Below are 57,671 nucleotides of genomic sequence, written 5' to 3' on the forward strand. Positions count from 1 at the left end.
TCCAGCACATCTACCTGAACTGCAAGATTTGCATCCGTATAGTAATCCACATTGACCTCGCGTACATATGCCTTCTTTTCTTCCCAATCCAAATACTCTACCTGATATTGGATTCCTTGATGTAAGTAAATGGCTTCATCATGTAGAAGAGTCATAGCTGAGAATCGGTCCGTTTCTCCGATAACCTGCACTTTTGGATTAGTTCGGTCTATAATGACCACATTCTCCTGCGAAGCAGATCTAAGACTGATTTCATGTGCTGGGAAAGCATCATTCATCCAATGCCATGTATCTTTATTTTTGTGCAATACATGCTCCTCTGCCAAATATTCCAGAATTTCTGTAACCTCTGCAGCGCCAAATTCCTCCCCTTCTTTAAACGGGATTTCAAAAGCTGCACATTTTAGATGATCAACAAGGATTACCAGATTATCAGGATTAATTCTCGCTGTTTCCGGACTTTTATTAAAGAAGTAATCAGGATGTTGGATGACAAATTGATCTAATGGACTGGAGCTCGCAACCATGATAATCAACGCCTCGCCGTGACGCCTTCCTGCCCTGCCTGCTTGCTGCCAGGCACTGGCTATCGAGCCTGGGTACCCCGTCATAATGCATGCCTGGAGCTGTCCTATATCCACGCCCAGTTCAAGTGCATTCGTGCTGACAACCCCATAGATTGATCCATCTCGCAATCCCTTTTCAATTTGCCTCCTTTGTGTCGGCAAATATCCCCCGCGATAACCCGTAATCGCCTTCGGTCCCAATTGTTTCGAAATTAATTCCTGTAAGTACGTAACCAATATTTCAACACGGACACGGCTGCGCGCAAAAACAATTGTTTGGATTTTATTCCTTAAAAGAGTGCTAGCTATCTTTCTGACCTCTAATATGGAACTTCTGCGGATATTTAAAGGTTTATTGACGATTGGCGGATTATAAAACACAAAATGCTTTTTGCCTGCTGGTGCACCATTCCGCTCAATTAAGATCATTTTAGATTCCGTTAATTGTTCTGCAAGTTCCTTCGGATTGGCAATCGTTGCAGACGTACAAATAAAAATCGGATCACTTCCGTAAAAACGGCAAATTCGCTTTAACCTTCTGATCACATTAGCCGTATGACTTCCAAATACTCCCTTGTACGTATGAAGCTCGTCAATAACAATATACTTCAGATTTTCAAATAAACTGACCCATTTCGTATGATGGGGTAATATTCCGGAATGTAACATGTCCGGATTTGTCATTACGATATGGCCTGCTTTGCGGATTTTTTGCCTGATACTAGTCGGTGTATCACCATCATACGTATAGCTGTTAATATCTGCATCTGCAGCATCAATCAGTTCCTCTAATTCAGATTTTTGATCATAGCTCAATGCTTTTGTCGGAAATAAATAAAGAGCTCTTGTATCTGCATTCTCAAGAATCGATTGGAGAATCGGTAAGTTATAACACAATGTTTTCCCTGAAGCAGTAGGAGTGACCGCCACAATATTCTTATTATTTCTTATATATTTATAAGCTTCGGCCTGGTGGCTGTATAGAGCTTCAATCCCTCTTTTTTCAAGGGCAGACTTTAACTTTTCATTTAATTCAGTTGGAAAGGGTGAATACGTAGCTTTTTTTTCATCGATGGTATGCCAAAAAGCAATATTATCTTTGTATTGTTCATCCTGTGAAAAATCATCTATAAACTCCACTAAATTTTTCTTCCCAAACATGATGCACACCTCATTTCTGTCATCATTGTACCGAATGAACGTTCCCTTGAAAAGGAAAAAGTCGCACCTTTTTCAAGATACGACCTTCCAATTATTGATTCACTTTTTCTATGAATGAGGTAATAGCCGTGGATACTTGCTCCGGGGTCTCAAATATTCCCATATGCCCGGCTTTATCAATAACTATTTGTGTAATATGCTCTCCGCTCACAGTAAATACTTTCTCAATCGGTACAACCTCATCTCTTGCACCGGCTACGAGAAGAGCTGGGATATCGTTCCTTTGCAGCACATAATTCTTATCTTCACGATTTTTCATAGCCATTAAAGCACCGATGATGCCTGTTGGTCTCGTCTCAACGCCAATATCATACAAAGTTTTCAGCATCTCTTGTTCATTTTCCCTTGTTTCTTTTGACAGCAATTTAGGGATGAGATCCTTAACGAAAAAGGAAACTCCCTGTTCTTCTACTGTAGAGACACCTGCTGACCGTTTTTTCTTTGCTTCAGGGGAATCTGGTAATGCAGTGGAATGAATGAGTCCATATCCGCTGATAAGATCGGGATGGTGATCCACAAAGTCAAGGGTAATATATCCTCCCATTGAATGACCAAATAGATAAGCATCCTTTAAATCATGTTCAATAAAGAAATTATACAAATCCTCTGCCATATCATGAATATCGTATCCAATCTTTGTAGTATCTGTTTCGCCATGACCTCTTACATCAACAGCAATTACTCGGTAGAATTTCCTTAAATAAGGAATCACTTTTTCCCAGTAATCCTTGCTTCCGCAAAAACCATGCAGTAAGATAATAGGCTTTCCAGCGCCTTCTTCCTTAAAAGCTAATTTCACAAGATTATTCTCCATTTACTTCCACACCTTTTCATTTAATGATAATTAAATCTAAAGATCCGTCCCCGCATATTTTCTACGTTCAGGGTGGAGTCTTTTACATGTATGTATGATTCGATATTAAAAAGAGACAAGCTCAACTTCTAAAACTTTCTCTATATTTACCCATTCATTTTACCATTATCCCTCCTGTTATAACATTGCTTAAATATAAAGCAAAACCGCCATTATATAGCCAAATGACTATGATATCTTCGTTTACATCGTACTCCTTTATCACCCTAATTATTTAACAATTAAGAATAGCCTGCATATGCTAAAGATAGAATCATCAGAGGAGGAGAATATATGGCTCAAAACAAGAAGAATGGTGCATTTGAACCGCTCCGTAACTTCATTTCACAAATGGATGATTTGTTAACCGAGAACACAAGGAGCGGACTATTACAGTCTATGGATGATTTTTTCCAGAACCAAAAAATGTTTGCAAGCTTTCCCGTTGAATGGGAAGAAACAGAAACCCATTATATTATTCAAGCTCCTATCGCAGGTGTCGACAAAAATTACATTGAAATTGATATATCGGGTAGTAAATTAACAATATCATATGAAACTGTACGAAAAGTAAATAAAGGCGATCAAATCTATGCTACAGAAAAACAAAAGAAATCGAGAAGCTTTACATTCCATTACCCAATTGACGAAGAACAAATTGAGGCTAGCCACGAAAATGGCTTATTAACAGTCAAAGTCCCCAAATCAAAAAAGAAACGCATATCTATCCGATAAATAAAAAACTGCCGATCTATAACCGGCAGTTTTTTATGTGGTTACTTTAAATATAGAACCTACACCTTTTACTAAATTGGATACCTGATTCATTGAATTTAACATCATTCCCGCAGTATCAATCATTTTATTAAAATCGATACTGCCTTCCTGTGTTTTAAATTGATTAAGAACCGATGAAAAATTACTGCCCTGATTTTTTTGCATAAAGCTTTGTTTAGGATATGGATTAGTAATAGCTGTATTCATCTGCTGTAAAGGATAAAAATCTTCATCCTTAGAGTATAATGGGTTTTGAAATGGATTCACCTGTTCTTTTGGGTATTGATTCGGCATTTCCTGCTGCGGATAGCCGTAAAAATGTTGATCCTCCATCATACCGCCTGACATTGGCATACTTCCTGGATATTGCTCCATATAGTATGGATTAAAGGATGGCTGTTGATACATTTGGTTAGGATAGTAGGGTTGGTAAGCAAGGTTTCCTTCAAAAGGATTCAATTGTTGTTGCTGAATGCTCTCCGGCCCCCAACTACCCTGTGGTTGAACTTGAGGAGCCCCAGTTCCAGCCGGATAGATGTTTCGATATTCATATGGAGGCAAGCGGGATGCAGCCGGCATTCCATAATAAGGATTAAAATCACCATTACGCCTTCTAGCTTTCTTCTCAAGAAGTGGTTTAAGCATAACTCTCCCTCCGCTCTAACTATATACTTATACAGTATGCAGCATCTGGGATTGGGTGCTATACCGTTACTCCCCGTTCACTTCCTCCATCCGAATCTGTTCGAGTACAAACAAAGCTGCATTGATATGTTTAATGAATCTGGACTTGCTTGATTCCGGAAAGTAACAATGGACAGAAACTTGCAGAACATTATTATGGGTATTCTTAATCTGCATGAGAGATAGATATTTAGGTCTTTTATCAGCTACCCATTGCTCAGCCTCAATCAGCCATTCATCTGCCAGCTGCTTAGTATGGTCGGCAAACGGCTTAATCACAGTGTGGAAATCTGCACGCTCTTCCGTTTCGCGTGCTTCTCTATAGATTTTTTCAGCATTTTTAACGATCTCTATCAAATCAATTGTCTTTTCATATAAGGTATCTTTCATATTCATTACATCCTTGTTCTTTTTACCTAATCTAAACAGAATTTCAGTAAAAATGATACTATCTCGTATTTTACGTTAAATGAGCCAATTTCAATATAGACAGTTGTGTATCGTGTTTGTAATCATCAATAAAATTATTCATTTTAATTTGAATATCTGCCATATCCATATCAATCTTCCTGGCTTCAGTTTTGATTGTATACGTGAACTCGGCTATTGTATCATTTACTTCATTATCTGTTTTCCTAATTATTTCTTCCTCGAGGGCTATTATTTCCTGCTCCAATTCCCTTAGCAATGTGATGATATTTTCTTTGGAACTCATGCACCTCACCCTTTCCTCATTCTTATACACTTAAGGTTTCGATTTAACTATTTCAATCCCTTCATAGACGACAAAACTAGAAGAGTATCGGCAAAGAAAACAGAGACGGCGCACGTATATGCTTCCTTCGACAACTTGCATAAACTCTCTAAACATAGACAACCTAATGAATAGGAGGTGTAGTCATGAAGAAAAATACATCAGCTGCTCAAGAGAAAAAAAAGAAAAGCAATAACGCATCCAGTAAGCATACAGGCAATCCAAAACTAGATGGTCCAGATAAACCATCAACTTAAATTATTAGCTACCACTTACTTAATAGCCGGAGGATTTTATATTCTCCGGCTTTTTATTATTCTCTTTCACGTATGTCGCTTAAAAGATGACCTCGATAACATTCTTCTATATAATCATATACTCTAACCTTTTTATCTAAAAAGTACCTTTGACGAATCCAGCCAATTTATTATAAACTTCGAAGTGCCTTAGTTTCGTTTACATTCTATCAATTTAGTATTTATTGAAAGAGAAATACACGTTTATCTTATAATAAAATTACATAAATGAGTATCTGTACTAATTATTTAAACTTTCTATGTAAGTAATAATGAATTTTACAATTTTGATGCTATTTTTGTTATGATAAGGATGGGCTTGGAGGGATACTATGTCTATAAAATATCCTAATGGAAAACACTATAACCCGATTGCGAAAACCGGCAGCAAAGTACTGAAACAGAAAAAAGTGAATTATTCTAATCGGGGAATGACATTGGAGGATGACTTAAACGAAACAAATCTTTATTATATAGAGAATAACATCGCAATTGTTCACAAAAAGCCAACACCCGTTCAGATTGTTAATGTGTCTTATCCTAAGAGGAGCGCTGCAGTCATAAAAGAAGCCTATTTTAAGCAAGCCTCCACAACGGATTATAATGGTGTATATAAAGGCAGATACATTGACTTTGAAGCGAAGGAAACCAGACAAACAACCTCTTTCCCTTTAAAGAATTTTCATGAACACCAAATTGTCCATATGCGCAATATCATTAAACATGGTGGGATAGCCTTTATTATTATGCGCTTCAGTGTAACAGAGGAAATTTACTATTTACCGGCTGAGACACTGATCTATTATTGGGAAGAGATGCTATCTGGCGGTAGAAAATCTATACCAAAAAAGGATATCGAACATACAGGTGAAGTGATTCCGCTTGGGTTTTCACCAAGAATTGACTATATTAAGATAATTGACAAAAAATATGGTACCCAACTATTTTAAATGGTCCTTTATCCTGAAAGGAAGGTATGTAACACAATGTCAGATCAATATAAAACAAGGACAGAAAAAAGAAAATATGCAAATTCCAAAAGAAATAAAAAACAAAAGAAACAATCAAAATCATTATTAAAAAGAACCTTAATTGTTTTAGCTGCACTATTTATTATTGCAGGTATTTCAGTCGGAGGAGTTTTTGCATACTGGGCTGTCACAGCTCCTGAGATTGATGACAGCGCCCTGATTGATCCTATTTCTTCGAAAATCTATGATAAAAACGGAGATATATATACAGAAGTAGGCTCAGAAACAAGAGATTACGTCGATTATAAGGATGTTCCTAAATTGATGGAAAATGCCATCCTGGCAACTGAAGATGTGCGTTTTTATAAACATCATGGAATTGATATTATTCGCGTTGGCGGAGCTTTAATTGGAAACATAACAGGCGGCTTCGGCTCTCAGGGAGGTAGCACCATTACCCAGCAGGTAGTGAAAAACTCTTTCCTTAAATCAGAAAAAACGATTAAACGTAAAGTACAGGAAATGTACCTTGCTTTTCAACTTGAGCAAAAATATTCTAAAGAACAAATTTTTGAAATGTATGTTAACAAAGTATATATGTCATCCGGAGTCCATGGGTTTTCCACAGCATCCAAGCTGTACTTTGGCAAAGAATTGAATGAGCTTACCTTATCTGAAGCTGCCACGCTGGCAGGTATGCCGCAAAGCCCAAATAATTACAACCCGTTTACGTATCCGGAAAAAGCGGAAAAACGAAGAAACATCGTACTTAAACTAATGGAAAAAGCAGGTTTCATCACTGCGGAAGAGCGCGAAAAAGCGCAAGCCGAAAGTGTTGAAGATAGCTTAGTACCAGAAGAAAAACGCGAGAAAACAACAAACACAAAATATAATGCTATTGTTGATCAAGTCATCGATGAAGTGGAAGAAATTGGAGACTACAATATATACACAGATGGCCTTCAGGTATATACGTCCATCGATCCTGATGCACAGGAACTAATGGAGGAAATACTGAATAGCGATAAATATATCGACTACCCGAATGATAAATTCCAGGCTGGTACGGTCTTTATGGATACAAAGACCGGAGAAATCAACGCAATGGGCGGTGGAAGAAACCAAGAAGTAGCCCGTGGCTTTAACTATGCAACAGATTTAAAAACAAGGCAGCCGGGTTCAACCATTAAACCAATTCTTGATTACGGTCCAGCAATTGAATATTTGAAATGGTCGACTGCTCATATTATTAAAGATGAACCATATAAATATAGTTCCGGACAATCAATTGGTAGTGCAACGGGTACCTATAAAGGGAATGTAACGATTCGTGAGGCGCTTTATAAATCACTTAACGTCCCTGCAGTTAAAACACTCCAAGAGGTTGGTGAAGATCAAGCTGGTAAATTTGCAAAAAAATTAGGTGTTGACTTTGGGGAAATTTACGAAGCATCCGCAATCGGCGGTGTAGACAAAGCAGCATCCCCTCTACAAATGGCAGGTGCCTATGCTGCATTTGGTAACGAGGGTATCTATAATAAACCGCATGTCGTAAAAAAAGTAGTTCTAAGAGACAATGATACTGTTATTGAAACGGCACCGGAACCACAAGTTGCCATGAAGGATTATACAGCCTTTATGATTACAAACATTTTGCAGGATGTTGTGACTAAAGGTACAGGAACTGCAGCCAATATTCCAGGTCTTCACATTGCAGCAAAAACAGGAACAACAAACTACTCTGCAGAAGACCGGGCAAAATATAATATCAGTAAGAGCAGTTCACCGGATGCGTGGTTTATTGGATATACAACGAATTACACCATGTCTGTTTGGACGGGCTATGATCAACAATTAAAAAATCCGATGAGTAAGCAGGAAACAAAAATAGCCGCAAAAATCTTTAAAACAATGATGGGCAAAATGTCTGAGAATGTGACAACTGATAATTTCAAACAGCCAAGTTCGGTTGTCAAAGTTGCCCTTGAAAAAGGAACAAACGCTAAAGCAAGTGAATATACACCAAGTGATCAAATTGTATATGAGTACTTTGTAAAGGGACATGAACCTACTAAAACATCAGAAAAATATACAAAACCAAATGCGCCTTCTGGTCTCAACGCTGCTTTTGATGAAGCATCTAATCGAATAAACGTGAGCTGGAAATATGATTCTTCTAATGACGCAGAATTTAATGTTCAGGTTGTCGTGGATGGCGGAGACAGACAAACGTTAACCACTACAAAGGAAACTTCCTTTAGTCTCGATGCTCCAGAAGCCGGGAAAAAGTATACGTTCTATGTAACAGCTACTGTAGACGGCCAGGAGAGTGACTCAGCATCTACATCTGTTTCTATTCCTGAAGCTGCTCCAGAGGAGGAAGAACAGCCTGAAGAGCCGACTGAGGACAATACAGAGGATCCAAACCAACCTAACCCAGACAATGGCACAGGTAATGAAGAAGATCCGAATGAAGGTAACAATCCTGAAGAAGGTACTAATCCTGGTGAAGGCACCAACCCTGGCGAAGGCACCAACCCTGGCGAAGGTACTAACCCTGGTGAAGGAACTAACCCTGGTGAAGGCACCAATCCTGGCGAAGGTACTAACCCTGGTGAAGGCCAGCCAGAACCACAGGATGAGGATGGGCAAGAACAGCCTGCTGCGAGAAGTAATAGTACTTCCCAGCCTGACGAAACTTCCTATCTGATTCCACCTGCTATTCAAGAAATGCCTAGACATATACGTAAAATTGCCTAAACCGTAAACCAGAACATTTTGAAATGAAAAGTTTCAAATTCCTATAAACAATAACTAAAATGCACTTCATGGTTAGACTTATTCTAACAATGAAGTGCATTTTTTTATGCTATATATGCGAATAACTTTCTACTGTAAACTAATCACAATGAATAACTCTGCCTATAGATAAAGTTATCTAACTGCAGAAGTCACCTTTATTTCATCCCCCCTGCTTCACCACAATATACTCCAATCCTCAAAAGATACAATTACTACTACATCAATTTTTTGATCCACTTAATGCAATCCCTTCAATAAACTGCTTTTGGAAAATAAAGAAGGCGATAATTAGTGGAATAATTGCCATGAATGATCCAGCCATCACTAAAGGATAATTAGTAGCATATTGTCCGTTTAGAGTTGCCAAGCCCGCAGATAGCGTCATTTTGTCTGGGGATGTATTTACAATCAACGGCCAAAGCAAAGAATTCCAGCCATATAGCAACGCAAAAATCGATACTGAAATGAGCGCAGGTTTAGACAAAGGCAGGATAATACTGAAAAATATACGTAACCTGGAGCAACCATCAATAACGGCGGCCTCTTCCAATTCTTTTGGGATTGTCATAAAAAACTGTCGCAGCAAAAATGTGCCAAAAGCTGAAAACAGACCAGGAATAAATAAAGCTGGAATTGTATTTAATAGATTCATATCCTGGATGATTAAGTATTGTGGAAGTAAAAATATTTGCCCAGGAACCATTAAAACGGATAACATCAGGATAAATAATGTCTTCTTAAAGGGGAATTCAATTCGTGCAAAGGCATAAGCCGCCATTGCAGAAAGAAACACTTGTCCTAATGTGATGACCGCCGTAGAAACGAAAGTATTTAAATAATATTGACTAAAAGGTAAAAGCGTAAAGATGTCGCTAAAGTTATTCCATTGGGCAACTTCAGGAAAAAACTTTGGAGGAATACTGATTGATTCACTTTTTGTCTTGAGTGCAGTTAGCACCATCCAAATAAAGGGGAACACCATCATAATGGAACCAAATATAAGTAATACGTGAACAACCCATTTTCCTTTGTTTTTTTTCTTCATCATCTTGTCCACCTCTTATTCATAATGCACCCATTTCTTTTGAAATCCAAAATTAATAACGGTAATGATCATAGTTAACAGTAATAAAACAACGGTAATAGCGGCGCCATATCCTTTGTCATTTAATATAAACGCATGCTTATAAAATAAATAGGCCAGGGATTGGACACTTTCAAGAGCCGGATTAGTCTGGGAATACATTAGAAAAATCAAGTCATACACCTGCAGTGCAGAAATCAGCGACGTAATCAAGCTAAAAAAGATTGTCGGCGTTACTATCGGTAACGTAATCTTAAAAAACTTTTGCAAGGAACCAGCCCCATCTATTTCTGCCGCTTCATAGAAAGATCTCGATATTCCTTGTAATCCAGCTAAGAATATAACTATTGAAGTACCAAGGGAACTCCATATACCTACAATAATTAAAGAAATCATGGCTGTGTTTGAGCTTGTCAGCCAAGCTGGTCCCTGAATACCAACCTGAGCAAGGGTTTGATTTATGATTCCGTAGTCTGAGTTATACATCCATTTCCAAATCATAGCGACTGCAGATGTCATCGTAACAGCCGGAAGAAAGTAGATAACCCGGTAAAAAGATACACCCTTTATTTTGTTATTTAAAAGAGTTGCGATTAATAATGAAATGACCATCGAAATAGGTACAGTAAATATAGAATAGATTACGGTGTTTTTCAAAGCTGATAATACTTCTCCATCTCCAATTAGTTTCTTATAATTAGCAAGTCCGGTGAAAGTATTTCCACCGAACATGCCCCATTTAGTAAATGAATAGAAAACGCTTTGAATCATCGGAAAAAGATAGAAAACGAACAATCCAAGAAATAGAGGGCCGATAAAAAATATAGCTGCCATTATATCTCTTCTCTTATATTTCGATCTTTTATAAGGGATTACGTTACCGTCGTTTTTTGCCAAATCAATCATTCCCTACTCGATTATTTTTTCAATAGTTCATCCGCTTGCTTGGCCAATTCCAAACACGCTTCTTCCACTGTTATTTCACCTGTCCAAGCTTTTGTTAGTATATCAGCCTCAATTGCAATGGCAGCTGAGTTATTTTTCTTATTCGGAAGCGGTACTGCATACTCGACAGCATCTATGAATACCTTTAGATTTTTATCTGGATAAGCATTCATCCATCCCTCTTGTGAACCTTCATAGGCTGATAGAACCTTTCCTGAGTTAGCGGTATGCTCATTGGCTTCTTTTGTAGAAAGGTAAGCAACCCATTTTTTAGCAGCTTCTTCATTTTCTGTTTTGGCAGAAATAGCATTCGCTAAGGCATTTGACGTTGTAGCCCGGATTTCACCTTTTGGCATAGGTGCCACATCAATATTCTCTATTCCGTATTCATCAGTAAAATACGTTGGTACCATATAAGAACCATCCAGAGTCATAGCAATACGCCCATTTAAAAACAATTCGGATACTGTCGTACTAGCCATTTCTTCAACTGTTGGACTGGATCCTTCTTTAACAAAGTCATACCAAAACTGTACGCCAGCTATCGTTTTTGGATCAGAAAAACCAGACTTTGTCCCATCCTCAGCAAACGGAGCTCCTCCACTTTGTAATAACGTTTCATAATATCCACCCTGCCACGTTACTGGTGCAGCCATGCCATAAATATTCTTGTCTTTATTAGTAAGCTTCTTGGCTACTTCTCTCCATGTATCCCAAGTCCAAGTGTCATCCGGATAGGCGATGTTTGCTTCATCAAAAATCTTTTTATTATAGTAAAGTGCATGTGAATCGAAATCCTTTGGAATTGCATACAACTTTCCATTTCTTGTATAGGAATCTAAATATTGTTGAGGGAACTTATCTTTATCAAATTCAATGTCATCTAAGGGAAGGACAACCTCATTATCAATATAATCAGGTACACGCGGGAAATTAATCCAAAAAACATCTGGGGCATTATTTCCTGTTATGGCTGTTTCTAGTTTTGTCCAATACTGCGCCCACGGTGTGATTTCAAACTTTACTTTAATACCTGTTTCCTCTTCAAATTCTTTTGCGAGCTCTTCATAAATTGGCGCTTGCTCCTTATCCCATAAAGCATAAGTAATTTCTTTTCCGTCCCCTTTAGCATCGGACTTAGAATCATTCGAACAACCAACCAACATTGCACTGATAATCAAGAAAAAGACTGCTAACCACTTTACTTCCTTTTTCATAAATATCCCCCTTTAATTTGGTCTTACTTGCTTAATATATATTTCATAGCATTGCTGGTGTCATATGCTAGTTGTATCGAGTTTTCTTTGTAAGGACTTAACTCACAAATCACATCCCCGTTGTATCCTATTTCTCTTAGAGCCTCCATAAGAGACGACCATTTCATATCTCCGCTTAAAAGACCCGTAAATCCACGTATATTCCCTATATCCTGGCGAAAATCTTTAATGTGTACCTTCGTGATTCGTTCACCTAAAATGCGCACCCACTGCTCTGGAAAGCCAAATTGCAACACATTTCCTGCGTCAAAATAAGCCTTTACCGAAGGATGATTGATTTCATCAAGGAAACGACGCATCTCAAGTGGGCTAAGTAAAAATTTATTCCAAACATTCTCCACACCTATAACAATTCCGAGTGGTTCTGCATATATAGCTAATTCTTTTAGAGCCGATTGAGCCAAGTCATAGCAGTCATCATAACTATTTGTTTCCGTTACAACACCAGGGACGATTAATACAGTATCTCCACCAAGGACAGCACATACCTCAATCATTTTCTTAGCGATTTCTAATCCCTTTACCCTTACTTTCTCGTCGTATGAGGTCAGAGGGTATGTCCAATGTAAGCTTGTCGCAATACTACTGATTGGTAACTGATAAGTCACTGATAAATTTTTGATTGTCTCAAGCTCTAACTCTGTAGTTTCAAGGGTTAAAGCTGGGTTATCTATTAACCCTAATTCAGAAGTAATGGAATCCTGAGGCATACTTTCAGACATATTCAGTTCAATTGAATCGAATCCAGCTTCCTTTGTTACTTTAAAAGTAGTTTCCAATGATAAATCAGGTGAAAAACACCAGCTATTTATACCTTTTCTCACTTTCTCAGCCTCCTTTTAATTAATTACTCTGTTTCCTTTTTCAATCGATTGATAGGCCATCCTCGCCATCTTTACAGTGAATAGGCCATCTTCTCCTGATACTGGTGAAGGCATATTTTGATCAATGGCGTCTTTGAAAGCTTTTATCATGGCCATATCCATATCTTCTTCGTAATATGTAAAAGCAGGACTTGCTTTTTGATTGTAGAGTAATGCCTTTCTTCCAAATCCATCGGCGTGAATCCACCCTTTATCTGTGACCAATGTAAGTGAGGCATCACCCCATACTGGATACTCTTTAGGTCTGTTCCATGATGTATCCAGACTCATAAATGTCCCATCCGTAAATGTCACATGCAAGAGCCCTGTATCCTCCACATATGACTCACCAAGTAAATTCTCACCTCTAGCAAATACGGAATCTATTTGAGGAGCAAAAAACCAATTTACTAGATCTGCCATATGAATCGTATGATCAATGATAGCTCCTCCGCCAGAGAGTTTATTCTCTACAAACCAACCACCAGGTGATTTACCATGATTTGTGGCATTAATTGCAATTAGCTTTCCGCATGTCCCTTCGTCTATCATTTGTTTTAAGGACTGCATAGGTTGAGAAAAGCGAACTGGATGAGCAACCATCAATTTAACACCAGCGGCGTAGCAATCCGAAATCATCTTTTCAGCATCTTCAACCGTAAGTGCCATCGGTTTTTCGACAATCACATGCTTCTTATAAGCAGCAGCTGAAACAGTATATTCACAATGAAACACATTCTCTGAACAGATCAGAACCGTATCAATATCTGTTTGCAAAAGGTCATCCAATTGTTCATATGGGAAAATCCCATACTTTTCACTAAATTGAAACATTTTCTCCTTATCCCGATCATAAATACCGACAATTTCAATTCCAAGTGTCTTTAAACATAATGTGTAGCTATACACGTGCATATGAGCACAACCAATGATTCCTACTTTCATGAAGATCCTCCTTTCTCTACCAAAGCCACTTGCCCTGTCTGAAGACTTTGGATTGCTTTACCCCACCATTTCTCAACACGATCATCCTTCATATATTCAGGATTAATCTCAAGCACTTGCAGAAAATCTGATTGTAAAGCTTGTTCAACTGACGAATCAAACACATACAACCCAGTTGTTCCGGCTATCTCCATTTGTTTTATGTAGATTGATCGACTTGGTGAAAAATCAAAAAAGAGGTTAGCTACCGTCCTATCCGTAAATTGACAAGTGATTAGCCAAACATTTTTTTCTTGGCTTGCAGACGTATTAATATCTTTCAAATCCTGATTTATATGAATGTTAGATATCCAATATAAAGCTTCCTTTATATGCTGAGTGATGATTTCAAATGGTTTTTCTGGAGCATGGAAGTTATATCGAATAAAGGTAACGTTCCCTACATTCCCTTCTCGGACTTCTCTTAGGGCAGCTTGATCTTCTAACTTCACAGAGAACCCTCCATTACAATATATTTGTCCTCTTCAATTGATTGTTGGGCAGCAATGACTAGCTCAGAAACGGTGAAACTACTTTCCAGATTAGAACGCGGTTGAGCCCCTGTTTGAATACAATGAAGAAAATCCAAAATCATTTCAGCGTCTCCTCCACCATGGCCAACTGTATTCTCTATTTCGTAGACTAACTTTTCTTTTTTCAAACGATCATGAACTATGATTCTATTGTTCTCATCATCAAAGTATAGCTCACCCTTCGTACCAAAAAACTGAAATTCCCTCCGATAATAGGCTGCAAATTGGCATAATGTATACGTAACTTTCGCTCGATTTTGGTATTGAATTAGCAGAGCCTGATGATCATCTACATTTACCTCAGAATCAAACACACAGTGATCTGGCCAACTTTCTTGCCACTCAATTCCTTTATGCTTCTTGATATTAATTAGGCTCTCCTCACATGTCCATTTATGCTGACATGTTCGACAGTGCAGTTCTTCCTTTAAAGGAGATCCAAACTTTTTGATGGACCCAGGTTCACCAAACACTTCTAAACCTCCAAATGCTGCTACCTTTACCGGCTTGGCTCCAATCATCCAAGATAAAATATCCAGACTATGTGTAGCCTTTTGAAGTAATAAACTGTAGGACTTAGATTTCAGCCTATGCCAATCATGAAAGAATGCGTAACCACCATAGTTAATGTGGTCTGTTCCATTTGCAAGGAATATATCGCCAATAATTCCACTGCTTATTAAGCTTTTTGCTTTAAAATATAATGGTGCGTATCGCAGGACATAACCAACCTGAAAAACTTTTTTATAATCTTTTAAGGCGGAACGAATCATAGAGATTTTTTGCAATGAAATATCTAGAGGTTTTTCGCATAAAATATGTTTGCTAAATTTTATCGCTTCTAAAATAATTTCAGCATGGGTATCATCCGGAGTAGCGATAAAAACTGCATCCACATCCGTGCTCTTTAGCAAGTTTCGATAATCAGTGGTTGATCGAATTTGTTTTTCTTCAAATAAGTTAAAATTTGTGCCTTGTTCATCACATACATAGACTACTTCTATTTCTGGATGAGGAATTAGGGACTGAAGAGCGAATTTACTGCCTCGATTGCCTAATCCTATAACTCCGAACCTAATCAACTGCTTTCTCCCCTTCTTCTTTCAGCCTCAATTTATGTTCAAATGCTTGAATCGACCTGGCATATTCACTCGGACTTAATCCAGTTTGTTGTTTAAAGCAATTCGAAAAATAATGAACTGAATCAAACCCTAAATTTTGAGCAATAAGTGTAAAGCTCAAGTTATTTTCTCTGATTAAGACTTTTGCCTCTTCCATTCGAAGCGCCTTAAAGAAGGACATCACGGTATATCCCGTTTCTTCTTTAAATATTTTCTTCAAATATGTCTTACTAAGAAAGAAATGGGTACATATATCATCTAAAAATAATTGCTTATGTAATCGTTCATTCATGAAATCGATAATGTCATTCACAATCGTTTTTTCAAACTTTTTCTTAGTTGCTCCGCTTGCACGTTGCTGATTGATTTCCGATGTCTCATCTCTTATTAATCGTATTAAAAACTCACTCAAGTACAAATACATCATCTGTTCCGCTCCAACCCTAGGGTTTGGCAGGCGTATATCGTCTCGATATATCCTTCCTAGACTTGGCTGGAATACATCTTTTGCTTCTTTTAAAACTTTAGCCAACAATTCTCTTTCTCCAGTTGCGACCCTCATAATTTTATTTTCGAAAAAAGACATGATTGGAGATTGACAAACAAAACTAATGACTAAGACATTAGGAGCACAAATTCCATTCGCCCACAAATTATGAAATTCGTTTGGTTTATGGAAAATAATATCTCCTTCTTTTAATTCGTAGCCTTCTTGATCAGCAGAAACCTCTAACTTCCCCTTATCTACATAGACAAATTCCCAAAAATCATGTTTTTCACCCGTATACCGATAATCCTTAGAAAACTCAAAATAATACAATGTTAAAATCTTCTCAATTTCAATTAGATATTGCGGTGGATGAATATTCCTAAAAAAATCAGCCCTCAGAAGAATCGCCACCTTTATTGGAAATTTCAGAATACTTATTTCCAATTATCACAGTATTTACCTAATATAGGTACTACTTTTTACTAATTCAGCCCTTTTTTACAAGAAACGGGACTTTAATTCTAAATATCAAAAGACTTCTTGATAGGTAAGGTTAAAGAAGATTTATATCTTAAATAAAATACTTTTGAAACCGACTGAGGAGGTTGCCCATGTTAAAAGTAGGAATTGTAGGATTAGGTTTTATGGGAAATGCTCATTTACAGAAGTATTTGAGACTGGAAAAGGAAGGATACCCCATTAAATTAGTATCTATTTGTGATGTGGATGAAAAAAAGCGGCATGGTAAAGTAGTGGAGGGGAATTTGGAAACAGGTAAAGAGCAGGTAGATTTCAGCCGGTTCACCTTCTATGAAAAAATGGAAGACATGATTAAGGATGAAAAACTAGATTATGTAGACTTATGTCTTCCAACGTACCTACATGCTCCACTGGCCGTTCAAGCAATGGAATTAGGTGTCCATGTCTTGTGTGAAAAACCGATGGCAATCTCAACAAAGGACTGCTCCTTGATGATTGAAGCCTCTAAGAAATATGACCGCCAATTAATGATAGGTCAGACTCTTCGTTTTTTCCCAAGTTATCAGTACTTAAAAGAAACAATTGATACGAATAGATATGGTCCTGTAATAAGTGCTTCATTCTTTCGAGGCGGTTCAACACCTATATGGTCTTGGGAAAACTGGCTCCTGCAAAAGGAGAAATCCGGTGGATGCTTACTTGATCAACATATTCATGATGTGGACACTATCAATTGGTTGTTCGGTAAACCTGTAGCTGTATCTACAAGCGGAAAAGTGGTTTTTGAAGGAAATGGATATGACATTGTATCCACTAACTATCACTATCTCGATGGCAAAGTAGTAAATGCCCAGGATGACTGGACAATTAAAGGTGATTTTGGATTTGAAATGCGCTACAGAGTGAACTTTGAAAAAGGAACCATTATTTTAGAAAACAATGTACTAACCGACTATCCAGCCGAAGGTAAAAAATTTGTGCCTGATATATCAAAAGAAGACGGCTATTATCTCGAAATTAAACATTTCGCTGAAGCAATAAGGCTGAATACCAGTGCCCAAGATGCAATTCCGTTAGAAAGCACAAAAGAAACCATATATATAGCAGAAAAAGAGCAAGAATCCGCAAACCAATATGGAAAATTGGTATATTTATAGGAAGACATACGGTCCATATTATTACAAAATAGAAAGAAGCCATACAGAGTTATTAAAATCTGTGTGGCTTCTATTTACTACTATTAATATCACCAATATTGTTGGAATCAATATTCAACTTCATTTTTTATACTTATTTAAAGCTGCCATTTTGGCCGCAATCTTGATTTGCTCTTCCATTAAGCTTTTTAATTGCATAAAGCTTGGATAAAAGTACGGTCTTGCCAATATAAAGGGCAAACGCTCTTCCACATTAACTGGTTTCCCCTTTAATTCCTTTAGACATGCAGGGAAGCCGCATAAATCTACAGGTACTTGATTTGACCAATACATAAACGATATATATAGTACAATTCCTTTTAACAGATATGGTTTAATTTCCTGCTTTTCTCTGTTAGCGAACATAATTTCCAACTGTCGAACGATTTCCGCCCATTCATTCGTCAACTGCTCCCTTATAACAGAGAAATCCTCCCAGGGCCTGTACAGATCATTGCCTTTAAAATAATAATACTCATAAGGAAAACCAAGATTGAAAATATCGTTATTCCATCTCAAAAAATCATTTTTATCAAGTTGATTGTACTCAAAATTAAAAGGTTCAAGATTTAATTCTGGTATATTCATTTTCCTTTTCCTGCTGCTTTCATTCTTTTTTTCCCTTCACGGCACAGTAGAAGCATAGGACACTCCTCGCATTTTGGCGATTGAGCTTTGCAATGGTATCTACCAAAGAAAATCAATCGGTGATGGGTAATCGACCATTCTTCCTCAGGGATCCTTCTCATCAGCGTTTTTTCAACCTCTAAGACGGAGTCCTTCCATCTGCATATACCTAACCTTTTACTTACTCTCTCCACGTGTGTATCCACAGCGATTGCCGGTGTTCCATACGCTACTGAAACAACCACATTCGCTGTCTTTCTCCCTACTCCGGGAAGCTCAACTAATAAATCCCGGTCATTCGGAACTACCCCATTGTATTTTTCCAGTATAATCTGCGATAACTTCTGAATATTTTTCGCTTTATTTCTGTATAAACCAATTGAACGAATATCATTTTCCAATTCACTAAGCGGTACAGAAAGGAAATCCTCTGGTTTTTTATATTTTTGAAAGAGATTTTTCGTTACTTTATTCACCAAAGCATCCGTACATTGTGCCGATAATACTACCGCTACGGTTAATTCGAATGGATTGGAATGATTTAATTCGCAATGGGCCTCAGGAAACATCCTTGCCATTTCGTCGAGACAATATCGAATTTGTGTATTGGTAAGCATCTAAATCCCCCTCCCTTTATTCTTTATTTTTCGCGAATAAAAAGACCGGATAAAAGGATCTATCCTGGTCTATCGATTAAAGTCTATTCTAGCCAATTATATAATGGCAACTCTTTAGCAACGGGAACAGTTTTAGCAGGACTTTTTTTCGTGTAGCTTCTGAAGCGTTCACTATACGCCTTGGCTTGTTCCAACGTTTTGATACTGTGTTTCTTCCAATCGAACAAAATACGATCTATATATCTGAAACTGAGCTTTCCGGAGATAACGGCTTCTTTAAGAGCAGCCTTAACCAAATCAGGTGAATGCTTATCCTCATCCAGCCACATCGTTAATGTTTCACCCTCAAAGGGTGATAATGGACGGCCAAACTCCTTTTCAAATACGGTATATAAGGATTCACTCTTAATTACTTTCTCTTCAAAGTCGGTTTGCTTAGCTTCTTTTAAATAATGATAGGCCAATTTTTCAAATAATGGCTTGATTGAATAGCTCTCATAACCTGGTTTTTCATCCTCTGTAATATCTAAGAAACCATGCTGAACCAGTTTTCTGAGCAGGTTAGTACAGTCCATTTCAGTGAGGTTCATTACAGAAGAGATTTCAGCAGGAGTGGGAAATGAATTCCCGTTCATTGAAAAGTTTTCAACATGCAGTAAAAGCATCATCTCTTGTTCATTTAATCCCATCTCTTTGTAACTGCTTAACAAATAAGAGGGTATGACAACATTCGCCTGCTTAATCCAATTCGACAGATTTTTTATAGTCATAATTCGACACCTCACCTTTTAGTATACCATGTATGCTGATTTTGAAGTACGGAAAAATAAAACCTGACAATAAAATAAATTGCCAGGTTTTATTTGACTATTAAGGATATAGACGATTTAAAAGACGAGGGAATGGAATCGTTTCACGAACATGTTCCACACCGCTTATCCAAGCAACCGTTCTCTCTAGCCCAAGACCGAAACCAGAATGAGGAACGGAACCATATTGACGTAATTCATAATACCATTTATAAGCATCCATACTTAAATTATGTTCATCAAGTCTTGCTTTTAATAGATCCATATCGTGGATACGCTCTGATCCACCAATGATTTCACCATAGCCTTCCGGTGCAATTAAATCTGCACATAAGACAACATCATCACGGTCAGGAGCAGGCTGCATGTAGAACGGCTTAATTCCTGTAGGATAATGGGTGATAAACACAGGCTTATCATAGCTTTCTGCAATTGCTGTTTCGTGAGGAGCACCGAAATCATCGCCCCACTCGATATCATCAAAGCCCTTCTCATGCAAGAATTTAATTGCATCATCATAGGTAATTCTAGGGAATGGTGCTTTGATATTTTCTAATTTGGAAGTATCTCTTCCTAGCGTTTTCAGCTCAATCACACAATTTTCCAGTACAGATTGAACGATATAGGAAACATATTGCTCTTGAACTTCTAAGTTCTCATTGAACTCAACAAATGCCATCTCTGGTTCAATCATCCAGAATTCGATTAAATGACGTCGCGTTTTGGATTTCTCAGCACGGAATGTTGGACCGAAGGAGAATACTTTCCCAAGTGCCATTGCTGCCGCTTCCATATATAATTGTCCACTTTGAGATAGATAAGCATCTTCATCAAAGTATTTCGTTGCGAACAATTCTGAAGTACCCTCTGGAGCACTTCCTGTAAGAATCGGCGGGTCAACTTTTACAAAGCCCTCTTTATTAAAGAATTCATACGTAGCACGAATGATCTCATTACGAATTTTCATGACAGCATGCTGGCGCTTTGAACGAAGCCATAAATGTCTGTGATCCATAAGGAACTCAGTGCCATGCTGTTTCGGTGTAATCGGATAGTCAACTGCTTCTGCAATTACTTCAAGTCCTGTTACAAGTAGTTCGTAACCAAATGGGGAACGCTCATCCTCCTGAACAATACCTTTCACCCATACGGACGTTTCCTGAGTAATCTTCTTAGCGGTATTGAATAATTCTTCATCAACCTCTGCTTTGACAACTACGCCTTGAATAAAGCCTGTACCATCGCGCAGCTGCAAGAAAGCAATTTTTCCTGAAGAACGTTTATTGGCAATCCAAGCACCTATCTTAACTTCTTCATTAACATATTTATATACTTCATTAATTGTACATTTCACATTTTTTCCCTCCAAAGCTTAAACAAAACCAGGTTATGTACCCTATTCATTATACAAGTACCAAAATGGACAAGCAAATACAAAATTTCACCTGTACATGAAATAATCCATTATTTCATCGATCCTTTGCAGAAAACATCCATTCTCGCTTGCTCGTTTTTTAAATTAATCCTTAACCCCCTCATTTACCATCAGTCAGTAAGGTAATGAAGCGGCTTAAATTAATACCATTCACTCAAAAAACCCCTTTAAGATCATCCAGGAATTTTCCTTAAGGGGTCGTTTCGTTTACCGTCTCCCTGTGAATCCTATTTATTCAGCCTTTGTTGCTGATTTATTTATCACATATTCCTTTATACGCTTAACAGCTTCTTGAAGTGCTTCTAACGATATAGCATACGATAAGCGTATATTATCAGGTGCACCAAAGCCAGAACCGGGAACTACGGCTACCAGAGCATTTTCCAATAGATCTTCTACAAAATCATCTACACTGTTAAATCCACACATCTCTGCCGTTTTTGAGACATTTGGGAACAGGTAGAATGCCCCCTGAGGTTTCAGACAAGTCAATCCCGGTATCTCAAGCAATTGATCGTAAATAGCATCCAATCTTTGTTCAAACGCACTTCGCATAATTTCAACTTGATCTTGCGGTCCTGTATAGGCTTCAATTGTTGCATATTGTGCGGTCGTTGTCGGATTGGACGTACTGTGGCTTGCCAAGTTCGTCATTGCTTTAATTAACGCTTGGTCACCTGCCGCATAACCAATTCTCCATCCTGTCATAGAATGGGATTTGGAAACACCGTTTATGACGATTGTTTGCTGCTTAAACTCTTCGGAAAGCTCTGCTATCGATACATGTTCATGGTTGTGGTAGACCAATTTCTCATAAATTTCATCTGAAACTATAATAATATCATGTTTTAAACATACCTCACCAATCGCCTGTAATTCTTCAGCTGTGTATATCATACCGGTAGGATTGCTTGGTGAATTGATAATAAGCGCTCTCGTTTTTTCAGTAATTGCTTTTTCAATCTGTAAAGGCGTTACCTTAAATTGATTTTCTTCTTTACCTTCAATATAAACAGGCACTCCATCTGCCAATTTAACTTGTTCCGGATAGCTTACCCAATATGGAGTAGGAATCAGCACTTCATCCTCTTCATCCAAAATTGCCTGAAAAAGTGTATATAAAGCGTGCTTGGCACCTGAAGCGATAAAAATTTGGCCGTTACTGTATGTTAGTCCTTGATCTTTTTGCAGTTTATCTGCGACAACCTTGCGCAGGGATTGCAATCCAGCAGAAGGTGTATATTTTGTGTGGCCATCCCGCATGGACTTTTGCGCTGCTTCGAGTATGTTAGCTGGAGTATTGAAATCTGGTTCTCCTGCTCCAAGTCCAATAATGTCCAGACCTTGGGCTTTAAGCTCTTTTGCTTTGGCTGTTATTGCTAGTGTTGATGATGGTGTTAATGCTGATACTCTTTTTGCTAATTTCATCCGGTTCCATCTCCATCCTACAGATTATCGTAATTACGTATTAAATTGCCTGTTTTGAAATTCAGGTAATAATACCCATAAAGGTCTTTATTATTTTTATAGGTTACTTCCCATAAGGGTTGATTATTTTCCATTCCCAAATGGGCAGACACAATCTTCTTCACATTCTTTTTTTCTTTCACGATTGCAATGGCTTTATTTTTACTAATACCTTCTGAGAGGGCAATAATCTGGCTTTTCTTTTTCTTATCATCCGGCACCCAAACACCGATTTTTTTGCCATCTGCTGTTTTGCCAGTTATTACACTCCATGTCTCATTTCCATTATATAAATAGAAATCATCCACTTCTGTCATTCCAGCTGTTTCTCTGGCAATATCTTCTGCACTCTTTTCAGCGTCTTTCCTGGTGCTGTCACCAGCATAGATAGCCTGAATAAAAAAGCCACTGCCAATCAGGATAATAATCACTATGCTCCAAATTACTTTTTTCATATCTATTTCCTTTCAAGTTATGTACGGTATATTGAAAAAACGGCTGTTTGTTGATCTTGTTTATCTAATGCTAAGCCAAACATTAAATTCTCTTTTTTCAACGTTTTATTTAAAGAATCAACGATTTTATATAAATCATTCGTGTATGTCAATTTAACACTTGATAATAGCTCTACCTTACTCTCCATTGTAAGTCCTCCCAAAACGTAGCGCTCTCGTACACATTATACCAAAATAAAATTGCAAATAGCTTTACTTTACTAAAAAAGCGAGCCAAACATTAAATTCCTTACATATTCCTGTATATTGGCTTTACGTAATTTAGACCATGTTCAAACATACTTCTATCACTCCGAATCAAATCATTCTCTATCAAGACCCATTTGCTGTCTTTTTTATAATTCGGAGAAGTATTAAGCAAGCTTCTTAAATTAATGATTAACTCAGATATTAAATCCTCATCTGGAATCGTGCTGTTCATTTCGACTGGAGGCTCAACCATTAAAATCATTGATCGGCCATTATAAGTATGCCAAACCTGATCCCAGCCAGTGTAATTCATTAAGAGAATTGATTGGTCAACAGCAAGATGATTTCGCAGCATTTTCATGGCAGAACCGGAGGATAGTCCCTGAGCCTGCAACTGTATGTGCGTAAATTCTGCTAATCCCTTCATATCATTATATATTGTTTTTAATGATTCTTGTGATTGAAAAAGAAGGATTAAGGGCTTTTGTTGCTTTTTCACAAAATCAATCAGCGTATATCCCGACTTTTCCTTCAATGGAGTCAATATCGTTAAATATTGCTCTTTTACCGGGGGGATCACCAGGCTACTCAACTTGTTTTCCTGAACACCTAATTGTTGTGAAATAAAATGGAAGGATCCACCTACCGTCAAGACATCTGAAATAAATAAAATATGGCTATCCGGCTTTAATAAGTTTCGATTAACCCATTTTGAGACCGATAAGGGCTGGGCATATATTTGGACTGAATTTCTATTTCCCTTTACATTCCAACTCGCCCAAACCTCATCATTTGTATCCAGACTCTTAAAAAACCTATTTAAAGTAACTCGGATTAAATTTATTTCCCCCGATAATTTTGTTAATTCATCAATAATGTTAAATTGACTTCGCTTTAATTTTTCAATTGGTACTTGGTTCAACTCACCAAGGATCTGTTGAAATTGTACTACTAATAAACCGAGAGAGTCATACAGATCATTGGCTTCTTTTAATAATTGATCCATGTATTTTTTATTCTCCAGCTCAGAAAAATCAAGCTTACATTGCACTCTAGGTCCGTCCATATCCTTTTTGCTTTTCATTCCATATGTGAACAATGCCTCATAAAAGCTCTCCACACTGCATGCGATTTCTTCCAATAAAACAGCCAGTTGATTTTCATTATATGAACCGGTCGTTTTTTCCTTTAAAAGCAATATGACAGATCTCAATAGTTGCCGATTATCCAAAGTTCCAATTTTATTCAAGATATTCCTCACTTCTACATAGCTCAGCTCTTTCGTTAATCCGCTTTGAACAGAGGATGGAAAATAATTAGCTTCCTCAAGTACTATATTAGGGCACTCGCTTAAGAAATCCCCTGTTTGAATATCCGAAATTAGACTGTCATGAGTACTAAGAATAATCTTTGCCTGCTTAGCAGCCAGCATCTGTCTCGAATAGAAGTCCCGTTCCGTCCACGGCTTAAGCAAGCGTGGATGCAAATGGGCATGGTGGGCTACTTCCTTCCAATATTCTCTTCCCCCCGAGGATAAATTAAGCTCTTCCAAACAGCCTGTATTTGTCATGGTTAACCAGACTAATATTTGCATTTTTGCGATTGTACTTTCGTAATTTTGTTGTTTTTCCCGCATCGATTGCTCGAACTTCGGCAAACTTAAATACTGCTCCTTAGAATGCAATATGCTAACTTGATTTTGAATCATTTTAGAAGAATAATCCCTCTGAAAAATACCCATTAACTGTTCAGCTGTATGTTTAGTATGGGCAGCTATGGTTACCTGTACATGATTTTCATTGGCATATTCATAAAAAGCTTTTATATGTCCGGTAAAATCCCGTGTCCCATCTTCTACTAAACTAACGTTATGACTCTTAAAGCTCTTCTTTAATATGTTATGTAACGCTGATTCATCAAGAGAAATATGTTTTTTTTCATTCTCCTGTTGTGTTAGGCTTTCAATTGATTTCTGCCTAACAATTGCGATACCACGATAAATATCTAGATCTGGTCTCCATGGCTCACTCATCGTTGAATATTCATTTAATATCTCAGCCAATAATTCTTTAAGCTCGCTTTTTAATAAAAATGATAATCTGTATAATGATTTAATGGTAGGTTTCGGCAATTTCTTTAATTGTTTGTAAAACTCGATAAACAAAAGAGCCGTTACATAAGCATCACTGTCTGCTTGATGTGGCCGCTCATGAAGAAAGCCATAGGCTTTTCCTAACTCCTCTAGTTTAAAACTCGACATTCCAGGATTGACGATTTTTGCTAGTTCCACCGTATCTACGGTATATCCAAGAAAACGCTCATACCCTACACGTTCCAATTCAGCCTGTAAAAATGTCAAATCGAATAATACGTTATGAGCAACAAAAACAGCCTCATCCAATACACCAATAATGTAGGGTGCCAACTCTTTAAATGTCGGTGCATTCTCCACGTCTGCATCCGTAATACCGGTTAATTCCTGTATGAATTGAGGGATGGACCTCCCTGGATTTATGTAAGATGAATATTGGTATGTGATTTCACCATTTTCAATGACGTTAGCCGCAATTTGAATGATGCGATCACCATTTTTAGGGTTATTACCTGTAGTCTCCAAGTCGATTACTACATACTTACTTTTCATATTTAACACCTGCTCACTTCTTCTCTAACTTGCTTCTGTTTAGCTGATGGAAAAATTCACAATGGCACCTTATTTTCCATTTTATTTTTTGGGTCCCCTATCATACACTCTTCATATCATTTATCGTTACCCATTATCTACTGTTATATCAAAACCAGCCTTATTAATCAAAGAAGAATGAAGACTATTGGTTAATAAAAAACAAACGCTGGTTCCCTTAAAGATTTAAGGGGATCAGCGTTTGTTCATTAACAAAGTCATTAAATGATCGTTGCCTCTGGTTCGGCTCCAAGCATTTCAACAATTGTATTATACTCATCAAGAACAGCCACTTTAGGCCGATGGCTTCTTACATAAGCTTCTTCTATTAATCCATAGGATATAATGATTATTTTATCACCTTCCTGAACTAGACGGGCAGCAGCTCCATTTAGGCAGATTACACCACTGCCTCTCTTACCGGGAATGATATATGTTTCAAAACGTGCACCATTATTATTATTTACAATCTGAACTTTCTCATTTGGAAGCATATCTACCGCATCTAATAAATCTTCATCAATTGTAATACTGCCTACATAGTTTAAGTTTGCCTCAGTAACTGTTGCTCTGTGAAGCTTTGCTTTCATCATATTGCGAAACATAATCTTACCCCCTTGTATGACTATAAATTTATGATAATGTTGTCGATTAAACGAACAGACGTATATTGAACCGCCACTGCAAAGATGATTCTTTGATCATGCTCTGTAATCTCACTCAAGTCCGGATAGGATAATCCTTCAAAATAATCGATTTGACCATTGATATGGGATTGCAAATACTCTTTCCCCTTTTCAAGCGCTTCCGCGGGACTGGCACCTTTTTGCAGCTGAGCTTTCACTTTGCAAAGACTTTTATAGATAAATGGAGCTTCTTCTCTTTCCTGCTCTGTTAAATTAATGTTTCTGGAGCTTAATGCAAGACCATCCTCTTCACGCTTAATCTCAACACCAACCAGTTCAATCGGGAAATTAAAGTCATGGATAATCCCTTCTACTACAGCAACCTGTTGAGCATCCTTCAGTCCAAAATAAGTTCGGGTCGGATGGACAATAGTGAACAATTTTGTCAGAACAGTCGCCACTCCATCAAAATGACCCGGTCTGGATTTTCCGCAAAGTACATCGGTGCGCTCATGCACTTTTACCGTCAGGGTTTGCTTATCCCCATACATTTCCTGAACTGTTGGATAAAATAAATAATCCACCCCTGCATTTCGTGCCAGCTCTTCATCCCGTTCCATATCGCGTGGATATTTATCAAAATCCTCATTAGGACCAAATTGAAGCGGATTTACAAATATACTGATAACTACCACATGATTTTTCTCTCTTGCTTCTTGAATAAGTGATAGATGTCCTTCATGCAAATATCCCATAGTTGGGACAAATCCGATGGAATGTTTCTTTTCCCTCTCTAAATCAAGTACTTCACGCAGTTCGTTTATCTGGCTGATAATCTTCATTTTTCTCCTCCATACAATGAGGCTAGTTCTTCTTCCTTCATCGTGAATGAGTGATCACGATCCGGAAAAATTCCCGATTTCACTTCTTTTATATGCTCAGACAAAGCATAGCCAATCACATCATTTAGATTAGCATAGGATTTTACAAACTTGGCCACTCTGCCTACACCATATAATAAAACATCATGATAAACGAGAACCTGACCATCCGTACCGTTACCAGCACCAATCCCGATTGTTGGGATTATTAGTTCATTCGATATATGTTCAGCGACCTGATAAGGTACACATTCAAGCACAACGGCCATTGCCCCGGCTTCTTCACACTTTTTCGCATCCTCCAAAAGTTTAATTGCCGCCTCACTTGTTTTACCCTGGACTTTATAACCTCCAAGTACACCAACTGATTGCGGTGTTAAGCCTAAATGCGCCACTACCGGTATACCTGCATCTGTCATCGCTTTTATTTTGCTAATAACATCTCCGGCACCCTCCATTTTGACCGCATCAGCCCCTGCCTCCTGCATAAGTCTTGCAGCATTTTTTAACGCTTCCTCATTTGTTGTGTGATACGTCAAAAACGGCAGATCCGTCACGATAAATGTGTTAGGTGCGCCTCTTTTAACAGCCTTCGTATGATGAATCATATCCTCGATAGTGACAGGAACAGTAGAATCATATCCTAAAATAACCATTCCAAGAGAGTCACCTACAAGAATCATATCGACCCCCGCTTGTTCTGCCAGTTTAGCAGATGGATAATCATACGCAGTCAGCATTGAAATTTTTTCTCTGTTTTCTTTTAGTTTCAAAAAATCCACAGCAAATTTCATTTTTTCTTTCCTCCTTTTCATTCCGAGGAGAGAAAAACCTATTTACCAAATAAAAAATCCTTCTAATTACAGAAGGATGGATTGGCATAATAGCTTTTATCCCTCTGTCCCGGTCCTTTCTTGGATACAGGCAGAATTATAAATCTATTTAAAATGACTACTATACAAGGTGCAGGTCGTTTCCGCTCCCGCCCTTCTATGAATTATAACATTCAGTCATTTTTATATGCCATATATTAACTCATTTTCAATTAATTTCTTTTTTAAAAACAACCGCTTAATATTGTCCATTATTGATGCACAGTTATATCTCCGGAATAAACCAAATGGCTTTTTTGCTCATCATCCATGATAATCAATACACCATCATCATTAATTCCGGTTGCCAAGCCAGTTAAAGATCCTCGCAGGCTTTGGACGGTGACCTTCTTCCCAATGGTAATGGTAAGCTTTTCCCAAAGCTGTTTTATTGGTTCAAAACCTTTTTCTAAATAAAGTAGATATATATCTTCAAAATTCTTAAAAAAGCTTTGTAAAAATTCAGATCGATCTACTCTTTGTTTCTTCTCGATTAAGACAGAAGTAGCGATCTCTTTTAACTCATCAGGAAACGATTCAAGGGGCTGGTTTATATTCATGCCAATGCCGATAATCACATGATGAATTTGATCGGACTCCGCATGAAGCTCTGTTAGTATTCCCGCAATCTTCCTTCCTTCTACCAACACATCATTTGGCCATTTGATTCCTGCATTCACACCAAATTTGTTTAATGTCTGAACAACAGCTACAGCTGTTAACAACGTGAGCTGAGGGGCATGGTAGGGAGGAATATCAGGTCTCATAATCATACTTAACCAGATCCCTCCATTTGAAGGAGAATGCCACTTTCTTTTTAATCGCCCTGTACCTTCCGTTTGTTCATCACTAATCACAGCTGTACCATCTTTAGCTCCGCTTCCCGCAAGTTCTCTGGCAACAACTTGAGTGGATGAGACTGTATCATAAGAATATATAGATTGTCCTACAAATTCAGTCTGTAACCCCATTAGAATATCAGTGGCCCTTAGAGAATCTAATTTTTTCAAGAGCCGATACCCCTTTTTCTTTACAGCCTCAATTTCGTAGCCTTCCTGACGCAGCTGGTCAATATGCTTCCATATCGCCACTCTTGAACAGCCAACTAAATCAGCTAATGCCTGTCCTGATATATAATCCTCTCCAGCTTTCGCAAATGCTTTGGCAATCTCATGCTTTAAAGTTTGTTCTCTTGAATGAGCCATTGTTTAATTAACTCCTTTTTATTCGGGACCTTATGATCCAGAATTCCGTTAATCACTTCATGCATAAGCTCCTTAATCCACGGTCCACCTGGTTTATCAGCCCATTTCATCAGGTCGTTTCCGGAAACCTCTATAACAGTTTCCTTATGAATTGGCATACGAGCATGCAGATCAGTGATTGCGTCGTAGTCTGGGTCCGCATGATGATATACTGACCAAACCCTTTCCACGCTCAGGGTGTTTTCAAGGCCAAGCTGATAAATGGTATAGGGAGTAAATGAGGAACTCTCTCTTTTCTTCGTTTCACGGATCAACAGACCTATTTTTTTCATTTGACTTGAAGAAAGCTTCCAGTGACTGTATAGGGATTGATCCTGACCATTAAAGAGGGCAATCAAAGCCATCCATTCTTCAAATGATTCACAACGGTTTAAGGGTAGTGCAAGAAACTGCTCTATATGAGCCGCAAATTGACCAAAACCCGGAAAATAGGCTAGCAAACCTTCGTCTGCAGCAATTTTTAACCCTTTTTCTGGATATTGCCCAAGAACCATTTTTTGAAACTCAGCTGTTTTCCGTTCCTGTGCTATATGTAAGAGTAAATCGGCATTTTTCCGTAATGCCGATCGTGTATTTTCATGCAATGTAAACCCTAGCTGGCTTACAAATCGAACAGCACGAAGAATCCTTAGCGCATCCTCACTAAATCGTTCATCCGCCGGACCAACCGTCTCGATTACCTTTGTATGTATAGCTTTTTCTCCATCAAATGGATCATACAATTTTCCATCCTGGTCCATGGCAATTGCATTCATCGTAAAATCTCTTCTCTTTAAATCCTCATGCAAAGAGGTTACAAAGATGACTGAATCTGGCCGTCGATAATCTTTATATGCAGATTCTGTTCTAAATGTCGTGATCTCAAACGAGTCTCCTTTATAAAGCACTAATACAGTTCCATGATCAATACCAACGTCTACTGTATGGGTGAAAATTTCCTTTACTTGCTCGGGAGTGGCGGAGGTAGCAATATCCACATCATCAATTTCCTTCCCCATTAAAGTATCCCTAACGGCTCCACCAACAAAATAGGTTTCATACCCCTTCGCCGTTAACTGATCCAAAACAGGACGCGCTCTGATAAATTCCTGGTTCATTCATCCTTCTCCCCATTTTTCAATAATGAATAATACAAGTCCTCATATTGATTCACGATATGTTCGGTTTGAAAATGATCTTTAATTTTATGAATAGCGTTATTACCCATATTTATTCTCAGCGAATCATTTTCAAGCAATTCCAACAATCGCATAGAGGCATCTTCGATATCTCCTAGCTCGATGGTGTATCCGTTAATCCCATCTTCAATAACCTCAGGAATTCCCCCAATTTTGGTTCCAAGACATGGAACGCCATAGATCATCGCCTCAAGAAGTACTAACCCAAAACTTTCTTTTTCTGACATAAGGACACATACATCACTAATGGAATAGAGCTCCTGTAGATTTTCCTGTTTTCCTAACAGAATTATTTTCTCCTGTAAGCCCATTGCTTTAATTTTTTTACTTACAAAAGACATTTCCGGTCCGTCGCCTACCAATAAAAGTTTACTCGGTATTTTGTCTGCCACGGCTCCAAAAGTGTCAATGATATCAGGTACACGCTTCACCTTCCGAAAATTCGAGACGTGAATGACAATTTTTTCATCTTCTTTAATTCCGAGCTCTGCTTTTAAATTAGCCACATTACCAGCATCCGGTTCAGGCGCCGGATAATCGATAAAATTATAAATTGTTTGGATTTCTTGATCCGGTTGAATTAATTCATATGTCTCTTTAACAAGTTCATGAGACACGGCCGTAACCGCATCGGATTTTTCAATAGCGAACTTAATCATGTCCTGCAGAGAAGAATCATACCCTAGTATCGTAATATCCGTACCATGGAGAGTCGTTACTACCTTTAGGCCAGAGGAGGTCATTTGCTTGGCCAAAATTCCGCAAACGGCATGCGGCATCGCATAATGGGCATGAATGATATCAAGCTCTTCCATTTTGACCACCTCGGCTATCTTGCTGGCCAATGACAAGGTATATGGAGGATATTGAAAAACGGCATATTGATTAACTTCAACCTGGTGAAAATATATATTTGAGTATCGCTTTTTTAAGCGGAACGGTACACTGGATGTTATAAAATGAATCTCATGTCCCTTCTCCGCCAGCTTAATTCCTAATTCGGTCGCAACAATCCCTGATCCGCCGACAGTAGGATAACAAACAATTCCAATTTTTAACTTTTTCATTTCTTTCCACCTAACAAATCTTGATCAAGTAAAAGAGGTTTTTTCGTTCTAAATCCTTCTGCAAATAACACGCCTGCCTCTCTTCCATATGCCCGCTCTCTGCCTTCGATTGCTTCGAGATATCCTTCTGTAAGAGGGGTCACAACCCCATCATCCGTTTTAATAAATTGAGAGGAATAGCTTTTTAAACTGGATAATTTACAATGAAAATAGCTGCTGATATCCACACAAAAATCGGGCGGATGAAAGCTATTGATCATGTAATAAAAAACATGCTTCGGCTTATGGGCCTCCAGCTTACTTTCATCCTCATATTTCCTAATACCAGCTGAAAAGACAGCCTCTTCGACCAAAGCTGCACAATGTCCATGATCCGGATGACGGTCAGGAACAGCGGGTACAAAGATGATTTCAGGCTTGTATGTTCTTATAACAGAAACAATCTTTGAGATGTTTTCAGGTGTGGGATATAATTGCCGATCTCCCATATTTAAATTCAAGCGTTCCTTTACACCTAAGATAGCAGCTGCCTGTTTGGCTTCCTTCAATCTGTTTGTGGGAGTACCATTCGATGAAAGCTCCGCCTCGGTTAAGTCACAGATGACAACGGAATGGCCTAATTCTGTATATTTTGCTATTGTACCCCCCATTCCGATTTCCACATCATCGGAATGGGCGCCAAAACATAGTATGTCTGTCTTCATTGTGGGCATATTACTCCTTTTCCCTAACAATATTTCTCCATTTAAGGTCTCCACGTTCTAAACCATGTATTAACATTTCAGCCGTTCCCATATTAGTTGCCAATGGAATGGAATAAACATCAGCCAAACGCATTAAAGCGGACACATCCGGTTCATGCGGCTGCGCAGTCAATGGATCTCTGAAGAAAATAATAATATCAATATCATTTACTGCAACCATCGCCCCAATTTGTTGATCTCCCCCGAGTGGTCCGGACTGATAACGATGAACTGACAGGCCTGCTTCATCCTGTATTCGCTTTCCCGTTGTACCGGTAGCAAAAAGCTGATGCTCTTTTAGGATATGTTTATACGCAAGCGTAAATCGAATCATGTCGTCTTTCTTTTTGTCATGTGCAATCAATGCGATTTTCATGGAACAGTGCTCCTTAATCAATAATATTTTCTAATCCATATACTAATTCTTCTATATTCATGACGGTTTCCACCGACAATTTAACTCCGCTCATAAAAGAGTTTCGATCATATGAATCATGTCTTAGAGTAAATGTCTGACCTTCTCCGCCGAACATGACCTGTTGATGCGCAACAAGTCCAGGTAAGCGTACACTATGTATTCTCATTCCTTCATAGTCTGCACCACGTGCACCTTTTATTGTTTCTTTTTCATTTAAATGTCCCTGTTTTTTTATTTGTCTTTCTTCAGAAATTAATTGTGCTGTTTTTATAGCTGTTCCTGAAGGAGCATCAAGTTTTTGATCGTGATGCAATTCAATAATTTCGACATCCGGAAAATATTTAGCTGCCTGCTTGGCAAATTTCATCATTAACACAGCACCAACAGCAAAATTCGGTGCAATAATACACCCAATTCCGTTTTCTTTTGAAATTCTTTTGATTTCATTTAAATCTTCATCTGAAAAGCCGGTCGTTCCAACAACCGGACGGATATGGTGTGATAATGCTGATAATGTATGGATTCTTCCAGACTCCGGAGTGGTCAAATCAATCAGTACATCCGCTTTAACTTCAGAGAAACATTTTTCATGATCTGTATAAATTGGAACATCTATACCGGTAAATCCATCTATTTCACTTAATTTCAACCCATCATTCTTATGATCCAATACAGCTACTAAATGAAAATGTTCTGTATTCATCACTAAATTTACTGCTGCTTTCCCCATTTTACCTCGCGGCCCTGCAATTATGACATTAATCATCAATCATTCTTCCTTTCTTGTCCAACGGTCTTTGTCCCTGGAATTGAATTTCTCCATCACCCTGTCATGTGCATCCTGTAAATCAATATTCAGCGAATTGGCCATACAAATTAGCACAAATAAAACATCTCCTAATTCTTCTTCAATTGCTTTTTCTGTTTCAGATTCTTTTTTGGGTTTTTCACCATAATAATGGTTAATCTCTCTCGCCAATTCTCCAAGCTCTTCAGTAAGTCTCGCTGTCATGGCAAGCGGACTGAAGTATCCCTCTTTAAATTGCCCTATGTATTGATCTACTTCCTGCTGTAAGTCAGCGATTGTTTTCTTATGTTCCATACAGTTACACCCTTTTCTCTTAATGTTAGCGTATTTCTTAGTTATCGAACAATAAATATGATAGAATGCAAAAGGATATCATTCATTATTTTTCCTCAATTGTACACTATAATAATAATTGAGTTAGCAAGAAAGGGGTTAGAATGTGTTTTTCAACTTAAAGCTTAAAAACGTCATACTGATATTATTAGGGGCTGCAATAATGTCTTTTGGCCTTGTTCATTTTAATATGCAAAACGCATTAGGTGAAGGGGGATTTACAGGGATTACCCTTTTAATTTATAACTTAACTGGTATTAGCCCTTCGATTACCAATATTTTATTAAATATACCTCTTTTCTTTGTAGGATATAAACTGTTGGGCAAAAAAACCTTTTTGTATACACTTATCGGTACCATCGCTGTATCTGTATTTATTGCGATTTTCGAAAAATATCAAATACATATTCCTTTAAAGGATGACCTAATGCTCGCGGCTTTATTTGCAGGTGTGTGCATTGGTGTCGGTTTAGGAATTATTTTCCGTTACGGCGGAACGACTGGCGGAGTCGACATCATCGCACGGCTCATGTTCAAATATAAAGGCTGGAGCATGGGAAAAACCATGTTTATGTTTGACTTCTGCGTTATCGTTTTATCACTCGTAACGTATTTGGAATATAAACAAGCCATGTATACACTTGTCCTCGTTTATATTGGCAGCCGTGTAATTGACTTTATCCAAGAGGGTGCATATGCAGCCCGTGGTGTGATGATCATAAGCAACTCCAATTCCGTGATAGCTGAAAAGATTAATCAACAAATGGAACGCGGTGTTACATTACTCAAAGGGGTTGGCTCATATACCAAACAGGAGCGCGATGTGATTTATTGCGTTGTAGGCAGCAATGAAATTGTACGCCTTAAGAGCATTATTACATCCATTGATCCACATGCATTTGTTTCCGTATCTGTCGTACATGATGTACTTGGTGAAGGATTTACGTTGGATGAAAATAAAAATCCGCTTGAAAAATAAGCAATATAGGAAAACCCCCTTCATATACGAAGGGGGTTTCTCTTATTAATCTTCACCATTCATGCCGGTTAGCATAAATACAAATCGTAACAATTCAAGTACAGCAACTGCTGCAGCTGCAACATATGTTAAGGCTGCGGCATCTAAGACTTTTTTCGTTTCTTTTTCTTCATCAGCCCTGATTACACCTAAAGCAACAACCTGTTTCATAGCACGGTTAGAAGCATTGAATTCAACCGGCAGTGTAACGAATTGGAATAACACGGCTGCCCCCATAAACAATACTCCCAGCCATGCTAGATTTAAGCTGCCAAGCAACAGCCCAGCTAAAATTAAAATCCAGGAAAAGTTAGAACCGATATTAGCAACTGGTACTAGCTTATGACGGATTCTCATAAAGGAATAATCTTCTTTATCCTGAATGGCATGGCCAACCTCATGAGCTGCGACAGCGGTGCCGGCGAGTGAATGACCATGATAGTTACTTGATGATAATCTTACCACTTTATTTGTAGGATCATAGTGGTCACTTAATACTCCATGTGTTTCTTCTACTCGTATATTGTACAAACCATTTTCGTCCAACAACTTACGGGCAACTTCCGCACCCGTGTAACCATTCGATGCAGGAACCTGTGAATATTTCTTGTAAGCCCTTTGAACTTTCATTTGTGCATAAATTGGGATAATTAAAAGCAGTATAAAATAAATTAAAAAGCTCATTTATATCCTCCATTTCATTTCTGTTATTTATAGTTGTGTTATGGTAATTGTAATAATGTCGTATTACATCTGTCAATGGATAGATATTATTCAAAATTTTATCAAAAATTCTGTTTTTTCTTTTTTGTATGAAGCTGATCATCTGAAGCTTTATATTTCCTCCATCCAACATAGGATAAGGTCATAATTATAATACTTCCAGTTGAAATGATTACCCACCAAAGGGATGGATCTGCATCATCTTTTTCTGCTTCCTCAAATATATCACGCAGCTGCTCCTCTAAGGAAATCATATCAGTTTGTGATTGATCAGAAAAGACTTGCGGACGATATTGATCAATGAATTGAATATGGGCATCCACTTGCTGAAAACGTTCAGGTGTTACATCTATTTTCAACGATGGATATATAATATTGTAAATCGTTAATAAATGATTTAATTTTTCCTGAAAAGCAATGGAATCCTGTTTCTGGATCGATACCTTTGTTTCCCCTGCAGCAGAGATCATGCTATCCTTTAAACTCGCCCATAATGGTGCGCCATCACTATGAACAGCATCAAGTACTAATCGGAATTTCGTTATTTCATTGATTACCTCATCATCTGTTTTTTCTTTATTTTTCACAGTTTGAATGGCTTCCTCATAGGCAATCGTTATAATATTAATTTCATCCATTGTATAGTTTGAGCTCTCAATTGCCTGATCATAAAATTTATCTGAAAATGCTTCCAATAAACGCTCTGCTTCATCACGTCTATCTACTTTTGCAAATTGAAGGGATTGATCAGCAAGGGTCTCTAACGAATTTTGTTTATCAGGTCCGTTAGCATAGGTCGTAATGAATCCTGATGATATTATAATGGCTATTGAGATAAATAAAGATTTAAACTTCATAAAAATATCCCTCCTCATACTACTTAATCGTATGTGTGAAGGGACAAGACTAGAACCATTTATTGCCTGAGATGAATGGAGTATATTTCCCGATTTTTACGAAGAGTAAACCAATACCCTACTCCAATCGAAAGTACACTCAGCCAAAAAGTGAAATAAGCAATTTGAGAGATATACTGATTCAAAACACTATACGTCGGCATCATCCCATAAACATAATCAATGATTTCATTATGTAACACGACAATCCCAGCCACGGTTAAATGCCATGGTTTAACCCGATAAAATGGAGCATAAAGAATTCCTTCAATTGCCATTGCAGCATGCGATAGAATCAGCATGACAGCGATCAAAGATACATAACCCTCTACAGAGAAAGTTAATATATTCATGACAACTGCCCAAATACCATATTTAAAAAGAGAAACGATTGCTAAGGCTTCAAATAAACCAAAATTGCGCCCTAAAAGCCAGCCAATAACAGCAATACAAAAAAATAAACTGGCAGTTGGACTGTCTGGTACAAAAGCAAGAAAGGCTACTGGTGTTATTTCAAGCTGCCCTTTATACCAATAATATCCGTATATTGTTCCCAAAAGATTAACAGTGAATAAGATCCATAAAAATGTCTGATTTCTTAATACAGCATAAAGCCAGCTATTCATAATATCCTCCATCACAATCTGAATTATTCCAAATAGAGTTGCTCGATTACTTGATTTTCAGCCAAATCATCCCTACTCTAAATTTCTCTCTAAATATGAGCTTTTCAATTCAGGTGGAAGCTCACTGGCCGCCCCATATTATTAATAATACAAATAACTATACCTCATTTGTCAACATGATTACGACGACTATGGCGATCATCTTAGCAGACAAAAGGGGTACTCATCTGAGCACCCCTCAAAAAAACATTATTCCCCTTTTGAATCTCCGCCTGCATTTGCTCCCTTAATAAATTCTGCCAGAGTTTTTAATTCTTCATCAGAACCTTTAAAAACTGGTGGCATTTTTTTATTTTCGGTACCATTTACAGCGATATGACCGATTTCATCAACCTCTAATTTTGTACCAAGTAATTTAGGACCATTTCCACCCTGTAAGGAGTCCCCATGACAGCTTACACAGCCTTGTCCTTGATATAATTTATATCCCTCTGACTCTTTATCGATTGCTACATCCTCAACAATTTGTCCTTGCAGCTTTGCTGCTGCCCAGTCATGTTGAGAAACAGTTTCCCATGTTAGGTAAAATATAGCTGCAAATGCAAGCAACATAAAACCTACTGGGAAAATCCGTTTAGTTGGTTTGCGTTCCGGTCCGCGATCCAGAAACGGTGCAAGCATTAATGCACCAAAAGCTAGTCCCGGAATAACCAAAGCCCCGATTAAATTATATGGCCCGGAAGCATATGAATATTTAAGCAATTGATACAAAAACATAAAGTACCAGTCAGGTAAAGGCGCATATCCCGTATCTGTTGGGTCAGCAATCCTTTCGAGCGGTGATGGATGGGCAACTGTAAGACATAAAAAACCTACTAAAAATACAGCACCTACCATCCATTCTTTCAGCAAGAAATTGGGCCAAAAGGCTTCTGTTTTTCCTGGATACTCTGAATAATCTTTTGGAATATTCGGTTTTCTATCTGCGCTTATCCTTGAATCCCCTACAAATCTCATTCCTTTACCACGATGCATAAGGATATCCCCTCCTTCGTAACATTTCCATTTTCAACTAATATCTTATAGCGGTCCTGATATTCCCTGTTTGCGTATCATTAAGAAGTGAGCTGCAATTAGTCCAATAAGCGCCGCTGGAAGGAAGAATACATGAATCGCAAAGAAACGCGTTAAGGTTTGCGCCCCGACAATCGTAGGGTCACCAGCAAGCAACGTTTTTAAGTATGGCCCGATGAATGGCACCGAATCGATAATGGTCAACGTTACTTTTGTAGCGAATAACGCTTTCATATCCCAAGGAAGCAGATACCCTGTCAATCCTAGAGCTAGCATTATAAAGAAAATTAAAACTCCAACAATCCAGTTTAGTTCACGGGGCTTTTTATAGGCACCCTGGAAGAACACACGAAGAGTATGTAAAAACATCATGACAATGACGACACTTGCTCCCCAGTGATGCATGCCCCGAACAATTTGACCAAAAGCAACTTCATTTTGTAAATAATAAACAGATTCCCATGCATTTTTAATATCCGGCACATAATACATGGTTAAAAACATTCCGGATAAAATTTGAATGACTACGATGAAAAACGTCAATCCCCCAAAACAATAAACAAATGCCGAAAAGTGATGGGCAGGGTTTACATGCTCAGGGACTTCATGATCAGCAATGTCGCGCCATAATGGCGTGATATCCAATCGCTCATCAATCCAATCGTACATTTTATTAAGCATTGATTATGCCTCCCTACACTTCGTTTTCTTTTGCATTGCCCAAGTATAATACTCCATCTTTTTCCTGCTTGTCGTAAACATCGAGCGGCCCGATTGGAGGTGTTTTCGGAATGTTTTTACCATTCTTTTCGTAACGCCCCCCGTGACATGGACAGTAAAATTCATTCTTATGATCTTCTGATCCTTCCCAGTTCACCGTACACCCCAAGTGTTTACATTCCGGAGAAAGGGCAACTATCTTGCCGTTCTCATCCTTGTAAACCCATGCTGTTCTTGTCTCTTCAGCTTCGTACCAACCATCTTTAACCTCAGTTTTATAATCGACACGAGTTGGTGTTTCAGTAATCTCAGATATTTTTAATCCGGTATTAATGAACTCCCCAGATGCATTCGCTTTCAAAGCTGGATCGACTGCAAAACGCAGCATAGGCATAAGTGTTGCCGCTCCCATGAACCCCCCAACGCCCATAAGCGTATAATTCAGAAATTGGCGTCTTGATACTTTTTGGCTGCTCATAAAATTTCTCCCCCCCTTATATCGAAAAAGTCATACAAAATAGAAAATTGCACAAACTCCATAAAACTAGGACATTACAATAATATCCTAATATTTTTAATAGGTCAATAAACTCCCAGTTAAGGAAATACATGTTTTATTTTTCCTGTTTTATACCAATATACTATTTACTTACAAAAACATCATTTATTCCAGGATTCTGTTAGTATATCAACAAGCTGTTTCATTTGATCACTTATAACTGTTTTAATCGCATCAAGAGGCATTTTTTCGATGGGGATTGCCGGTATCCATAAAACATGTCCGCTCTCATCTATACTTGTCCATTTACTGTCAGTAGTGAGAAATTGGATATATTTAAATCCCTGACCTCTATAATAATCTACCCAAACAGACAAGAGATTTAATTTCTCCTCTGTCTTACTATTTTTAATATATGGCAGAGGTAGGGCTAAAAATAGACGGCCCTTTAATTCTTTTTCGAGCTCATGCGTCAGCAATGTCATAAATTCATAGGATGATACCGTCTGGCTAAATGTATCATCAAAATCAACCGGATTTAACGGGATAACTATAGTATCAATATATTCTTTGGATTTACTAAATAATTCTGTATCAACTGACTGATATTTCATAATTTTCCCCCTCGACTTCTTTTTCCATTGTAAAACATAATAAGTAAAATATATACAAATAAGCTTACAATTCAGGGAGAAATCTTTGTTCCTCATCCTGCTGGGATAAGCAACTGCCAAATCAAGCGTGGAAGCATAAAAAAGACCACACATAATCTCTTTCTCTCAAAGAAATATGTGTGGCTGCTATTAGTTAAAAGATTCCTGAGATCGGATTCTTTTCAACTGACTGCTTAATTTATTAAATAATTCTATATCACGGTTATCAATTGCCTCATCAATCATCTGTGCTAACCGTTCCTCTTCGAATCTTGATAGACTGATTTTTAAAATATTTTCTGCAATATATTGATCCTGTTCATTACCGGGGAGGTTTTTTGGCTGATAAGGATTTTCCTCAAGTACGGCTGCATACTGATAGGATGAGTAGGCTGTCCTGAAATTCAATTGTATGTAGATATCCTCGTCCTTATTAAGCCGTATATCATGGAATGACTTCTCTGCGTCAGTTGTCATGATATTACTCTTATAGAATCTAAATGGCACATCTTCCACACAATGAGTGGACATAACCATTCCTTTTGGACAATACTTAGCTCCTTCCACGAAATGAACATTCATCATGAGCTGATCATGACTCATTAAGTAATTTAATATCCATACACATTCTCTGCGCTTTAATTGGTAATGGTTCAGAAACCAGCGTATAAATTCCTTCTTCTCATCGACAGAAACAGGGGTTTTCAAGGTGGAGCCCTCCTCTGTACAAATTAGTTAAATTCGTTCTAAAATATCAATATACTCATCATTGCTTGGGTCTTCGTGGAGTAATGTCTTAAATATCGACCTGGCCTCTTCAAATTTACTGTCTTCCAGCAAGAAATAACCGTATTCATGTAAAAAGTCTCTATTATCTCCAAAAAATTCATGTGCCTCTTTGTAACATGATAATGCTTCACTATACTCCTCAAGCTCTGAATATGCCGTTGCCAGGAGCCAATTAAATTGCGGGTCATCCTCCCCCATCGCTCTAACAGAGGATACCAAATCAATGACATGGTCAAACATTTCTTCGTGTAAATAAAGCTTGCCTAAAGTTAGAATTGCCTCGAGGTAACCCGGATCAATCGCAATAGCCTCCGATAGCCATTTAATAGCTTTCTCTGTATTTCCAAGCTTAGTTGCTAGCTCAGCACCATACAGGAATATTTCCTTATTGAAAGGATCTTCCTTAATCCCTTCTTCTGCAACATCCAGTGCTTTTTCCAAATCAAGGGACTCTTCATAGGCCATGGCTAAATACAAATAAAGTGAATGATAGGCAGGGTCTATTTCCTTAAGCTCTGTAAACTTAGCTATTGCCGTTGGAAATTCTCCTGCATGATACGCAGCAAATCCATATTCAAACAATAAATTTACGTCATCATCCTCCCTGCCAGCTTTCTTGAAATAAGGGAGCGACTCTTCAAATTCGCCCAATGATACAAGTGATAAGGCTAATCTCTTATAAATTGAAACGCCATTTATTACAGTCTCATTCTTTAAGATACTGCTATATAATTCTACAGCCGAACGGAAATGTCCTTGTTGATAATAAAGTTCTGCAAGAGCAAATTTTACAATAGGTTCATCCGGTAAAATTCGATTGGCCTCTTTCAGCTTTTGAACACTGACCTCCTCCATACCCATTCCCTGATATAAATCCCCTAATAATAGGAGTGCTCCTGGGTACATCGGATCTTCCTGATCAATTTTCTCTAAATACAACAATGCTTCCTCTTCCTGCCCCAATTCAGTTGATACTTCAGCCAATGAAAATAAAATCTCTCCTTCATCGGGATAACGCTTCAGCAATTCTTCAAAAAGCTCCTTTGCCTCTTCCGTAAACCCAAGTGAAGCGATTTCTTCCGCCAAGGTATAAACATCGTCATCATTGTTGGATTGCTTAATCTGATTTATATGTTTTTTAGCTTCTTCAAATTCACCTTGCATCAGTTTTTTTATAATTGATTCAATTTTCATCATTGGTATTCCTTTCTGTTTCCCTAAATCTATAACAAATCTGCTGGTCATTCGGCAAAATAATGTTCGTCCAATCCGGAGCCTCTAAAATTTTGTTATTACCCCTATTATACTCACTTTTTTTAACCTGTATAAAGAGCTAATGGAAACTCCAGAAAAAAATATTTATCTGATAAGGAAATTAAATGATTTTTTTGTGGTATAGAGCTTGGAGTCTTAATTTTAAGGTTATATAAGTATACTTTATCATTTAACAAAAAGCGACCGAATCGTACTCTTCCATTTCATTCTATCTATCCATTTAATTGATTACATTTTCACCGCCCTATCAACCATTTTTACATGTGTAAAGGCAAGGGTTTCATTGACTTTCTTTTAGACATGCTATGAAACTATCAGAAATTTTAGTACCAAAAAAGAGAGGTTCCCCTCTCTTTTATTCCTGAATGGATACAAGCTTAATTAAATCATCAAAGAAACCTGGATAGGATACTGAAATGGCATCAGCATTGTTTAATACTACAGAGTCTTTGGAAAGCAGTGAAGCAATCGCCAATGTCATTCCGATACGGTGGTCCCCCAGGCTGTCCACCGTACCTCCATGCAAGGTTTGTTCTCCCTCAATGATTAAACCATCGTCTGTTGGAGTTATATCAACACCAAGCGCACCCAATTGAGTAGCGATGGCATCAATTCGATTTGTTTCTTTAACCTTTAACTCAGCAGCATCTTTAATGACGGTTTTTCCCTTAGCCTGTGAAGCTAACAGGGCAATAACAGGCAGCTCATCAATTAACCTTGGAATGATATCTCCGGCAATTGTTATCCCCTTTAAAGAGGAAGTTTTTACTGTAACCGTACCGGATTCTTCCGCAAGTTCTCCTTGTTGATCTAACTGAATTTCAATATTTGCTCCCATTTCTTTCAAAACATCAATAATCCCCGTTCTTGTTTGATTCAGCCCAACGTTCTTTAATATAATCTCACTGTTTGGTACAATGGTACCGGCAACCATCCAAAACGCTGCAGAGGAGATATCTCCGGGAACATGAACATCCTTTCCGCTCAGCACCTGATTTCCTGTAACTCTGATCATATTGCCGTCGATATGGATGCTCCCCCCAAACGATTCAATCATCCGTTCAGTATGATCCCTCGTGGCTGCTTTTTCAATGACCGTTGTGGTTCCTTTCGCATGTAATCCAGCCAAAAGAATAGCTGATTTCACCTGGGCACTTGCTACCGGAAGCTCATATTCAATACCTGACAGCTCACCTTGGTTCATTTCAAGCGGTATAAAGTTACCATCCTCTTTTCCGGATATTCTTGCTCCCATTTTCCTCAGCGGATCTACCACTCTTCTCATTGGCCTTTTTGCAATGGATTCATCACCAGTGAAAGTGATAGAAAAGGGCTGGTTGGCGAGTAACCCCATAAGAAGTCGGATGGTTGTCCCCGAATTGCCGACATCCAGCAAGCCAATCGGCTCCTTTAAACCGCCATATCCATTACCCTGGATGGTGACCTTATCGCCTTCTCTTTGTATATCCACACCCATTTTTTGAAAACACTCAATAGTACTTAAGCAATCCTGACCCTCTAAGAAATGATATACGGTCGTTTTCCCTTCCGCTATTGCCCCAAACATGACCGCTCTGTGCGAAATAGATTTATCTCCCGGCACTTCAATCGTGCCTTTCAACTGGGGGTTTTTGAATAATAGGATTTTTCCCATGCCTTTCCTCCTTTTTTATCTCAGTCATAATAAGTATCGTAATTAGTTGCATCACGTAAACATTCCACCGCTAGTTTGCGATCTTCACCTGATTGGAAGGAAATCACCAATACACCGTACACTTCTTCACGCGTCTCAATGATTCTTATATTAGTAATACTTATATTAGATTTTGCTAAATAACCGGTAATCTCCGAAATGACCCCTGGATAATCCGGGACATCCACATATAAATCATAAAAGGACGGAATTGCACCCTTTTTACGGGCCGGCATCTCATCACGAAACATTTTTGCACTTTGGAAAAAGGAATATAATCTTGCCTCATCCTTCGTACGAATCCATTCTCTCACCTCTGACATTTCATCTATCCAGGAGTCCAAAAGATCGATTAATACTTGATCATTTTGAATCAGAATATCCTTCCACATTTGGGGACTGGATGAAGCTATTCGGGTAATATCCCTGAATCCTCCGGCAGCAAGTCTTGCAACTAAATCATGTTTCGCTTCAGCCTGTTCAGCCTGATTAACAATCGAGGCTGCCATAATATGCGGCAAATGACTGATGACACCTGTCATTAAATCGTGCTCATGAGCATCCACTTCAATGAATTTGGCTTTCGTCCCCTTCAGCCACATCTTCAGCTCAGCAACCTCTTTAACCCCTGCATGAGCAGCCGGTGTCAATATATAAAAAGCATTTTCAAAAAGATGCACTTTTGCCGCAGCTACTCCGCTTTTATGAGATCCAGCCATTGGGTGACCGCCTATAAACGTATAATTCATGCTAAACAAACGCTCTGCTTCTTTCATGATCTTTGCCTTTGTACTTCCTACATCCGTAATTATAACGTTTTTTTTCAGCGTACATGCTGACAGGCTTTCCATAACGGTTGATGTAGCTTGCACCGGGACTCCGATAATGATAACATCTGCTCTTCCGGCAGCCTCTTTATAATCCGTAATTTCTTCATCTATTACTTTTAATGCTTTTGCCAGCTGCACCTGTTTTCGATCCACATCATACCCTAGTATCAATGCCTTCGGATGTTCCTTTTTAATAGATAAAGCAATGGATCCTCCAATTAAACCAAGACCTATCATTAATACATTCCCACGCATGGAGGCACCTCACCTACTATCTATTTGATTTCTTTATTTTCTTTCATCAAGAGGAAATTTTTCAGCTCTTTCAAAACAGCTTCATTCTGCTGGTCAGAACCAACTGTAATCCGAATGGATGTCGGGAAACCCAAAGCCTGGCCGGAACGAACGATAAAGCCTTTTCTCATTAAATACTGAAAGACTTCATTCCCATCATGACCTGTATCGATTAAGATAAAATTTGCTTGTGATGGATAGTAACTTAAGTTATGAATCTTACAAAATTCATAATATTGCTGAAGACCATCTCTATTTTTTTGTTTGCATTCCTCAATAAATTGTTGATCACTTATAGCAGCAATCGCAGCCTTTTGAGCTAATGCATTGACGTTAAACGGCTCTCTTGCAGGCTCAAGCATACGGATAATATCGGAATTAGCCACTCCATAACCAATACGCAAAGCCGCCATCCCGTAAATCTTGGAAAAAGTATGCAATAGGATTAAATTATCAAACTGATTAATTAACGGCAAGATTTCAGGATAATCTATAGCTGTGACGTACTCATAATAAGCTGCATCAAATACAACTAATACATCGTTAGGCACCTGACTCAAAAATGGGAGAAGCTCCTCACCTCTTATGTATTCGCCTGTCGGATTATTAGGAGAACAAATCCACACAATCCCCGTGTCAGCATCAATCTGACGAAGCATGCCATCAAGATCATGTCTGCCATTTATATGCGGCACCTCCCTGATCTCTGACTGCTCCAGAATGGCATTATGGCTATACTGACTAAAGGTACCCGTAGACATAACCGTATTTACACCAGGAGCAAGAATCGCCTTTGCTATCATTTGGATAATATTATCTGAACCATTTCCAAAGATAAGCTGATTTTTTTCAACTCCTAAATAGTTAGATAAGACTTCACGCAAATTAACGGCCCCGCCATCCGGATACAAGGGAAGTGACCATTCTGTTTCCTTCAGCGTTTTTGCGACCTCGGATGAATATCCATATGGGTTTTCATTTGATGCCAGTTTGATGATCTCCTCCAACCCAAACTCCCTTTTTACGTCCTCAATTGGTTTGCCTGGCTTATAAGGCTCTAATGTATATAAATGATTCTTCCATTTCAAAGCTCCAGTTCCCCCTTTTTTATTGCTTATTTCTCTGTTAAATCAGGTCTAAGGACCGTAGCCCCCTCCAGATAAATATGCTTGATATCCTTTTGGGCTGTATCCATATTGGCATGAATCATAATCCGTATGGCCAATGATAAGGAACCCGGTACTGGAATTTCACGCATGCACATAACGGGAACATATGTAAATCCATCTATTTTTCTAACAATAGCAGCTGGAAATCCTGCATCTATATCGTCTGTAACAGATATGAATATAGATGCAATAGATTCTGCCTGAAGATGATTCTGTTGAATCATTTCTCGAAGTAAGATCTCTGTTTTATTTTCAATGAGTTCTTTTTTATTTGCTTCTATGGTAATGGCTCCTCGGATGCCTCTCATCATAATGAATAACCCTTCTCCCTTCCGACTATATTGTTTAAGAAATAGGTTAATTCGTCTTGTATTTCCGTATCAGAATAGGAATGTAAGGCTGGTCTGCCATAATCATTTAAAAGGACCGTCGCTATTGTCCCTTGTTTATTTTTCTTATCAAGTTTCATAAATGGCAGCAATAATTCTGCTGATAAAATTTCTTTTGGTATTTGAAGGTAGCCTAAATTGGTTAACCAATCCTTAAATGCAGTTAGATTAAAAGAAAAATCAGCATACTTTTGGCTCAAATATAGGTCAAATAACATACCAAAGGCTACAGCTTCCCCGTGGGTTACCACTCCATATCCAGCTGCCCCTTCAATCGCATGAGCTAATGTATGACCAAAATTAAGAAAAGCACGCGAGCCTTTCTCCTTTTCATCCTCCGATACAATAGTAGCTTTAACAGAAATCCCTTTTTTTATATACGAAGCCAATGATTTGGATTGCAGGTCAGAAATACTGCAATACTGATTTCTTAAATCATCATAAAAGGATTTACTGCATAGCAGCGCATGCTTAATTAACTCCGCAAATCCTGAGCGCCATTCCTTCTCTGGTAAAGTGGATAAAAAGGAACTATCATAGAAGACTGCCTCCGGTTGATAGAAACAGCCTACTAGATTTTTACCCAGCTGATGATTAATAGCCACTTTTCCTCCAACTGCACTGTCATGAGCCAGCAAGGTTGTTGGCAGTTGAATGTAGGGAATGCCTCTCATATAGGTCGCAGCTACAAATCCAGCTAAATCTCCAACCACTCCCCCGCCCAGAGCTAACACGAGGCTGTCACGATCAAGTTTATTTTCAAATCCTACCGTTAAACATTCTTCGTATACAGAGAATGATTTTGCTCTTTCTCCTGTTGGTACGGCATGGATGATTACTTCATAGCCACGTTTGGCCAACAACGTTTCAATCAGCTCTGAATAAAGAGAAGATACCAGTTCATCCGATATCATATATACTTTTGGTTTTCCTTTGAAATTTTTCTCCAAAAATATGGGGAGCTCTTCAATCACTCCATCACCTATAAAAATCGGATACTCCTTTGAAGAAGTTTTAATTTGAATAGTTTCCATTAGAATTCCCTCGCATACATTCTTTGCTGATTAACGGATTCAACCAATGTCTCCATCCGATCAGAATAAAACTGTTCAATGATTGCATTGGCAAGCTCCCATGCTACCACATGCTCAGCAACGACTGCCGCTGCCGGAACAGCACATGCATCAGAGCGTTCTATCGAGGCTGTAAACGACTCTTTCGTGTCAATATCCACACTTTTGAGCGGCTTATACAAGGTAGGGATTGGTTTCATAACTCCACGCACTACTACAGGCATTCCAGTTGTCATTCCGCCTTCAAAACCGCCTAGGCGATTCGTTTTACGGCTATATCCCTGTCCTTCCTCCCAAATGATTTCATCATGCACCTGACTGCCTGGAATTCTGGCCGCTTCAAAGCCAATCCCGAATTCGACACCCTTAAATGCATTAATACTAAGGATTGCACCTGCAATTTTTGCATCTAGTTTACGATCATAATGAACATAGCTCCCGACACCAGCAGGCATTCCAGTCGCCACTACTTCAACGACACCACCTAATGTATCGCCATTCTTTTTAGCCAAATCAATGGCTTCCATCATCTTCTCAGCAGCTTTTTCATCAAGACAGCGAACCGGAGAATCCTCTGCCAGCTGTTGGATCTCTTTAATATCCTTAACCTCTGTTTCAGCTGCTTTAATGCCACCGATTTCAACAACATGCGAAACAATTTCTATACCAAGCAGACTAAGCAGTTTCACCGCAACAGCTCCCGCTGCCACTCGGACAGTTGTTTCTCTTGCAGACGAGCGCTCTAAAACATTGCGCAAATCCCTATGTCCATATTTCATACCGCCATTCAGGTCAGCATGCCCTGGGCGCGGTCTTGTGATTTTACGTTTAATTTCGTCTTCTGCCTTTTCATCTATTGGCTCAATTCCCATGACATGGGTCCAATGAGTCCAGTCCCGGTTTTTAACTTGCAGAGCAACAGGTGATCCTAATGTCCTGCCATGACGAATTCCTGCTGTAATCTCTACTGTATCTTTTTCAATTTGCATTCTTCTACCGCGTCCATATCCCTTTTGTCTCCTGGCAAGATGCTTGTTGATATCTTCCTCAGACAACGGCATTCCTGCAGGTAATCCTTCTATTAAAGTTGTTAATTGGGGGCCGTGGGATTCCCCAGCAGTTATATATCTCATAAGGCTCCTCCTTCATCACTTTAAAGCATTTATGTAATAATATATCATATACTGTTATTCTTATGGTAATTTTCTTACTTATATTGTACATCAGATTAACAAGGTACTACCATTCACTCTCTGCCGACGTCTCCTGATTATCTTTCATTTCAGTATGTCTATTAGCTATGTACCCTATGATGATTTCTCTTTTTATAAAAAAACGTATTTGTACTGATAAAATCATATACAGTTGGGTTGAAGATCTGTTCAGTACTGCCCACAAACAAAACTCCGCCAGGACGAAGTGATTGGGAAAATTTCTTATATAATAAACCCTTTGCTTCATCCGTAAAATAAATCAAAACATTACGGCATATGATTAAATCGTATGATTGGCCATACGAATCAGCCAGTAAATTATGTTTCTTGAACGTGACCGCATTTTTTATTTGTTGATTAATATGATAAAATCCATCCACGAATTCGAAATGCTTATTCTTTAACTCTACTGGTACTTCCCCCAAAGATTTTTCTGAATAAATGCCTCTCCTGCAAATTTCTAAGGCATTCTGATCTATATCGGTTGCCAGGATAGAGACACGATTCAGGGCATTTAAGCGGGTTAGCACCATGGCAAGTGAATAGGGTTCATCACCAGTTGAACAAGCGGCGCTCCAAATTTTCAAAGTCTTTTTTTCAGACAATAATTCTGGCAGAATCTCCTTCTCCAAAACCTCCCACCTTCTATAATTCCGAAAGAAGTTCGAAACATTAATCGTCATACGGTCCAGAAGCTCATTTAATAAATACTGGTCTTTACGAAGATGATTGTAATAATCCTGAAACCCATTAAAACCTTGTTTTTCATATAAGGAGGTAATTCTTCTTTTCATTTGCGCTTCCTTATATAAAGATAAATTGATTCCTGTTAAATAGTTAATCCCTTTAACAAACCCCTGATAGTCATCATTAATTTTTATCATATACCCCTACGACTCCAATAAATTCTTTTACTATAAGTATACAAAATTAGCAGATTCAATGATATAACCACACTTATTACGTATGCCCATAACGATCACATGATCTTTTCTATAAACCCCCATAAACCGGTAAGATATGCAATTAAAAAAGCCGCCAACCTTGTTGACAGCCCTTAATCTTTATCTATCTACTTAATAAATCCACTCATTCGCTAATTTTGTATATTCAGCAAGCTCTTCTTCTTTAAAGAAGATTCCAAGTTCTCTCTCGGCACTTGCAGGTGAATCAGAGCCATGGATAATGTTTTTGCCTACCGTTACACCATAATCTCCGCGAATTGTACCAGGAGCAGCATCTTTTGGATTGGTAGATCCCATCATTTGACGAGCAGTCGCAATCACATTTTCCCCTTGCCATGCCATTGCAAAAACTGGTCCTGATGTAATAAAGTCAACCAATTCACCAAAGAAAGGACGCTCTTTATGTTCCTCGTAATGCTTTTCAGCCGTCTCTGTTGGAATCATCATCAATTTCGCTCCAACAAGCTGAAAGCCCTTTCTTTCTAAACGTGATACAATTTCCCCGATTAAATTTCTTTGTACACCATCTGGTTTAACCATTAAAAATGTTTTTTCCATAATTACACCTCTGTTCGTATGTATGGGCTTTCAGAAAGAATAATACCATTATTTACATGTATAAAGCAAACGAAAAAGGAAATAGCATTTTAGTATTTCCTTTTTCCGATAAATCTTGCTATTTCATATAAATAATCCGTATTCTTCGACTCTGGCAATAATTCTAGAATATCAAATGCTTTATCCAGGTAAGCATTGCTTAAGTCGATGGATTTCTCGATTGCTCCTGATTGCTTGATAGATTCGAGTATAGGCTGCAACTCTTCTAACCTCATATCTTCGTGAACAGTTCGGATAAGCTTGGCCAATTGCGGTTGCTGTAAGGCATACAAAACAGGTAAGGTAATATTCCCCTGCCACAAATCACTACCCGCAGGTTTCCCTAGATCTTTTTCAGAGGCCGTGAAATCAAGTATGTCATCCATTATTTGAAAGGACATGCCCACATAGTATCCATACAAGAATAATTTTTTGTGTATATCCTCCGATACCCCTGCACTGATCGCACCTAATTGGCAGCTGGCCGCAATTAAGACAGCCGTTTTTCGTTTAATACGCTTTAAATAGTTACGTAGATTTTGATCAAAATTGTATTTATCACGTATTTGTTCTATTTCGCCAATGCTGACTTCCATGATGGTTTTAGCTACTACCTGATGTGCCAATGGATCTTTAATATGAGTCATAAGCTCCTGAGCCCTGGCAAATATGTAATCTCCTGTATAAGTAGCCATTTTATTATCCCATTTGGAACAAACCGTCAGTGATCCCCTACGCAGTTTGGCTTCGTCAATGATATCATCATGTACTAATGATGCTGAGTGAATAAGTTCCAGAGCAACTGCAGCATGCTTAATTTGATTAATATCATACTCTCCAAATTTTGCGGTGAGCAGTACAAAAACAGGGCGTATCCGTTTGCCTCCAGCTTTCAGAGTGTGCATAGATGCTTCCTGAAGTGGTCTGCATTCAGTTTGTATCGATGAACGCAGCTCTTTTTCGATTAATTGGATATCCTGTCTGAAAATTGAATACAATTTTGGTAATTTCATAGTTCCACTTCCCGTTAAACTAATATGCGCCCTTTATTTTGATTGTTTGAATCCAAAATGAGACGCAGCTGCACCACCGGAATAAGGTTTATATTTAACCTTCACAAAACCGGCTTCTTCAAAGAGTCTTTTCAATGCCGGTGCACTTGGAAAATCAGATGCAGATTCCTGCAGCCAGGAATACTCCTTGTAACTCTTAGCCAATAATTTACCCAAGAGAGGCATAATATGCTTAAAATAAAAATAATATAGCTGTCTGTAAACCGGTAACGTCGGTTGAGAAGTATCTAAACAAACAGCCATGCCACCCGGTTTCAGAACACGGTTCATTTCTTTCAATACCGTTAAGTAGTCAGGGACATTCCGAAGACCAAATCCAATTGTGACAAAGTCAAATGTATTATCTTCAAAGGGAATCTCCATTGCATTCCCATGAAGCAGTTCCACATTATTTAACTGCTCCTTTTTAACCTTTTGTTCGCCAATCTTGAGCATATTTTTACTGAAGTCCAAACCCGTTACCTTACCAGAGTCGCCAACCTGTCTCGCCAGCGCTATCGTCCAGTCAGCTGTACCGCAGCATACATCCAGTGCCTGATCTCCCTGTTTAACATCCATTTTTTTCATCGTATCGGCACGCCAACGCTTATGTAACTGGAAACTGATTACTGAATTCATGGAATCATAATTATCAGAAATCTTTTCAAAGACACCGTGTACACGTTCCTCTTTTGTTTGTTGTTTCATTATGAATTCCCTTTCCCCACATCGTCTTTTTATATGTTTTCAAGATTACCTTATACTTGTCTCAATCCGTAAAACCATTTCATCCTTAAAATTGTATTGCAACATAGCTGATCTTAATCTATCACTTACCTTTGTAATTTCCCTTTTAAGTAAATCTGATATTTTATCAGCAGTTTCATCATTTACACTATGTATTGATTGTAAGGCTTGAATAAATTTAGAGTTACACTTATTTTGATAACCGTCCAATTCTGCCATTAATCTATTCCATAATAAAAAGTCTATAAACAAATCCTTTTGTTCAATTACGTTAAAATACTCAGCTGTTTTTTCGACCAGTATGGTTTCAATCTGTTTAAGATACTTTACTAATGTATCTATATCAGCATCCTTATCCATATATAAGTGTACCTTAGCCTCATTCACTTCCTGAACTCCCCTGGACATTAGGTTAATAAACTCGATATCTTTTGTTTTCGCCAATATATGATAATACATACTGCTATAATAATCTCCAGCCAAAATCGATAACTGCCGTTTCCTTAATTTTGCCGGACTTTCGGATTCCTCTGTGTTTGAAACTCCCTCATGGGTATCCAGGGCAATTTGCATAAGCATGACAGATACTATGTAATATGGCATAAACTTTTGATCCACATTGGCATCACGCAGAATTTTAACCATAACCGCTATCATATCATCATTTATGACTGGCCGATCAATATGATCTAATATTAAAGAATGATAGATAAGTTTCTTTATCTCACTATTAAATTGTATGACTTCATTATTGATGCTATCCAATGGTAATCACCCATGCTTCCACTTCTGATTCCGTACCATAATCGGCACATTACGTATTCATCATACTTATCTTACTATCCTTTTAAATTGCTGTCGAATGGTTTAAAAGGAGAGAATAGATAATCGGTTATTCCTTTTCACTTTCTATTTCACCGTATGGCGTGTACATAACCGCTTTTCCTCTGATTTTCATAGCTGATGTGTGTTCTGTAAATTGAACAAATAACACTTCACCTTTATCAAGCTTTTCTGAATGATGGAATTTAGTATCCTCACCTCTGGTTAATCCAATAACACTCACTCCATCTTCCAATGCTTTTATAACTACAAAATCATTTGATTGAAGGTTCTCCATTCTCTTACTCCTTTTCAACTTTTATCTCATGATTATTTATTAATTAAGCTTAATACTTCCTGACGGGAGATTGAGTCTGTCGCCAATGTTCCTCTTACTGCGGAAGTAATTGTCTTCGATCCTGGTTTTTTAACACCTCTCATAGTCATGCACATATGCTCAGCTTCAACTACGACCATCACTCCATGAGGAGCCAGTGTGTCCATAATAGAATCTGCAACAGTTGATGTAATCCGTTCCTGTAATTGCGGCCTTCTGCTCACTGCTTCGACCGCTCTGGCTAATTTACTCAAACCTGTAACACGTCCGCCTTTTGGTATGTAGGCCACATGTGCCACTCCAAAGAATGGCACGAGATGGTGCTCACACATAGAATAAAAAGGGATATCCTTAACAAGGACTAATTCTTCATGATCTTCACCGAATACCGTTTCAAAATATTCTTTAGGATCCTGTCTCAATCCGGAAAATACCTCTTCATACATTTTTGCTACACGTTTAGGTGTGTCCAGGAGCCCTTCCCTTGTTGGATCTTCCCCAAGAGCCTCCAAAATCATTGTCACTGCTTCTTCTATTTTACCGCGATTGATTTCACTCATTTTATGTCTTCCTCCCATTGCTATACCTAATTTCAACTATTTCCATAGTAGCACATTTTATTCTTAGAGCCATAGATTATGGACTTCATAATAGAAAAAGAGTCATTACCAAAGAAATTGGTAATGACTCTAATCGCGTATAGCGCTTATTCAAGTAAAATCGTATGTAAAAATTACTTAACAGCGTCTTTAAGTGCTTTCCCTGGTTTGAATGCAGGTACTTTGCTGGCACTGATTTCGATTTCCTCACCAGTTTGCGGGTTACGTCCTTTACGAGCAGCACGCTCACGAACTTCAAAGTTACCGAAACCAATCAATTGTACTTTATCTCCATTTTTAAGAGCTTCTAAAATGGATTCGAACACTGCGTCTACTGCTTTAGTTGCGTCTTTTTTAGAAAGCTCGCTAGCTTCAGCAACAGCGTTGATTAATTCTGTTTTGTTCATGCCATTCACCTCCTCCCAAAGTATGCTTCCATTCTACTTCAATACTTTTTAAGTTGTAATGAAATATTTTCATCAGTCAAAACAAAAACTTGAAATAATTTGTCATTAATCATTTTTAACATAAAAAACCATTGATAAACATTGATATATAAGGGTTTTTGCTTTGAACTTGATTTCTGATAAAAGATTATCATAATCCATAGACCATATCAAGTAAATTGGCGAATTTACAGGCATTTATTCGAATAATGTAGGTTATTTTTCTATTTTTATTGCCATATCTTCTTATTTGAGGTATTTTGAAAGTTAAAGCATTTATAAAAACACTTGATTTTTGCAAAAAAATACAGAGGATTACGGATCCGTTACGGTCCGTAAAACCCTCTGTATCTGTTAAAGAATAATGGCAATTAATCCGCCAGATCCTTCATTAATGATTCTTTCAAGCGTTTCCTTTAATTTATATCGTGCATTCTCCGGCATCAAACTTAATTTAGCTTGGATTCCCTCACGAACTACAGTAGACAAACTGCGGCCAAATATATCTGAATTCCAGATGCTAAGAGGATTATCTTCAAAATCCGCCATTAAATAACGAACCAATTCTTCACTTTGTTTCTCTGTTCCGATTATAGGGGCAAATTCTGATTCAACATCTACTTTTATCATATGAATGGATGGCGCCACAGCTTTCAGCCTAACTCCAAACCTGGATCCCTGTCTAATGATTTCCGGTTCATCCAGACTCATATCCGCCAGAGAAGGAGAAGCAACACCATAACCCGTTTGTTTAACCATTTTAAGGGCATCCGCGACCTGGTCATACTCCGCTTTCGCGTAAGCAAAATCCTGCATTAATTCAAGCAAATGATCCTTCCCTCGTATCTCAACACCCACAATCTCTTTTAGAACCAGGTCATACAATTCATCAGGTGCTGATAAATCTATTTCGGCTACTCCCTGGCCCATTTCAATCCCAGCCAATGAAGCATGACCAACAAACTCATACTCTTCAAAAAGATGGACGAGTCTATCAACATCTCTAAGCCTTTTAATATCCTGAACCGTTTCTCTTATAGCATCCTGATAGCTGACCCTCAGCCAATGATTTTCATTAAGCACCATAACCCATCTAGGTAGATTCACATTCACTTCCAGAACAGGGAACTCAAACAATGCTTCCCGCAGGACATTTAACACATCCCCTTCCCGCATGCTCTCAACACTTATGGCAAGCACCGGGATATCATATTTTTCCTGAAGCTTAGCACGCAGAATCTCTGTATCCGGGTGATAAGGGCTGACTGTATTAATAATCATGATAAAAGGCTTTCCAACCTCTTTTAGCTCTTCTACGACCCTTTCCTCAGCATCTACATAGTCTAACCTTGGTATCTCTCCTATTGACCCATCTGTCGTCACTACAACGCCAATTGTAGAATGATCCTGTATGACCTTACGAGTGCCAATTTCAGCTGCTTCATGAAACGGAATTGGCTCTTCATACCAAGGCGTATGAATCATCCTTGGCCCATTCTCATCCTCATATCCTTTCGCACCAGGAACGGTATATCCTACACAGTCAACCATACGAATATTGACCTCTAACCCTTCGTCTACCTGAACCTGCGCTGCCTGGTTCGGCACAAATTTAGGTTCCGTAGTCATGATCGTTCTTCCTGCTGCACTTTGTGGTAATTCATCAATCGTACGTGCTTTTTCAGCTTCACTTTTCATACCAGGAAGAACAACCAACTCCATAAATTTCTTAATAAATGTAGATTTACCCGTCCGAACGGCTCCAACTACTCCTAAATATATATCGCCGCCGGTTCTCTCGGCTATATCCTTAAATATATCGACCCTTTCCAAGAGATCCCCTCCCGATTCCTCCATATATGAGTACATATACGTAATTATTGATAGTCTTATAAACTTGGACACTATATATTTATGCTATAGCCCATTAAACTTATGACTAGTTTTTTCTCTCCTCTCCTTTTATGTAAACAACCGACTGCTATTTTGATTAAAAATGAACCAATTATTCGGAGTATCATGATAAAGCACCGAATTATTCAGGAGATGTCAAAATTTAAAATACAATCTGGAATAAAAAAAACCTTTCTTTTACAATATATTTTGTAAAAGAAAGGTTATTCCTCAATTGCCATAAAGACAGGTTTATTTGCTATTTGATCCCATGTATAAGGTAATGAATAGGCAGGAACAAAGAGGCTGTCTTTCACTAACTCTGCTCTTATATCTTCACCCTTTTTAAATCCCGCCGAACGATCAATAAGTAAATCATATAAATCCGGTGTATAGTCAATATACAATTCGCCATCTTCACCTAAAACAAGGTGTAACGATTTACCTGTGAAGGGACTTTTCACGGTAGGTTCCTTGTCAAATCCCATATTTTTATAGTTGAGCGCATAGACATTGGTACCAATTTTTTCTTCAAACGCAGGATAGCCCTGTGATTGAATTTGCAGCTTGGTATCCCGTATTGTCTCGGCTAAACGTAAATCAATCAGCCTAACAGTTGGATTTGTTTCTTCATTAACGAGTGTGTATTGAAAAATCCCGCCATTTTCATAGGCATTTCCCGGAATTTCAGACATATATTTTGGAACCAATTTCTGAAAATCAATTATGTATTTCATATAATACGGTGTATCTTGATCCTTTGTCACAATCGGCAACAGGTTGCCGCCATTATCTTTTCTATATTCCAAAACAGCTTTCTGAACGGATTCGACCTGATCTTCATAGGG

At 38.2% G+C, this 57,671-nt stretch carries 61 protein-coding genes (2 of these 61 cut by a window edge); 5 read left to right on the forward strand and 56 right to left on the reverse strand.

Going from position 1 to position 57,671, the window contains the following annotated elements; translation table 11 throughout:
- Both FHY47_RS06140 and FHY47_RS06145 read right to left on the reverse strand, forming a co-directional pair.
- Positions 1 to 1,727 carry the 5' portion of a DEAD/DEAH box helicase gene (locus tag FHY47_RS06140; RefSeq protein ID WP_148629863.1) on the reverse strand. It extends 568 nt beyond the left edge of the window, so only the first 1,727 of its 2,295 coding nucleotides appear in the window; its start codon is at positions 1,725 to 1,727; its stop codon lies off the left edge, out of view.
- A 91-nt stretch (positions 1,728 to 1,818) separates the two neighbouring features.
- A complete protein-coding gene (locus tag FHY47_RS06145; RefSeq protein ID WP_148629865.1) occupies positions 1,819 to 2,601 on the reverse strand; it encodes an alpha/beta fold hydrolase in 783 nt (260 codons plus the stop codon).
- 333 nt (positions 2,602 to 2,934) lie between these two features.
- On the opposite strand from FHY47_RS06145, the gene FHY47_RS06150 reads away from it, so the two are divergent.
- The gene (locus FHY47_RS06150) at positions 2,935 to 3,375 is read left to right on the forward strand and encodes an Hsp20/alpha crystallin family protein (RefSeq protein WP_066107346.1); all 441 of its coding nucleotides are present in this window, start codon (positions 2,935 to 2,937) and stop codon (positions 3,373 to 3,375) included.
- 33 nt (positions 3,376 to 3,408) lie between these two features.
- Here FHY47_RS06150 and FHY47_RS19195 read toward each other — a convergent pair whose 3' ends face one another.
- The 3 genes from FHY47_RS19195 to FHY47_RS06165 form a co-directional block, all read right to left on the reverse strand.
- Positions 3,409 to 4,062: a YppG family protein gene (locus tag FHY47_RS19195; protein WP_225983585.1), complete on the reverse strand. Its 654-nt coding sequence runs from the start codon at positions 4,060 to 4,062 to the stop codon at positions 3,409 to 3,411.
- A gap of 66 nt (positions 4,063 to 4,128) precedes the next feature.
- On the reverse strand, positions 4,129 to 4,491 hold the full coding sequence (locus FHY47_RS06160) for a YppE family protein (RefSeq protein WP_187393443.1): 363 nt from the start codon (positions 4,489 to 4,491) through the stop codon (positions 4,129 to 4,131).
- Between the two features lie 70 nt (positions 4,492 to 4,561).
- Complete coding sequence (locus FHY47_RS06165; RefSeq protein WP_066107354.1) at positions 4,562 to 4,816, reverse strand: hypothetical protein; 255 nt, start codon at positions 4,814 to 4,816, stop codon at positions 4,562 to 4,564.
- Positions 4,817 to 5,483: 667 nt separating this feature from the next.
- On the opposite strand from FHY47_RS06165, the gene recU reads away from it, so the two are divergent.
- Together recU and FHY47_RS06175 are read left to right on the forward strand one after the other, a co-directional pair.
- A complete protein-coding gene (gene recU / locus FHY47_RS06170) occupies positions 5,484 to 6,101 on the forward strand; it encodes a Holliday junction resolvase RecU (protein WP_148629869.1) in 618 nt (205 codons plus the stop codon).
- Between the two features lie 36 nt (positions 6,102 to 6,137).
- Positions 6,138 to 8,882, forward strand: coding sequence for a PBP1A family penicillin-binding protein (locus FHY47_RS06175; RefSeq protein WP_222861898.1), 2,745 nt, complete (start codon positions 6,138 to 6,140; stop codon positions 8,880 to 8,882).
- 262 nt (positions 8,883 to 9,144) lie between these two features.
- Here the strand turns inward: FHY47_RS06175 and FHY47_RS06180 are convergent, their stop codons facing one another.
- The 8 genes from FHY47_RS06180 to FHY47_RS06215 are packed head-to-tail and all read right to left on the reverse strand — an operon-like array spanning position 9,145 to position 16,665.
- Complete coding sequence (locus FHY47_RS06180; RefSeq protein WP_139891755.1) at positions 9,145 to 9,972, reverse strand: carbohydrate ABC transporter permease; 828 nt, start codon at positions 9,970 to 9,972, stop codon at positions 9,145 to 9,147.
- Between the two features lie 12 nt (positions 9,973 to 9,984).
- Positions 9,985 to 10,914 carry a carbohydrate ABC transporter permease gene (locus FHY47_RS06185; RefSeq protein ID WP_148629871.1) on the reverse strand — a complete coding sequence of 310 codons (930 nt, stop codon included), beginning with the start codon at positions 10,912 to 10,914 and terminating at the stop codon, positions 9,985 to 9,987.
- An 11-nt stretch (positions 10,915 to 10,925) separates the two neighbouring features.
- Positions 10,926 to 12,170: an ABC transporter substrate-binding protein gene (locus FHY47_RS06190; protein ID WP_148629873.1), complete on the reverse strand. Its 1,245-nt coding sequence runs from the start codon at positions 12,168 to 12,170 to the stop codon at positions 10,926 to 10,928.
- 23 nt (positions 12,171 to 12,193) lie between these two features.
- Complete coding sequence (locus FHY47_RS06195; RefSeq protein WP_139891752.1) at positions 12,194 to 13,054, reverse strand: sugar phosphate isomerase/epimerase family protein; 861 nt, start codon at positions 13,052 to 13,054, stop codon at positions 12,194 to 12,196.
- A gap of 15 nt (positions 13,055 to 13,069) precedes the next feature.
- Positions 13,070 to 14,038: a Gfo/Idh/MocA family protein gene (locus tag FHY47_RS06200; RefSeq protein ID WP_148629875.1), complete on the reverse strand. Its 969-nt coding sequence runs from the start codon at positions 14,036 to 14,038 to the stop codon at positions 13,070 to 13,072.
- Positions 14,035 to 14,529 carry a hypothetical protein gene (locus FHY47_RS06205; RefSeq protein ID WP_139891750.1) on the reverse strand — a complete coding sequence of 165 codons (495 nt, stop codon included), beginning with the start codon at positions 14,527 to 14,529 and terminating at the stop codon, positions 14,035 to 14,037. Before FHY47_RS06205 ends, FHY47_RS06200 begins: the two co-directional genes overlap by 4 nt.
- Entirely contained in the window at positions 14,526 to 15,692 is a 1,167-nt protein-coding gene (locus FHY47_RS06210; protein WP_148629877.1) for a Gfo/Idh/MocA family protein, read from the reverse strand. The genes FHY47_RS06205 and FHY47_RS06210 overlap by 4 nt, the downstream gene beginning before the upstream one ends.
- Positions 15,685 to 16,665: an AraC family transcriptional regulator gene (locus FHY47_RS06215; RefSeq protein WP_262365974.1), complete on the reverse strand. Its 981-nt coding sequence runs from the start codon at positions 16,663 to 16,665 to the stop codon at positions 15,685 to 15,687. The genes FHY47_RS06210 and FHY47_RS06215 overlap by 8 nt, the downstream gene beginning before the upstream one ends.
- A gap of 167 nt (positions 16,666 to 16,832) precedes the next feature.
- Here FHY47_RS06215 and FHY47_RS06220 point away from each other — a divergent pair, with 167 nt between their 5' ends.
- Entirely contained in the window at positions 16,833 to 17,858 is a 1,026-nt protein-coding gene (locus FHY47_RS06220; protein WP_139891748.1) for a Gfo/Idh/MocA family protein, read from the forward strand.
- A 120-nt stretch (positions 17,859 to 17,978) separates the two neighbouring features.
- On the opposite strand, the gene FHY47_RS06225 is transcribed toward FHY47_RS06220, so the two are convergent.
- The 18 genes from FHY47_RS06225 to FHY47_RS06310 form a co-directional block, all read right to left on the reverse strand.
- Positions 17,979 to 18,485, reverse strand: coding sequence for a YpoC family protein (locus FHY47_RS06225; RefSeq protein ID WP_139891747.1), 507 nt, complete (start codon positions 18,483 to 18,485; stop codon positions 17,979 to 17,981).
- A complete protein-coding gene (gene nth / locus FHY47_RS06230; RefSeq protein ID WP_066107366.1) occupies positions 18,482 to 19,141 on the reverse strand; it encodes an endonuclease III in 660 nt (219 codons plus the stop codon). The genes FHY47_RS06225 and nth overlap by 4 nt, the downstream gene beginning before the upstream one ends.
- An 83-nt stretch (positions 19,142 to 19,224) precedes the next feature.
- Positions 19,225 to 19,911, reverse strand: a complete 687-nt coding sequence (locus FHY47_RS06235) for a DnaD domain-containing protein (RefSeq protein WP_139891746.1) — start codon at positions 19,909 to 19,911, stop codon at positions 19,225 to 19,227.
- Between the two features lie 100 nt (positions 19,912 to 20,011).
- On the reverse strand, positions 20,012 to 21,304 hold the full coding sequence (asnS, locus tag FHY47_RS06240) for an asparagine--tRNA ligase (protein WP_066107371.1): 1,293 nt from the start codon (positions 21,302 to 21,304) through the stop codon (positions 20,012 to 20,014).
- 312 nt (positions 21,305 to 21,616) lie between these two features.
- A complete protein-coding gene (locus FHY47_RS06245) occupies positions 21,617 to 22,813 on the reverse strand; it encodes a pyridoxal phosphate-dependent aminotransferase (RefSeq protein WP_139891745.1) in 1,197 nt (398 codons plus the stop codon).
- Between the two features lie 17 nt (positions 22,814 to 22,830).
- A complete protein-coding gene (locus FHY47_RS06250; RefSeq protein ID WP_066107378.1) occupies positions 22,831 to 23,307 on the reverse strand; it encodes a cell wall elongation regulator TseB-like domain-containing protein in 477 nt (158 codons plus the stop codon).
- A gap of 17 nt (positions 23,308 to 23,324) precedes the next feature.
- Positions 23,325 to 23,495 (reverse strand): YpmA family protein, encoded by a 171-nt coding sequence (locus FHY47_RS06255; protein ID WP_066107380.1) that lies wholly within the window; start codon positions 23,493 to 23,495, stop codon positions 23,325 to 23,327.
- A gap of 101 nt (positions 23,496 to 23,596) precedes the next feature.
- Positions 23,597 to 26,200, reverse strand: coding sequence for an exonuclease domain-containing protein (locus tag FHY47_RS06260; protein ID WP_148629879.1), 2,604 nt, complete (start codon positions 26,198 to 26,200; stop codon positions 23,597 to 23,599).
- A gap of 260 nt (positions 26,201 to 26,460) precedes the next feature.
- On the reverse strand, positions 26,461 to 26,844 hold the full coding sequence (panD, locus tag FHY47_RS06265; RefSeq protein WP_066107385.1) for an aspartate 1-decarboxylase: 384 nt from the start codon (positions 26,842 to 26,844) through the stop codon (positions 26,461 to 26,463).
- Positions 26,845 to 26,864: 20 nt separating this feature from the next.
- Entirely contained in the window at positions 26,865 to 27,707 is an 843-nt protein-coding gene (panC, locus tag FHY47_RS06270; RefSeq protein WP_139891743.1) for a pantoate--beta-alanine ligase, read from the reverse strand.
- Entirely contained in the window at positions 27,704 to 28,540 is an 837-nt protein-coding gene (gene panB, locus FHY47_RS06275; RefSeq protein WP_066107390.1) for a 3-methyl-2-oxobutanoate hydroxymethyltransferase, read from the reverse strand. Before panB ends, panC begins: the two co-directional genes overlap by 4 nt.
- Before the next feature lie 290 nt (positions 28,541 to 28,830).
- Complete coding sequence (locus FHY47_RS06280) at positions 28,831 to 29,823, reverse strand: biotin--[acetyl-CoA-carboxylase] ligase (protein WP_066107394.1); 993 nt, start codon at positions 29,821 to 29,823, stop codon at positions 28,831 to 28,833.
- Positions 29,796 to 30,980, reverse strand: coding sequence for a CCA tRNA nucleotidyltransferase (locus FHY47_RS06285; RefSeq protein WP_148629882.1), 1,185 nt, complete (start codon positions 30,978 to 30,980; stop codon positions 29,796 to 29,798). Before FHY47_RS06285 ends, FHY47_RS06280 begins: the two co-directional genes overlap by 28 nt.
- Positions 30,977 to 32,128 (reverse strand): N-acetyl-alpha-D-glucosaminyl L-malate synthase BshA, encoded by a 1,152-nt coding sequence (bshA, locus tag FHY47_RS06290; protein ID WP_066107399.1) that lies wholly within the window; start codon positions 32,126 to 32,128, stop codon positions 30,977 to 30,979. Before bshA ends, FHY47_RS06285 begins: the two co-directional genes overlap by 4 nt.
- Complete coding sequence (gene bshB1 / locus FHY47_RS06295) at positions 32,125 to 32,832, reverse strand: bacillithiol biosynthesis deacetylase BshB1 (RefSeq protein WP_066107402.1); 708 nt, start codon at positions 32,830 to 32,832, stop codon at positions 32,125 to 32,127. The genes bshA and bshB1 overlap by 4 nt, the downstream gene beginning before the upstream one ends.
- Before the next feature lie 10 nt (positions 32,833 to 32,842).
- A complete protein-coding gene (mgsA, locus tag FHY47_RS06300; protein ID WP_066107405.1) occupies positions 32,843 to 33,247 on the reverse strand; it encodes a methylglyoxal synthase in 405 nt (134 codons plus the stop codon).
- 13 nt (positions 33,248 to 33,260) lie between these two features.
- The gene (dapB, locus tag FHY47_RS06305) at positions 33,261 to 34,055 is read right to left on the reverse strand and encodes a 4-hydroxy-tetrahydrodipicolinate reductase (RefSeq protein ID WP_066107408.1); all 795 of its coding nucleotides are present in this window, start codon (positions 34,053 to 34,055) and stop codon (positions 33,261 to 33,263) included.
- A 3-nt stretch (positions 34,056 to 34,058) separates the two neighbouring features.
- Positions 34,059 to 34,391: a nucleotide pyrophosphohydrolase gene (locus FHY47_RS06310; RefSeq protein WP_066107409.1), complete on the reverse strand. Its 333-nt coding sequence runs from the start codon at positions 34,389 to 34,391 to the stop codon at positions 34,059 to 34,061.
- Between the two features lie 145 nt (positions 34,392 to 34,536).
- Between FHY47_RS06310 and FHY47_RS06315 the strand changes: the two genes are divergently transcribed.
- Positions 34,537 to 35,409, forward strand: coding sequence for a YitT family protein (locus FHY47_RS06315; RefSeq protein ID WP_066107413.1), 873 nt, complete (start codon positions 34,537 to 34,539; stop codon positions 35,407 to 35,409).
- Between the two features lie 45 nt (positions 35,410 to 35,454).
- On the opposite strand, the gene FHY47_RS06320 is transcribed toward FHY47_RS06315, so the two are convergent.
- The 25 genes from FHY47_RS06320 to FHY47_RS06440 all read right to left on the reverse strand — a co-directional run.
- Positions 35,455 to 36,132: a zinc metallopeptidase gene (locus FHY47_RS06320; RefSeq protein WP_066107416.1), complete on the reverse strand. Its 678-nt coding sequence runs from the start codon at positions 36,130 to 36,132 to the stop codon at positions 35,455 to 35,457.
- Between the two features lie 101 nt (positions 36,133 to 36,233).
- Complete coding sequence (locus FHY47_RS06325; RefSeq protein WP_066107420.1) at positions 36,234 to 37,028, reverse strand: sporulation protein YpjB; 795 nt, start codon at positions 37,026 to 37,028, stop codon at positions 36,234 to 36,236.
- A 59-nt stretch (positions 37,029 to 37,087) separates the two neighbouring features.
- A complete protein-coding gene (gene lhaT, locus FHY47_RS06330; RefSeq protein WP_148629884.1) occupies positions 37,088 to 37,693 on the reverse strand; it encodes a lipoprotein heptaprenylglyceryl N-acetyltransferase LhaT in 606 nt (201 codons plus the stop codon).
- A 249-nt stretch (positions 37,694 to 37,942) separates the two neighbouring features.
- On the reverse strand, positions 37,943 to 38,728 hold the full coding sequence (locus FHY47_RS06335; protein WP_066107424.1) for a menaquinol-cytochrome c reductase cytochrome b/c subunit: 786 nt from the start codon (positions 38,726 to 38,728) through the stop codon (positions 37,943 to 37,945).
- A 45-nt stretch (positions 38,729 to 38,773) separates the two neighbouring features.
- Positions 38,774 to 39,448 carry a menaquinol-cytochrome c reductase cytochrome b subunit gene (gene qcrB / locus FHY47_RS06340; RefSeq protein ID WP_066107427.1) on the reverse strand — a complete coding sequence of 225 codons (675 nt, stop codon included), beginning with the start codon at positions 39,446 to 39,448 and terminating at the stop codon, positions 38,774 to 38,776.
- A 13-nt stretch (positions 39,449 to 39,461) separates the two neighbouring features.
- The gene (locus FHY47_RS06345; RefSeq protein ID WP_066107430.1) at positions 39,462 to 39,965 is read right to left on the reverse strand and encodes a QcrA and Rieske domain-containing protein; all 504 of its coding nucleotides are present in this window, start codon (positions 39,963 to 39,965) and stop codon (positions 39,462 to 39,464) included.
- Between the two features lie 182 nt (positions 39,966 to 40,147).
- On the reverse strand, positions 40,148 to 40,600 hold the full coding sequence (locus tag FHY47_RS06350; protein ID WP_066107433.1) for a DUF2487 family protein: 453 nt from the start codon (positions 40,598 to 40,600) through the stop codon (positions 40,148 to 40,150).
- Between the two features lie 189 nt (positions 40,601 to 40,789).
- Positions 40,790 to 41,347 carry a ReoY family proteolytic degradation factor gene (locus FHY47_RS06355; protein ID WP_066107436.1) on the reverse strand — a complete coding sequence of 186 codons (558 nt, stop codon included), beginning with the start codon at positions 41,345 to 41,347 and terminating at the stop codon, positions 40,790 to 40,792.
- A 27-nt stretch (positions 41,348 to 41,374) separates the two neighbouring features.
- Positions 41,375 to 42,622 carry a tetratricopeptide repeat protein gene (locus FHY47_RS06360; RefSeq protein ID WP_262365975.1) on the reverse strand — a complete coding sequence of 416 codons (1,248 nt, stop codon included), beginning with the start codon at positions 42,620 to 42,622 and terminating at the stop codon, positions 41,375 to 41,377.
- A 436-nt stretch (positions 42,623 to 43,058) separates the two neighbouring features.
- Positions 43,059 to 44,357: a 3-phosphoshikimate 1-carboxyvinyltransferase gene (aroA, locus tag FHY47_RS06365; protein ID WP_148629885.1), complete on the reverse strand. Its 1,299-nt coding sequence runs from the start codon at positions 44,355 to 44,357 to the stop codon at positions 43,059 to 43,061.
- 20 nt (positions 44,358 to 44,377) lie between these two features.
- A complete protein-coding gene (locus FHY47_RS06370; RefSeq protein WP_066107442.1) occupies positions 44,378 to 45,481 on the reverse strand; it encodes a prephenate dehydrogenase in 1,104 nt (367 codons plus the stop codon).
- A gap of 20 nt (positions 45,482 to 45,501) precedes the next feature.
- The gene (gene hisC / locus FHY47_RS06375; protein ID WP_066107445.1) at positions 45,502 to 46,608 is read right to left on the reverse strand and encodes a histidinol-phosphate transaminase; all 1,107 of its coding nucleotides are present in this window, start codon (positions 46,606 to 46,608) and stop codon (positions 45,502 to 45,504) included.
- Positions 46,609 to 46,634: 26 nt separating this feature from the next.
- On the reverse strand, positions 46,635 to 47,000 hold the full coding sequence (gene aroH, locus FHY47_RS06380) for a chorismate mutase (protein ID WP_066107448.1): 366 nt from the start codon (positions 46,998 to 47,000) through the stop codon (positions 46,635 to 46,637).
- Complete coding sequence (gene aroB, locus FHY47_RS06385) at positions 46,997 to 48,112, reverse strand: 3-dehydroquinate synthase (protein WP_140461595.1); 1,116 nt, start codon at positions 48,110 to 48,112, stop codon at positions 46,997 to 46,999. Before aroB ends, aroH begins: the two co-directional genes overlap by 4 nt.
- A complete protein-coding gene (aroC, locus tag FHY47_RS06390; RefSeq protein ID WP_140461596.1) occupies positions 48,112 to 49,284 on the reverse strand; it encodes a chorismate synthase in 1,173 nt (390 codons plus the stop codon). Before aroC ends, aroB begins: the two co-directional genes overlap by 1 nt.
- Before the next feature lie 161 nt (positions 49,285 to 49,445).
- On the reverse strand, positions 49,446 to 50,249 hold the full coding sequence (locus FHY47_RS06395) for a CheR family methyltransferase (protein WP_066107456.1): 804 nt from the start codon (positions 50,247 to 50,249) through the stop codon (positions 49,446 to 49,448).
- Positions 50,250 to 50,441: 192 nt separating this feature from the next.
- On the reverse strand, positions 50,442 to 50,888 hold the full coding sequence (gene ndk, locus FHY47_RS06400; RefSeq protein ID WP_066107459.1) for a nucleoside-diphosphate kinase: 447 nt from the start codon (positions 50,886 to 50,888) through the stop codon (positions 50,442 to 50,444).
- An 89-nt stretch (positions 50,889 to 50,977) separates the two neighbouring features.
- Positions 50,978 to 51,940, reverse strand: a complete 963-nt coding sequence (gene hepT / locus FHY47_RS06405) for a heptaprenyl diphosphate synthase component II (protein WP_066107464.1) — start codon at positions 51,938 to 51,940, stop codon at positions 50,978 to 50,980.
- A 33-nt stretch (positions 51,941 to 51,973) separates the two neighbouring features.
- The gene (locus FHY47_RS06410; RefSeq protein ID WP_066107467.1) at positions 51,974 to 52,687 is read right to left on the reverse strand and encodes a demethylmenaquinone methyltransferase; all 714 of its coding nucleotides are present in this window, start codon (positions 52,685 to 52,687) and stop codon (positions 51,974 to 51,976) included.
- Between the two features lie 45 nt (positions 52,688 to 52,732).
- Positions 52,733 to 53,491 (reverse strand): heptaprenyl diphosphate synthase component 1, encoded by a 759-nt coding sequence (locus FHY47_RS06415; RefSeq protein WP_066107470.1) that lies wholly within the window; start codon positions 53,489 to 53,491, stop codon positions 52,733 to 52,735.
- A 127-nt stretch (positions 53,492 to 53,618) separates the two neighbouring features.
- Positions 53,619 to 53,846: a trp RNA-binding attenuation protein MtrB gene (mtrB, locus tag FHY47_RS06420; RefSeq protein ID WP_066107475.1), complete on the reverse strand. Its 228-nt coding sequence runs from the start codon at positions 53,844 to 53,846 to the stop codon at positions 53,619 to 53,621.
- Between the two features lie 32 nt (positions 53,847 to 53,878).
- Complete coding sequence (gene folE / locus FHY47_RS06425; RefSeq protein WP_066107479.1) at positions 53,879 to 54,445, reverse strand: GTP cyclohydrolase I FolE; 567 nt, start codon at positions 54,443 to 54,445, stop codon at positions 53,879 to 53,881.
- Positions 54,446 to 54,618: 173 nt separating this feature from the next.
- Entirely contained in the window at positions 54,619 to 54,891 is a 273-nt protein-coding gene (locus FHY47_RS06430; RefSeq protein WP_049670554.1) for an HU family DNA-binding protein, read from the reverse strand.
- Between the two features lie 393 nt (positions 54,892 to 55,284).
- Positions 55,285 to 56,763 (reverse strand): stage IV sporulation protein A, encoded by a 1,479-nt coding sequence (spoIVA, locus tag FHY47_RS06435; protein ID WP_066107482.1) that lies wholly within the window; start codon positions 56,761 to 56,763, stop codon positions 55,285 to 55,287.
- 284 nt (positions 56,764 to 57,047) lie between these two features.
- Positions 57,048 to 57,671: the 3' portion of a hypothetical protein gene (locus tag FHY47_RS06440; protein WP_258188165.1), read on the reverse strand. It continues 120 nt past the right edge of the window; the window shows 624 of its 744 coding nt (coding positions 121-744); the start codon falls outside the window, past its right edge; its stop codon occupies positions 57,048 to 57,050.

The sequence above is a fragment of the Bacillus sp. E214 genome (assembly GCF_008087365.1).
Lineage (GTDB): Bacteria > Bacillota > Bacilli > Bacillales > Pradoshiaceae > Pradoshia.

What these genes read in the sequence shown, in the direction of transcription:
- FHY47_RS06145 (WP_148629865.1), bottom strand. Translation starts at nt 2,601, where the DNA reads ATGGAGAATAATCTTGTGAAATTAGCTTTTAAGGAAGAAGGCGCTGGA.
- FHY47_RS06150 (WP_066107346.1), top strand. Translation starts at nt 2,935, where the DNA reads ATGGCTCAAAACAAGAAGAATGGTGCATTTGAACCGCTCCGTAACTTC.
- FHY47_RS19195 (WP_225983585.1), bottom strand. Translation starts at nt 4,062, where the DNA reads ATGCTTAAACCACTTCTTGAGAAGAAAGCTAGAAGGCGTAATGGTGAT.
- FHY47_RS06160 (WP_187393443.1), bottom strand. Translation starts at nt 4,491, where the DNA reads ATGAAAGATACCTTATATGAAAAGACAATTGATTTGATAGAGATCGTT.
- FHY47_RS06165 (WP_066107354.1), bottom strand. Translation starts at nt 4,816, where the DNA reads ATGAGTTCCAAAGAAAATATCATCACATTGCTAAGGGAATTGGAGCAG.
- recU (WP_148629869.1), top strand. Translation starts at nt 5,484, where the DNA reads ATGTCTATAAAATATCCTAATGGAAAACACTATAACCCGATTGCGAAA.
- FHY47_RS06175 (WP_222861898.1), top strand. Translation starts at nt 6,138, where the DNA reads ATGTCAGATCAATATAAAACAAGGACAGAAAAAAGAAAATATGCAAAT.
- FHY47_RS06180 (WP_139891755.1), bottom strand. Translation starts at nt 9,972, where the DNA reads ATGATGAAGAAAAAAAACAAAGGAAAATGGGTTGTTCACGTATTACTT.
- FHY47_RS06185 (WP_148629871.1), bottom strand. Translation starts at nt 10,914, where the DNA reads ATGATTGATTTGGCAAAAAACGACGGTAACGTAATCCCTTATAAAAGA.
- FHY47_RS06190 (WP_148629873.1), bottom strand. Translation starts at nt 12,170, where the DNA reads ATGAAAAAGGAAGTAAAGTGGTTAGCAGTCTTTTTCTTGATTATCAGT.
- FHY47_RS06200 (WP_148629875.1), bottom strand. Translation starts at nt 14,038, where the DNA reads ATGAAAGTAGGAATCATTGGTTGTGCTCATATGCACGTGTATAGCTAC.
- FHY47_RS06220 (WP_139891748.1), top strand. Translation starts at nt 16,833, where the DNA reads ATGTTAAAAGTAGGAATTGTAGGATTAGGTTTTATGGGAAATGCTCAT.
- FHY47_RS06225 (WP_139891747.1), bottom strand. Translation starts at nt 18,485, where the DNA reads ATGAATATACCAGAATTAAATCTTGAACCTTTTAATTTTGAGTACAAT.
- nth (WP_066107366.1), bottom strand. Translation starts at nt 19,141, where the DNA reads ATGCTTACCAATACACAAATTCGATATTGTCTCGACGAAATGGCAAGG.
- FHY47_RS06235 (WP_139891746.1), bottom strand. Translation starts at nt 19,911, where the DNA reads ATGACTATAAAAAATCTGTCGAATTGGATTAAGCAGGCGAATGTTGTC.
- FHY47_RS06245 (WP_139891745.1), bottom strand. Translation starts at nt 22,813, where the DNA reads ATGAAATTAGCAAAAAGAGTATCAGCATTAACACCATCATCAACACTA.
- FHY47_RS06250 (WP_066107378.1), bottom strand. Translation starts at nt 23,307, where the DNA reads ATGAAAAAAGTAATTTGGAGCATAGTGATTATTATCCTGATTGGCAGT.
- FHY47_RS06255 (WP_066107380.1), bottom strand. Translation starts at nt 23,495, where the DNA reads ATGGAGAGTAAGGTAGAGCTATTATCAAGTGTTAAATTGACATACACG.
- FHY47_RS06260 (WP_148629879.1), bottom strand. Translation starts at nt 26,200, where the DNA reads ATGAAAAGTAAGTATGTAGTAATCGACTTGGAGACTACAGGTAATAAC.
- panD (WP_066107385.1), bottom strand. Translation starts at nt 26,844, where the DNA reads ATGTTTCGCAATATGATGAAAGCAAAGCTTCACAGAGCAACAGTTACT.
- panC (WP_139891743.1), bottom strand. Translation starts at nt 27,707, where the DNA reads ATGAAGATTATCAGCCAGATAAACGAACTGCGTGAAGTACTTGATTTA.
- panB (WP_066107390.1), bottom strand. Translation starts at nt 28,540, where the DNA reads ATGAAATTTGCTGTGGATTTTTTGAAACTAAAAGAAAACAGAGAAAAA.
- FHY47_RS06280 (WP_066107394.1), bottom strand. Translation starts at nt 29,823, where the DNA reads ATGGCTCATTCAAGAGAACAAACTTTAAAGCATGAGATTGCCAAAGCA.
- FHY47_RS06285 (WP_148629882.1), bottom strand. Translation starts at nt 30,980, where the DNA reads ATGAACCAGGAATTTATCAGAGCGCGTCCTGTTTTGGATCAGTTAACG.
- bshA (WP_066107399.1), bottom strand. Translation starts at nt 32,128, where the DNA reads ATGAAAAAGTTAAAAATTGGAATTGTTTGTTATCCTACTGTCGGCGGA.
- bshB1 (WP_066107402.1), bottom strand. Translation starts at nt 32,832, where the DNA reads ATGAAGACAGACATACTATGTTTTGGCGCCCATTCCGATGATGTGGAA.
- mgsA (WP_066107405.1), bottom strand. Translation starts at nt 33,247, where the DNA reads ATGAAAATCGCATTGATTGCACATGACAAAAAGAAAGACGACATGATT.
- dapB (WP_066107408.1), bottom strand. Translation starts at nt 34,055, where the DNA reads ATGATTAATGTCATAATTGCAGGGCCGCGAGGTAAAATGGGGAAAGCA.
- FHY47_RS06310 (WP_066107409.1), bottom strand. Translation starts at nt 34,391, where the DNA reads ATGGAACATAAGAAAACAATCGCTGACTTACAGCAGGAAGTAGATCAA.
- FHY47_RS06320 (WP_066107416.1), bottom strand. Translation starts at nt 36,132, where the DNA reads ATGAGCTTTTTAATTTATTTTATACTGCTTTTAATTATCCCAATTTAT.
- FHY47_RS06325 (WP_066107420.1), bottom strand. Translation starts at nt 37,028, where the DNA reads ATGAAGTTTAAATCTTTATTTATCTCAATAGCCATTATAATATCATCA.
- lhaT (WP_148629884.1), bottom strand. Translation starts at nt 37,693, where the DNA reads ATGAATAGCTGGCTTTATGCTGTATTAAGAAATCAGACATTTTTATGG.
- FHY47_RS06335 (WP_066107424.1), bottom strand. Translation starts at nt 38,728, where the DNA reads ATGCATCGTGGTAAAGGAATGAGATTTGTAGGGGATTCAAGGATAAGC.
- qcrB (WP_066107427.1), bottom strand. Translation starts at nt 39,448, where the DNA reads ATGCTTAATAAAATGTACGATTGGATTGATGAGCGATTGGATATCACG.
- FHY47_RS06345 (WP_066107430.1), bottom strand. Translation starts at nt 39,965, where the DNA reads ATGAGCAGCCAAAAAGTATCAAGACGCCAATTTCTGAATTATACGCTT.
- FHY47_RS06350 (WP_066107433.1), bottom strand. Translation starts at nt 40,600, where the DNA reads ATGAAATATCAGTCAGTTGATACAGAATTATTTAGTAAATCCAAAGAA.
- FHY47_RS06360 (WP_262365975.1), bottom strand. Translation starts at nt 42,622, where the DNA reads ATGAAAATTGAATCAATTATAAAAAAACTGATGCAAGGTGAATTTGAA.
- aroA (WP_148629885.1), bottom strand. Translation starts at nt 44,357, where the DNA reads ATGGGAAAAATCCTATTATTCAAAAACCCCCAGTTGAAAGGCACGATT.
- FHY47_RS06370 (WP_066107442.1), bottom strand. Translation starts at nt 45,481, where the DNA reads ATGCGTGGGAATGTATTAATGATAGGTCTTGGTTTAATTGGAGGATCC.
- aroH (WP_066107448.1), bottom strand. Translation starts at nt 47,000, where the DNA reads ATGATGAGAGGCATCCGAGGAGCCATTACCATAGAAGCAAATAAAAAA.
- aroB (WP_140461595.1), bottom strand. Translation starts at nt 48,112, where the DNA reads ATGGAAACTATTCAAATTAAAACTTCTTCAAAGGAGTATCCGATTTTT.
- aroC (WP_140461596.1), bottom strand. Translation starts at nt 49,284, where the DNA reads ATGAGATATATAACTGCTGGGGAATCCCACGGCCCCCAATTAACAACT.
- FHY47_RS06395 (WP_066107456.1), bottom strand. Translation starts at nt 50,249, where the DNA reads ATGATAAAAATTAATGATGACTATCAGGGGTTTGTTAAAGGGATTAAC.
- ndk (WP_066107459.1), bottom strand. Translation starts at nt 50,888, where the DNA reads ATGGAAAAAACATTTTTAATGGTTAAACCAGATGGTGTACAAAGAAAT.
- hepT (WP_066107464.1), bottom strand. Translation starts at nt 51,940, where the DNA reads ATGAAATTACCAAAATTGTATTCAATTTTCAGACAGGATATCCAATTA.
- FHY47_RS06410 (WP_066107467.1), bottom strand. Translation starts at nt 52,687, where the DNA reads ATGAAACAACAAACAAAAGAGGAACGTGTACACGGTGTCTTTGAAAAG.
- mtrB (WP_066107475.1), bottom strand. Translation starts at nt 53,846, where the DNA reads ATGGAGAACCTTCAATCAAATGATTTTGTAGTTATAAAAGCATTGGAA.
- folE (WP_066107479.1), bottom strand. Translation starts at nt 54,445, where the DNA reads ATGAGTGAAATCAATCGCGGTAAAATAGAAGAAGCAGTGACAATGATT.
- FHY47_RS06430 (WP_049670554.1), bottom strand. Translation starts at nt 54,891, where the DNA reads ATGAACAAAACAGAATTAATCAACGCTGTTGCTGAAGCTAGCGAGCTT.